Source organism: Pseudomonas sp. NPDC088429 (genome assembly GCF_044753305.1).
Taxonomy (GTDB): Bacteria; Pseudomonadota; Gammaproteobacteria; order Pseudomonadales; family Pseudomonadaceae; genus Aquipseudomonas; species Aquipseudomonas rustica.
Genome location: NZ_JBIVMX010000035.1, coordinates 1 through 52,431, shown reverse-complemented (window position 1 = coordinate 52,431; position 52,431 = coordinate 1). Strand labels below are relative to the sequence as shown.

The window sequence follows — 52,431 nt, the reverse complement described above, 5'->3', positions numbered from 1 at the left end:
TACTCGTCACTTCGACACTACCCACAAGAACAAGCGTACTACCCCGGACAAAATTGAGATCAAGAAATATGATCCGGTTGTTCGCAAGCACGTGATCTACAAGGAAGGCAAAATCAAGTAATTGATTTTTCCCGACTTACAAAAAAGGCCCGTATCTCACGATGCGGGCCTTTTTTGTTGCCTCGAATATTTGCAAGCTGTCTGCGTAGGAGCTGCCGAAGGCTGCGATCTTTTGATCTTTTTTTAAGGATCAAGATCAAAAGATCGCAGCCTTCGCCAGCTCCTACAGGGGAGGGGTATGGATCAAGCCTTCTGTTCGAAAATCACATAAATCTTGCGGCAAGCCTCCAGCACTTCCCAAGTGCCACGAAACCCCGCCGGAATCACAAATCGATCACCAACACGCAACGTCTTGGCATTGCCATCGCTGTCACGCAGCACCGACACACCCTGCAAAATCTCGCAGTATTCGTGCTCGGTGTAATTCACCGTCCACTGGCCAACCGCACCTTCCCACACGCCAACGCCCATCTGCCCACACGGACTGTCGTACTGATGGAACACCGCTTGTTCAGGATCACCCTTGAGCACTTTCGCCGGATCCGGGCGATAGCGTTCGGCTTCGCTGCTGGTCAGGCTGATGTCGACGACGTTCTGGATGTTCATTGTTGTTATCCCCTGTGAATACGGCGCGATTGGCTGGAAAGGGCCAAAGTCTATGTTGATTAAAATCAACACCGCAAGGCCGTATGGCCACCTTATGTCAAATATATTGAAACAACACCGGCCGCTGGTTTAGGGTGGCGGGTGCCTCTGGCCGAAATAACCGGCTGGCCGGGCAGAATTCTTGAGGACGCTGGCGAAGATCGCGCGGCGCTCGTATTCAACAAGCGGAGGACACTCGAAATGACCACCCTGACTCGTGCCGACTGGGAACAACGCGCCCGCGACCTGAAAATCGAAGGCCGCGCCTACCTGAATGGCGAATACACCGACGCCGTCTCCGGCGAGACCTTCGAGTGCATCAGCCCGGTCGATGGCCGTCTGCTCGGCAAGATTGCCAGCTGTGACGCCGCCGACGCGCAGCGCGCTGTGGAAAACGCCCGCGCTACTTTCAATTCCGGCGTGTGGTCGCGTCTGGCACCGACCAAACGCAAAGCCACCATGATCCGTTTCGCCAGCCTGCTCAAGCAGCACGCCGAAGAACTGGCCCTGCTCGAAACCCTCGACATGGGCAAGCCGATCAGCGATTCGCTGTACATCGACGTTCCGGGCGCGGCGCAAGCGCTGAGCTGGAGCGGTGAAGCGATCGACAAGATTTACGACGAAGTGGCAGCGACGCCGCACGATCAGCTCGGTCTGGTAACCCGCGAGCCCGTCGGTGTGGTCGGTGCGATCGTGCCGTGGAACTTCCCGCTGATGATGGCCTGCTGGAAGCTCGGCCCGGCGCTGTCGACCGGTAACTCGGTGATCCTCAAGCCGTCGGAAAAATCCCCGCTGACCGCCATCCGCATCGCCGCGCTGGCCGTTGAAGCCGGCATTCCGAAAGGCGTGCTCAACGTGCTGCCGGGCTACGGTCACACCGTTGGCAAGGCGCTGGCCCTGCACAACGATGTCGACACGCTGGTGTTCACCGGTTCGACCAAGATCGCCAAGCAACTGATGATCTACTCCGGCGAATCGAACATGAAACGCGTCTGGCTCGAAGCCGGCGGCAAGAGCCCGAACATCGTCTTTGCCGATGCGCCGGATCTGCAAGCTGCAGCTGAATCCGCTGCCAGTGCCATCGCCTTCAACCAGGGCGAAGTCTGCACTGCCGGTTCGCGTCTGCTGGTCGAGCGTTCGATCAAGGAAAAATTCCTGCCGATGGTGATCGAGGCACTGAAAACCTGGAAGCCGGGCAACCCGCTGGATCCGGCCACCAACGTTGGTGCGCTGGTCGACACGCAGCAGATGAACACCGTGCTGTCGTACATCGAATCCGGTCATACCGATGGCGCCAAACTGGTCGCCGGCGGCAAGCGCATTCTTCAGGAAACCGGCGGTACTTACGTTGAGCCGACGATTTTCGACGGCGTGAGCAACGCGATGAAGATCGCTCAGGAAGAGATCTTCGGGCCAGTGCTGTCGGTTATCGCTTTCGATACCGCTGAAGAAGCCATCCAGATCGCCAACGACACGCCGTATGGCCTGGCCGCTGCGGTGTGGACGCAAGACATCTCCAAGGCGCACCTGACCGCCAAAGCGCTGCGCGCCGGTAGCGTGTGGGTCAACCAATACGACGGCGGCGACATGACTGCACCGTTTGGTGGCTTCAAGCAGTCGGGCAATGGCCGTGATAAATCGCTGCACGCGTTCGACAAATACACCGAGCTGAAAGCGACGTGGATCAAGCTGTAAGCCGTTAGCGAGGATCTGCTCGCGAGAACAGATCCTCCAGACGAAGCAGATCCCCTGTGGGAGCGAGCCTGCTCGCGAAAGCGGTGTATCAGTCAGCCTATGTGCTGAATGTGAAACCGTTTTCGCGAGCAGGCTCGCTCCCACATTTGTTTGATGTGACCTCAAAAAATAATTATCCACAGGAGCGTGGAACATGCGTTGGGCGACGTATTTCGCCGTGTTGGCGTCTGTCTTGAGTGTCGGCCTGGCCCTGGGGGTCAGCATGCCGTTGGTGTCGTTGCGTCTGGAGGGCTGGGGCTACGGTTCCTTCGCCATCGGTGTGATGGCGGCGATGCCGGCGATTGGCGTGTTGCTCGGCGCGAAGATTTCCAGTCATCTGGCGGCGCGCTTCGGCACGGCGAACCTGATGCGCCTGTGCCTGTGGGCGGGCGCGTTGTCGATCGGCTTGCTGGCGTTATTGCCGAGCTATCCGATCTGGTTGGTGCTGCGCCTGATGATCGGCGTGATCCTGACCATCGTGTTCATCCTCGGCGAAAGCTGGATCAATCAACTGGTGGTCGAGAATTGGCGCGGTCGTCTGGTGGCGCTGTATGGCAGCAGCTATGCGTTGAGCCAGTTGTCTGGCCCGCTGCTGCTGGGTGCGCTCGGCACTGAAGACGATTACGGATTCTGGATGGGCGTCGGCTTGCTGTTGGTTTCGCCGCTGCTGTTGTTGGGTCGCAGCGGTGCGCCAAGCAGTGAAGCGAGCAGCGTGACCTTCCGCGACCTATGGGGATTTGCGCGTGAGCTGCCGGCGATTGCCTGGGCGGTGTCATTGTTTGCCGCGTTCGAAGCGATGATCCTGACGCTGCTGCCGGTGTATTGCCTGCAACAGGGCTTTACCGCCGAGATCGCTTTGGCGATGGTCAGCACCGTGGTGGTCGGTGATGCGCTGCTGCAACTGCCGATTGGCGCATTGGCCGATTACCTGTCGCGGCGCACGCTGTTCGCGGGTTGCGCGGTGGTGTTGATGTTGTCGAGTCTGGCGATTCCGCTGTTACTCGATACGCTGCTGATCTGGCCGTTGTGGGTGTTGTTCGGCGCCAGTGCTGGCGGCCTGTTTACGCTGTCGCTGATCTTGATTGGCGAGCGTTATCGCGACGATGCGCTGGTGCGGGCGAATGCGCACATTGCCCAGCTTTGGGGCGTGGGTTGCCTGATCGGGCCGTTGGCGGCGGGGGCGGGGAGCCAGTGGATCAGCGGGCATGCGTTGCCGCTGTTGATGGCGATCGGGGCGTTTGGGTTGGTGATTTTGCTGTTGCGCCAAGGGGCATTCGGCCCGGTGACCGAACCTGCGTAGATCAAAAGATCGCAGCCTTCGGCAGCTCCTACAGGGGAATGCATTTCAAACTGTAGGAGCTGCCGAAGGCTGCGATCTTTTGCTTTTAAAGCATGCGTTCCAGGCCGACGCTGGTGCTGAACCACGCATTAAACCGTCGCCACCAGCTCCCCGGTTCCTTGGTCAGCGTATGCATCTGGCCATTGTCCTCGGTGACCCAGACGATGTTCCCGTCCTGCAATTTCGCCTGATAACTCAACGCCGGGGCCATACCCTGCAACGCCAATTCGCGCACATGCTCAGCCAGCTCTGGACTGTCCACCAACACCCCGACCTCGGTATTCCACAACACCGAGCGCGGATCAAAGTTGAACGAGCCGATAAACGATTTCTGTCGATCAAAAATCATCGCCTTACTGTGCAAACTCGAATCCGAGCCACGGAACGACTTGCTGTAAAACACATGCGGGCCACTGCCATCGTTATCCCCAGGCTGGCGGCGCAGTTCATACAGTTTCACACCGTGTTCCAGCAGCGCCTTGCGATACGGCGCATAACCGCCATGCACCGCCGGCACGTCGGTGGCTTCCAGTGAGTTGGTCAGCAGGCTCACGGAAACACCCGCATCAGCACGCCCGGTCAGATAGACCAGCCCCGGTTGCCCCGGCACAAAGTACGCCGAAATCATGATCAGCTCTTTGCTGACGTTCTTCAGTTCCGGCGCCAGTTGCGTGGTCAGCAGCAAGTGCGGATCCGGCTCATCCTTGGCCAGTACCTTGCTCGGCGCGTCCCACAGCGCCTGATTCCACGCCCAGATCAGTTCGTTGCGCCAGATGTCCATGCGCGGCTCGGTGGTGAACGTCATTAACTGCTGATACAGCGCGTGATTTTGTTGGCGGGTTTCTTCCAGCGATTCTTCCAGGCGCGTGCGGGTGTTCTGCAAGTCCTTGGCCGACGGTTTGCTGGAGAGAAATTCATCGATCGGTTTGCTCAGCGCACTGTTCCAGTACTGATCGAAACTATGCCCGAGCTGCTCGGCCACCGGCCCCATGCTGAGCATGTCGATGTCGGTGAAATTCAGGTTCGGCTCGGCATCGAAATACTCGTCGCCCAGATTGCGCCCGCCGACGATGGCCGCGCTGTTGTCCGCCAGCCACAATTTGTTATGCATGCGCCGGTGCTGCAGTGACAGGTTGAACAGGCGCCCGGCCGCGCGGGTGACGCCGGTGCTGCGGCCCAGATGCAGCGGGTTGAACAGACGAATCTGGATCTGCGGATGCGCCGCCAGCGTGGCGATGATCTGGTCGAGACCGTCGCTGGTGGTGTCGTCGAGCAGGATGCGTACGCGCACGCCACGGTCGGCAGCCTTGAGCAGTTCCTCGACGAGCATTCGCGTGCTGACGCCGTCGTGGACGATGTAGTACTGCAAATCGAGGCTGACCTGCGCGTGGCGGATCAGCTCGGCGCGGGCGGTGAAGGATTCGGTGCTGTTGGACAGCAGGCGGAAGCCGGAGCGGCCTTCATGCGGTGCGGCCTGAGCCTGAATCGAACGGCCAAACGCCGAGCTGCTGGCCGGCAAGGCCTGGCTGGGCTCGCGTTGCACATCGACACTGGCGCAGCCGGCGAGCGACAACACGAAGATCAGAAGCAGGAGAGGGCTGGATCGCAAGTCGGATCATTCCGCGTGTGAGTAGGGATCGGAGTATGGCACGGGTTATGACCGTCATCGGCGGCGTTTGATTCAGGAAAAATCTGCCGTGGGGAACCGCCCGGTTTGAGCGCTGTGTAGGCAATGGCCGACGGGCAGGAAAAGAGAATTTTTGAAGTAGGGCATTTCGCCTACTCCTGTCAGCTACGGCCTCAGGCGAATTTTCTCTGGGTGCTTTGTAACTTCGTCTTACATCGGAAACGGGGGCAAATCGCAATAATAGCCGGGCGTTGTCAGGCAGGAAATTTCGCTATTTCTCGCCAGACAGAACGCTACTTGCTGTCGTCCTTTTAATTCTTACGGAACGAGAATTTCTCATGAAAAAGCTTTTCATCAGCGCCACGGTGGTGGCTTCGTTGTTGCCTGCTCTTGCCCTCGCAGAAAGTGCCAGCCTCACGGTTAGCGGCACGATTATTCCGACGGCGTGTACGCCAAGTTTTGACAGGGGAAGCGTTGTCGATCTGGGCAAGATTTCGGCGGCGGATCTTAACGCCAATACGCAAACCGAGCTGGAGCTGAAAGACATTACCCTGACGATGAACTGCAACGGTCGGGTACCGGTCGCGGTGAGGGTGCATGACAATCAGGCATCGACCCAACTGGATGGCATCACCATCGATGGTCGTGCAGAGAAGATGTACATCTACGGGATGGGCGCTGCCAGCGGCGTCAAGATTGGTGGTTATGGTTTGCGCCACGGAACGCCGACGGTGGACGCCTTGGCGATGTCGCTCATGTATCAGCAGGGCGGCGGTATCGGAGGTCCGAGCTGGGTGGAGCCGTCTTCAACACTGGTTGCCAAAAATGCCTCTGACGGAGGTTACATTCATTATTCCTGGGGGCGCAGCGTGGCTGAAGGCCCAATCAACGGGATAAAGCACACCCTGCCAATGACACTGGTGCCGGTTGTGCGCGCTGCCAGTGCGCTGCCCACCGGCTCTGACATCACCCTTGACGGCTCCGCGACGTTTGAACTGGTTTACCTCTGAGTTCAAGCGATACGTGAACACCGTCGACTTTTGAACAAACACGCACCGCAGTTCTTGCGGTGCATCGTTATCTGCGCCTCGGGCGCACCTTTCCACGAATACGTTTTCAAGGATGGCCCTCTCGCCAGCAATGCTGCGACGAGGTGTCAGGGAATAGTCATGCCTGCGATTCAACGTTTTTCAACCACCGCCCTGTTGACGGCGCTGCTTCTATCCAGCGCAACATCCGTGGCTGACGCCGCCGGGATGGTGCCGCAAACCCCGATCCTGATTCTCGAAGAGTCCGCCGGCGAGGCCAGTATCAACGTCACCAACACCGAACCCAACCCGGCATTGCTGCACACCCGCATTGAAAATGTCCCGGAAGACACCGAGCTGCTGTTGCTGCTGACCCCGCCAGTAGCTCGGGTGGAAAGCGGTGGTACGCAACTGGTGCGATTCATTCTGCGCAGCGCTGAGCCGCTGCAAACCGAGCGCCTGAAACGGGTGATTTTCGAAGGCATTCAGCCGCTGGAAAAGGGCAGCAATGCGCGGGTCAGTCTGACCGTAAAACAGAACATTCCCGCGATTCTGCGCCCGAAGAATCTGCCCATCGAACGCCAGCCGTGGGCGCTGCTTAAGTGGTCAGTGCAGGACGCTCAACTGCAGGTCAGCAATCCCAGCCCCTACGTGGTTCGGCTGGCCAATACCGTCAATCTGTTGCCCGGCGAAGCCCCGGTGGATCTGGGCCGCAGCTACATTTTGCCCGGCGAAAAACTGCGTCTGACGTCCGCATCGCCGCTGCCCGCGACGGCGACTCAAGTGCGTCTGTACCCGGCGACGATGTACGGTTTCGCTGCCGGCAATTTCGATGCGCCACTGGTGACCGGTGAATGAATTACCGTCACAGCCTTGCGCTGCTCAGCCTGTTGTCGTCGGCGAACAGCTTGGCCGATTCGGTCACCTTCGACCCGAACGTGTTGCGCGCCCGTGGGCTCGATCTGCAACTGGCGGAATACTTTCAGGACGCGCCGCGCTTTCAGCAGGGGACGCATTCGCTGCTGCTCAGCGTCAACGGTGTGCCGAAAGGACGAGTGCTGGCGACGTTCGACGAGCAGGGCGAGTTGTGCACCACCGAGACGTTGCTCGAACAGGCAAATATGCGCGTCGAGGCGTTGCCGAACCTTGATTGCACGCGCTTTGTCGACAGCTTCGACGGCGTGATCGCGCGGCTTGATCCGGGCAAGGAACAGATCGAACTGCTGCTGCCCACCGGGCTCGTGGCGCCGACGGCTGCGGCGCGTCGCAACTACGCGCACGGTGGCAGCGCTGCGCTGTTCAACTACGACGCGCTGGTGCTGGGTAACGAATACGTTGGCCAGACCACACACTACCGCAGCCTCAACACCGAGCTGGGTTTGAACATCAACGACTGGGCGCTGCGCAGCCGTCAGTCTTACGCGGCGTTCGAGGGCAGCAGCCAGACCGAGCATCTGTATGCCTACGCTTCGCGCACCTTCGAGTCGCTGCAAACCAACCTGCAACTCGGTCAGCTCAACATGGCCTCGCCATTGTTTGCCGGCGAGGCTTTCACCGGTGTGCAATTACAGCCTGAAGCCGCATTGGGGGAGCTGGAAGCAGACAGTGAAGGCGCCCACGTCGAAGGCATCGCCTATTCCGCCGCTCGGGTCGAGGTTCGGCAGAACGGCGCGCTGATCTACACCACGCTGGTGCCGCCGGGGCCGTTTTCGCTGGTGGGGTTGCCGCTGCTCAGCCAGAGCCTGGATCTGGAGGTCACCGTGTACGAAGAGGATGGCCAGCAACGCAGTTTTATCGTTCCCGGCGACAGCCTTGGTGGTTTGGCGCCGGGCCGCCAGCCGGGTTTCGCGGTGACGGCGGGACGTGTTCGTCGCTATGCCCGCGATGATCGCGACGCGCCTGATTTCGTCGCGGCGAGCAAGGATTGGCGTTTGGCCGCCGGCAAGCAACTGACGGCGGGCGCGATGCTCGGCAGTGACTATCAATCGGCCGGGATGGCGCTGCAAATTCCGTTGTTGCCGCGCACAGCGCTGGGACTGCGTCAGGTGGTGTCCCGCGCCCGTCGTGAAGATCAGTTGGGCGCGCAGTTCCAGCTCAGCCTGAGCACGGCGCTGACCGAGCACGTTTCGGCGAACCTGTCGGTCACCCAACAGGTGCAGGGTTTTCGCACGTTGTCCGATACCACGTGGAATCGCGACACCGATCAACCGGATCAACGCATTCGCAACCAGATGACGCTCGGGCTCAGCGGTGCGAGCCTGTTGTTGGGCTCGTTTTCCGGTGGATTTTCACGCTTCACCGATTTTGAAGACGATACCAGTTCGCGCCTCAGCGCCTCGTGGTCACGGATGTTTCAGCGCACCAGCGTGTCGTTGAGTCTTGAGCGTGACATGGGCGGTTCGGCGCATGACAGCCGTGGTTTTGCGACCTATCTGACGGTCAGCGTGCCGATGGGTCGCAGCGGCGCGCTGCGCAGTTTTGTCCGCAAGGACGACCTCAGCGGCACCCGCAGCGGCTTGCGTCTGAATCAGCAGATCAACGACGCCGTGGCCTACAGCGCCACGGTCGAGCGCCCGGAAAACGGCGAGGCGGATGTCAGTGGCCGGCTCAACTTGCTGCCGCGTTACACCCAGATTGATCTGGGTTATTCGCAGCGCGGCTCCGGTTCGACCGGTTACGACTTCGGCGCGCGCGGCGGCGTCGCGTTGCACAGCGAAGGCCTGACCTTATCGCCCTACACCGTGCGCGAGACCTTTGCCCTGCTCAAGGCCGGGGATGCCGCCGGGGTCAAGCTGCGCACGCCTTACGGGCCGGTGTGGACGGACGCCGCCGGGCGCGCGGTGGTGGCCAGCGTGCCGGCCTATCGCAACACGCGGGTGGAGATCGACACCGCGAGCCTGGCGCGCAATGTCGACGTGCTCAACGGCTACCGCGAGATCGCAGCGGCGCGCGGTTCGGTGCAGCGGCTGGAGTTTCTCATGGTCACGTCCCGGCGCGTCTTGCTGCACGCACACACGTCCGATGATCAAGTCGTCGGCAAGGGTTTTGGCGTGTTTGATGAGCTAGGCCGCTACGTCACCAGCGTGCTCGATGACGGGCGGATTTTTCTTTCCGACATTCAGGCGGACGCTGCGCTGCATGTGCAAAAGGCCGATGGCTCGCGCTGTCATCTGACCTTCGAACTGGCTGAAGAAGCCGATCCCGGTGAGCTTTACGAATCTGCGTCCGCGCGTTGCAGCGAGGCATGATTGAGGAATTATCCGATGACTGTTTTCAACGTTTCGACCGTGGCAATGCTGTGGCTGTGCTGCACGGCGGCGTGGGCGCAGGACCAAGCGTGCGAGGTGCGAGTCAGTCCGCCTGCGTTTGATTTTGGCCTGACCGACCGGGGCGCGTTGTTGCAGCAAAGTGCCGGTGCCAATGAACTGAGTTTTGGCAGTCGCCGGGTGCAAGTGCAGGTTGTCTGCGATCAGGCGTCACCGCTGACATTGCGCTTCGATGCGCCGGGGGCTGACGCCGAGCGTTATCGCTTCGGCATTGGCACGTTGCGGCTCAAGGTGATGGCGGTGCGAGTCGACGGCGTCGCCACACAGAAAGCGGCGGGGGAGAGCGACGTATTTCGCCCCGGCGAACGCCTTCTGCCACTGTTGGCGAGCGGCAGACGCCTGGAGGTTGAGTTCGAGGTTGAGGGGCAAATCAGTAACGAGGCCAGTCGGGTCGCGGATCTGACCCGACTGGACGGCGAAGGCGTGTTCAGACTGGACTGAGCTCGGACTCGGCAAGCAGTTTGATCGCCGCCGCACCGACCTTACGCACAGCCTCTTCAATCAACGCTGTCGGTTTGGCCGCGTAGTTCATGCGCAGGCAATTGCGGTACTTGCCCGAGGCAGAAAAGATGCTGCCGACGGCAATCTGTACGCCTTGGTTGAGTAGCGCACGATTCAGTTTCAGTGTGTCGAAACCTTCCGGCAATTCGACCCACAACATGAAGCTGCCCTGTGGACGGCTGGCGCGGGTTCCGGCGGGGAAATAGCGCGTCACCCAATCGATCATCACGTCCCGATTGCGTTGGTATTGCGTGCGCATCCGCCGCAAATGCGGTTCGAAATGGCCGGATTTGAGAAATTCGGCGATGGCGATCTGCGGCTGCGGCGCGGTCGATCCGGTGCTGATGTATTTCATGTGCAGCACGCGCTCGAGGTATCGCCCCGGCGCGACCCAACCAATCCGCAGCCCCGGCGCGAGAGTCTTGGAAAACGAACTGCAGAGCAGCACGCGGCCGTCTTCGTCGAAGGATTTGATCGTGCGCGGACGCGGGTAGGTGTAGGCCAGTTCGCCATAGACATCGTCTTCGATGATCGCCACGTCAAAGCGTTGGGCGAGGGTGAGCAGCGCGCGTTTGCGCGACTCCGGCATGATGTAGCCGAGCGGGTTGTTGCAGTTCGGGGTGAGCTGGATGGCTTTGATCGGCCATTGTTCGAGCGCCAGTTCCAGCGCTTCGAGGCTGATGCCGGTGAGTGGGTCGGTGGGGATTTCCAGGGCTTTCATGCCCAGACCTTTGAGGGTCTGCATGGCGCCGTGGAAGCTTGGCGAATCCACCGCGACGATGTCGCCCGGCTCGCAGATCGCGTGGATGCTGGTGGACAAAGCTTCGTGGCAACCGGTGGTCACGACCAGATCGCTGGCGCTCAACTGGCAGCCGGAATCGAGCATCAACCGAGCAATTTGTTCACGCAGTTCGAGGGTGCCGTGGATGTTGTCGTAATACAGACCGGGCATGTCTTGGCGACGGCTGATGCGGGCGAGGCCGCGCAACAACGGTTTCATCGTTGGCGTGCTGATGTCGGGCATGCCGCGACCGAGTTGCACGACGTCCTTGCGCGGTACCGCGCGAATCAATTCCAGCACCTGATCCCACTGCGAAATTTCCACTGGCCGCTGCGCCGGACGGCCGACGGCGGGCAACTCCGGCAACTCGCGACCGACCGGCACAAAGTAGCCGGACTTGGGTTTCGGCGTGGCCAGTCCGCTGTCTTCGAGCATGCGATAAGCCTGCTGCACCGTGCTCAGACTGACCCCGTGTTCAACGCTCAAGGCGCGCACCGACGGCAAGCGGTCGCCGGGGCGATAGAAGCCTTGTTCGATGCGCGTGCCGAGCAATTCGGCGAGATTTACGTAGAGGGTCATGGCGCTGCCTCGGTGCAGATGATTCGGAAGACCAGTACAGATGCGAGAAAAATCGTCAATTCAGTCTGCAAAACGGTAAATCTGTATGGAGTTAATACAGTCGCTTTGAATCTGTAATGGTTTTGCTCGCCCGCGCATCATGGAATCTCTGGCTACCCAAGTAAACAGGAGCGACAAAAATGAACGGCTTGAGCGATGTGCGGCTGACGCTACACAGTCAGGAACTGGAGGCAGGGCAGAAGGATCGTGCGCGCAATGAGATCATGCGTAACGCACCGTCCGGCCTGAGCCGCTGGGGTCTGATGTGGCATCGTCTGCACACGCGCAGGGCGTTGCTGAACCTGACGACGGATCAGCTCAAGGACATCGGGTTGACGCGTGAGCAGGCGCAGGAGGAGGGGTTGAAACCGTTCTGGCAGATCTGAGATCTGTATTGTTCTTGCCGGCCCTTTCGCGAGCAAGCTCGCTCCCACAGGGGATCTATGGTGGATGGGAAACTTGTGTCCACTGAAGATTAATGTGGGAGCGAGCTTGCTCGCGAAGGCGTTCGTAGGGTCGCTGAAAAGTTGTCAGACCAACTCTTTGAGGCGATGCCACAACATCCCCAACGCCAACAACGGCGAGCGCAAATGCTTACCACCCGGGAAGGTGATGTGCGGCACCTTGGCAAACAGATCAAAGCCACCGCCGTGCTGCCCGCTGATCGCCTCAGCCAGCAACTTGCCCGCCAGGTGCGTGGCATTCACCCCGTGCCCGGAATAAGCCTGGGCGTAATACACGTTCGGCTGGTCATTGAGCCGGCCAATCTGCGGCAGACGGTTGGCGCCGATGCCGATCATCCCGCCCCACTGATAATCAATCTTCACGCCCCCCAGTTGCAGGAACACTTCCAGCATCTTCGGCTGCATATACGCCGCGATGTCTTTCGGATCACGCCCCGAATAATGGCAGGCACCGCCGAACAGCAAGCGACGATCCGCCGAGAGTCGGTAGTAATCCAGCGCCACCCGCTGATCACAGACCGCCATGTTTTGCGGCAGCAGGTTGTGTGCCTGCTCTTCGCTCAACGGTTCGGTGGCAATGATGTAGCTGCCGGCGGGCAGAACCTTGCCGCTGAGTTGCGGATTCAGATCATTCAGATAAGCGTTGCAGCCGAGCACCAGCGACTTCGCCCGCACCGAACCTTGGGCGGTGTGGACTTTGACTTCCGGGCCGTAATCGATACGCGTCACAGCCGAGTGTTCAAACAGTTTCACACCCAATTGCTGCGCAGCCGCCGCTTCGCCCAACGCCAGGTTGAGTGGATGCAGATGCCCTGAACCCATGTCGATCAAACCACCGACATAGCGCTTGGAGCCGACCACCGTGTGCATCTCGTTGGCTTGCAGCAAACGGGTTTCGTAGCGATAACCGAGGCCGCGCAACTCTTCGGCGTCTTCGGCAAAGCCTTCGAGGTCGGATGATTTGTTGGCGAGGTCGCAGTAGCCCCAGGTCAGGTCGCAGGCGATCTGAAAACGCTCGACGCGCTGGCGGACGATTTCCACCGCTTCCAGGCCCATCAGTTTCATCTCGCGTACGCCGTCGCTGCCGACGACGTTGGCGAACTGATCGAGACCGTGGCCGACGCCGCGAATCAACTGCCCGCCGTTACGACCGCTGGCGCCCCAGCCGATCTTGTGCGCTTCGAGCAACACCACGCTGAGTCCGCGTTCAGCCAGTTCCAGCGCCGTGTTCAACCCGGAAAAACCGCCGCCGACCACGCACACGTCGGCCACCACGTCGCCTTGCAGCAGCGGATGATCCGGCTGCGGCAAGCTGCTGGCGGCGTAGTAAGAGGCAACGTGAGGTTGGCTCGCGGAGGTGTGGGCGCGGGCAGTCATGGGCGTCATCCAACGGCTAAGGTGTCGAGAAAATTTGACGGAGCATAAGCCGCACGCCCGAACGGGGGCAACACTGGTCGGCCTGCGGTGTCTGGATCACGGCTTTTGCGGCACAATTGCCGCCTATTTCACCTTGGTTACCGTTTCGATGAGCTGCAACAGCCAGACAGTCCGCACCTTGCGCCAGCAGATCCCCTCGTTCGAGTGCGTGCCCGGCTGCCACGATTGCTGTGGGCCGGTGACCACCTCGCCGGAAGAAATGGCCCGTCTGCCGCGCAAGACCCGCGCCGAGCAGGATGCGGCGATGGAAGAGCTGAACTGTGTGCACCTGGGGCCGAATGGCTGCACGGTGTATGAAGAGCGGCCGTTGATTTGCCGGCTGTTTGGCACGACCAAGACTTTGCCTTGCCCGAATGAGCGGCGGCCGGTGGAGCTGATTCATCCGCGGGTGGAGAAGCAGATTTTCGAGTACATGGCGGCGAATCGGCAGGTGCTGGTCTAAAAGATCGCAGCCTTCGGCAGCTCCTACAGAGAAATGCATCATGATCGTTCCCACGCTCTGCGTGGGAATGCAGCCCGGGACGCTCTGCGTCCCAAATGCCGAACGCGGAGCGTCCGAAGAGGCATTCCCACGCAGAGCGTGGAAACGATCGTCGCGGTGCTCAATCTGGAATCGGCAAGCTCAAGCTCTCCTTAACCTCTTCCATCACGATATAACTCTTCGACTCCCGCACATGCGGCAGTTTCAGCAGAATGTCGCCCAGCAGCTTGCGGTACGAGGCCATCTCGGAAATCCGCGCCTTCACCAGGTAGTCGAAATCCCCTGACACCAAATGGCACTCCAGCACGTGCGGCAACTTCAGCACCGCGCGGCGGAACTCCTCGAACGTGTCGCCGGATTTGTAGTCGAGGCTGATCTCGACGAACACCAGCAAGCTACCCTTCAAGTGCTGCGGATTGAGCCGGGCGTTGTAGCCCATGATGATCCCTTCGCGCTCCAGACGCCGCACGCGCTCGGTGCACGGCGTGGTCGAGAGCCCGACCTTTTCGCCCAGTTCGGTAAAGGAAATCCGCCCGTCCGCCTGCAGGATCCGCAAGATGTTGCGGTCGATCTTGTCCAGCTCACGTTTGGTCTGAGTGTTGGTACGCATAGGGGATGCGCCTCCGTGAAAAGGGTTTTTGCCGAGAATTGTCGCCAAATATAGGCGCTTATATAGTGAAAAGCACTGGCATTTCTTTTTTACACTGCGCGCATCATTGCTCTAACAACAGACGTACGCGGCCCCGCCGCGATGAGGGATACAAAAATGCGCGTAATGGTCTTGGGTAGCGGCGTCATCGGTACCGCCAGTGCTTACTATCTGGCCCGTGCCGGGTTCGAAGTAGTGGTGGTCGACCGGCAGCCGGCTGCGGCCATGGAGACCAGTTTCGCCAACGCCGGCCAGGTCTCGCCGGGCTACGCCTCGCCGTGGGCCGCGCCGGGCGTACCGCTCAAAGCGATCAAGTGGCTGTTGCAACGCCACGCCCCTCTCGCGATCAAGGCCACTGCCGACATCGACCAGTACCTGTGGATGGCGCAGATGCTGCGCAACTGCACCGCCAGCCGTTACGCGGTGAACAAGGAGCGCATGGTGCGTCTGTCCGAGTACAGCCGTGACTGCCTCGATGAACTGCGCGCCGAAACCGGCATCGCCTACGAAGGCCGCAGCCTTGGTACGACTCAGTTGTTCCGCACTCAGGCGCAGCTTGATGGCGCCGCCAAAGACATCGCCGTGCTGAAAGAATCCGGCGTGCCGTTTGAAGTCCTCGACCGCGCCGGCATTGCCCGCGTCGAGCCGGCGCTGGCGGGTGTCACTGACATCCTCGCCGGTGCATTGCGCCTGCCGAACGATCAGACTGGCGACTGCCAGATGTTCACCACGCGTCTCGCCGAAATGGCGGTGAAACTCGGTGTGGAATTCCGCTTCGGTCAGGACATCCAGAAACTCGACTACGCCGGTGATCGCATCAACGGTGTGTGGATCGACGGCAAGCTGGAAACCGCCGACCGCTACGTGCTGGCGCTCGGCAGCTACTCGCCGCAACTGCTCAAGCCGCTGGGCATCAAGGCCCCGGTGTATCCGCTCAAGGGTTACTCGCTGACCGTGCCGATCACCAACCCGGCGATGGCGCCGACCTCGACTATTCTCGACGAGACCTACAAGGTCGCGATCACCCGTTTCGACAACCGCATCCGCGTTGGCGGCATGGCCGAGATCGCCGGTTTTGACCTGTCGCTGAACCCGCGTCGCCGCGAAACCCTGGAGATGATCGTCAACGACCTTTATCCTCAGGGCGGTAATCTGGCCGAAGCGAGTTTCTGGACAGGTCTGCGTCCGACCACGCCCGATGGCACGCCGATCGTTGGCGCCACGCCGTTCAAGAATCTGTTCCTCAACACCGGTCACGGCACGCTCGGTTGGACCATGGCATGCGGTTCCGGTCGTCTGCTAGCCGACCTGATGGCGAAGAAAAAGCCCCAGATCAGCGCCGAAGGCCTCGATATTTCCCGTTACGGCAACAAAATTCAGGAGTCCGCAAAACATGTCAATCCAGCGCCAGCTCACCAATGAGCGCATGAGTCAGATCGTCAGCCACAACGGCACCGTGTACTTGGCCGGGCAGGTCGGCGACGACTTTGACGGCGGAATTGAACAGCAGACTCGCGAAGTTCTTGCCAATATCGAGCGTTTGCTCGATCTGGCCGGCACCGACAAGCAACACCTGTTGTCGGCGACGATCTACCTGAACGATATCGAAGCGCACTTCGCCGGGATGAATTCGGTGTGGGATCAGTGGCTGCCAAAAGGCGCTGCTCCGGCCCGCGCCACCGTCGAAGCGAAAATGGCCAAGCCGAGCATTCTGGTGGAAATCTCTATCGTTGCTGCGCTGCCTTAGACCGTTGTAAAGATCCCTCTCCCGGCGCTGTTGGCGGTTCACGTCGTCAGTCGGCGCCGGTTTTTATTCCCATGACCGCCTAGAAGTCTGCCGCCATGCGTCCTGCCCGTGCCCTGATCGACCTTCAAGCCCTGCGCCACAACTACCGAATTGCCCGCGAAGTCACCGGCGCCAAGGCGCTGGCGGTGATCAAGGCCGATGCGTACGGACATGGCGCGGTACGCTGCGCCCAGGCGCTGGAAGCCGAGGCCGACGGTTTTGCCGTGGCTTGCATCGAAGAGGCTTTGGAGCTGCGCGCCGCTGGTATTCGTGCGCCGGTGTTGTTGCTGGAAGGTTTTTTCGAGGCCGATGAGCTGGCGCTGATCGTCGAGCATGATTTCTGGACGGTGGTGCACTCGCTTTGGCAGCTCGAAGCGATCGAGCAGGCAGCGCTGAGCAAACCGATTACCGTGTGGCTGAAGCTCGATTCGGGCATGCACCGCGTCGGTTTGCATCCAAAGGATTATCCGGCGGCTTATCAGCGTCTGCTGGCCAGCGGCAAAGTGGCGAAAATTGTGTTGATGAGCCACTTCGCCCGCGCCGATGAACTGCACGCGCAGAGCAGCACCGAGCAAGTCGCGGTATTTGAAGCGGCGCGTCAGGGGCTGGCGGCTGAAGTCAGTCTGCGCAACTCGCCCGCTGTGCTTGGCTGGCCGCAGATTCATAGTGATTGGGTGCGTCCGGGCATCATGCTCTACGGCGCGACCCCGTTCGAAGAAGCCAATGCTGTTGCCGATCGTTTGCAACCGGTGATGACCCTGGAATCGAAAGTCATCAGCGTGCGCGAATTGCCGGCCGGTGAGCCGGTGGGCTACGGCGCCAAATTCATCACCGACAAACCGATGCGCATCGGCGTGGTCGCCATGGGTTACGCCGACGGCTACCCGCGTCAGGCGCAGACCGGCACCCCGGTTTTGGTGGCCGGTAAACGCAGTCGCATTATCGGTCGCGTGTCGATGGACATGCTTTGCATCGATCTTACCGATGTGCCGGAAGCCGGTCTCGGTTCGACCGTTGAGCTCTGGGGGAAAAATATCCTCGCCAGTGAAGTGGCGAAGTGGGCCGACACCATCCCGTACCAGATCTTCTGCAACCTGCGTCGAGTGCCAAGGCTCTATTCCGAGGGTTGACGCCGCTGCGGGGGCCAAGTGTTGTAAATACTGAACGCTGTCGCCATGATAACGCTCAATATTCTTACAACATCAGGAGGCTCGCGCCTTGGACGTCGGTGAACGACTGCAATCGATCCGCAAGCTCAAAGGGCTTTCCCAGCGTGAACTCGCCAAACGCGCGGGCGTCACCAACAGCACCATTTCGATGATCGAAAAGAACAGCGTCAGCCCTTCGATCAGTTCGCTGAGAAAGGTGCTGGGCGGCATTCCCATGTCCATGGTCGAGTTCTTTTCCGAAGAAATCCTGCAGGAAGTTCCGACCCAGATCGTCTACAAGGCCAACGAGCTGATCGACATTTCCGACGGCGCCGTGACCATGAAGCTGGTCGGCCGCGCGCACCCCAGCCGCGCCATCGCCTTCCTCAACGAAATCTACCCGCCGGGCGCCGATACCGGCGAAGAAATGCTCACCCATGAAGGCGAGGAAACCGGGATTCTGGTGGAAGGTCGTCTGGAATTGGTGGTGGGCCTTGAAACTTTTATTCTCGAAGCCGGCGACAGCTACTACTTTGAAAGTACCAAGCCGCATCGTTTCCGTAATCCGTTCGACTTGCCTGCGCGACTAATCAGCGCAGCCACGCCGGCAAACTTTTAAACAAAGAGGCGCCAGGCCATTACGGCGAAGGCACCCAAGCTGTTTTACCGATGCGCAACAAGACCCCTTTAATCATGGGGTTGTTTCAGTGTGGCGGGCTACCCGCTATACTTGCGCCCGCCTGCGAACCGTGGCCGCAGGCGTGAATAGCCACCATTGAGGGTGAACGCGTGAATCTAATTATGAAAATGCTGGCTGCACCAGCAACCGTACTGGCCCTCTGGGCTGTCAGCGCTCAAGCTGCGACGAATGACGACATTGCCAAGCGCCTCGAGCCTGTCGGCCAGGTGTGTGTTCAAGGTCAGGAATGCAAAGGGATGGAAGTGGCTGCGACTGCCGGCGGCGGTGGCGGTGCGAAGACTCCGGATGAAGTGATTGCCAAACATTGCAACGCTTGCCACGGTACAGGCCTGTTGGGTGCGCCGAAAATTGGTGACACGGCCGCGTGGAAAGAACGTGCTGATCACCAGGGCGGCCTTGATGGCATCCTTGCCAAAGCCATCACCGGTATCAATTCGATGCCGCCAAAAGGCACCTGCGCCGATTGCTCGGATGATGAGTTGAAGGGCGCGATCGAGAAGATGTCCGGCCTGAAATAAGGCGTGCATCTGATGAAGAAAACCGTCTTCGGACGGTTTTTTTGTGCCTGCGATTCAAGAGCCCCTCACCCCAGCCCTCTCCCGGAGGGAGAGGGGGCCGACCGCAGTTTCTGACGCTCTACATCGACCTGAAAAACCTTAGCGACTATGGATTCGGTACATCACGTTCAAGTCGGCGTATCTCCCAAATATCCCCCATTCAGTCCCCTCTCCCTCCGGGAGAGGGGACGACCGCGGTTTCTTGCGTCCGACATCGACCTGAAAAACCTTAGCGACTATGGATTCGGTACATCACGTTCAAGTCGGCGTACCTCCCAAATATCCCCCATTCAGTCCCCTCTCCCTCCGGGAGAGGGCTAGGGTGAGGGCAAGCAAGCTCCAGCCATAAACAACTCCTGTGGCCGACAATCGTCCAGGACTTTAGGGCTGTTCTTTGCAGCAAACTCAAGGCAATCTCGGTCTACCCCTATTCACGGAACGGGCAGGAGGCTTCAGATGGTGCAGTTGTGTTCGATCGAACAAGCAGTGGACGACGTGCTGGCACGCTTGCCGGCGCATATCCACATGGGCATGCCGCTGGGCCTGGGCAAACCCAATCACTTCGTCAACGCGCTGTACCGGCGGATCAAAGGCCTGCCCGAGCGGCAGCTGACGATCTACACCGCGCTGTGCCTCGGTCGCCCGGCGTTGGGCGATGGCTTGCAAAAGCGCTTCATCGAACCCTTCGTCGAGCGCGTCTTCGGTGACTACGCGGAATTCGATTTCCTCGCCGACCTGCACCGCGACAGCCTGCCCGCGAACATCCGCATCGAACAGTTCTTCATGCAGCCCGGCAGCCTGCTCAACAGCGCGCCGGCCCAGCAGGATTACGTCAGCAGCAACTACAGCCATGCCGCCCGCGACATCAACGCCGCCGGGCTGAATCTGGTGGCGCAGTTATTGGCCAGCAGCAGCGAACACCCGGATCGCCTGAGCCTGAGCTGCAACCCCGACATCACCCTAGATTTGTTGCCGATGATCGCCAAGCGCCGCGAAGACGGGGAGACCATTTTGCTGGTCGGCCAAGTGCACACCGATCTGCCGTACATGCCCGGCGACGCCGAAGTCGACATCGACACCTTCGACTTGCTGATCGACGAGAAGGACAGCAGCACGCTGTTTTCCACGCCGAACATGCCGGTGGGGTTTCAGGACCATTTCATTGGTTTGCACGCGAGTACGCTGGTGCGCGACGGCGGTACGCTGCAGATCGGCATCGGTTCGATGGGTGATGCGCTGACTGCCGCGTTGCTCGCACGTCAGGCGGATAACGCCGGTTATCAGGCGTTGCTCGACGACATCAACCTCAGCCAATGGGCGCAGTTGATCAACCGCGAGGGCGGCACCGGGCCGTTCGCCAAAGGCCTGTACGGTTGCAGCGAAATGTTCGTCAACGGCCTGCTGGTGCTGGCGGATGCCGGGATCATCCGGCGCAAGGTTTACCCCGATGTGCCGACGCAGGAGCAGGCCAACGCCGGCACCCTCGACGAAGCGGCGCAAACCGACGGCATTTCCGTGCACGGCGGTTTCTTCCTCGGCCCGCGCAGTTTCTACGAGCGACTGCGCGAGTTGCCGCTGAGCAAACGCCTCGAATTCAACATGACTCGCATCAGCTACATCAACGAGCTCTACGGGCAGGAGGAACTCAAGCGCCTACAACGCCTCGATGCGCGGTTCATCAACACGGTGTTCACCATGACCTTGCTCGGCGCTGGCGTGGCGGATCAACTGGAGGATGGACGAGTACTCAGCGGCGTTGGCGGACAGTACAACTTCGTCGCGCAGGGCCACGCGTTGCACGACGCGCGCTCGATCCTGATCCTGCGCAGCTGGCGCGAATCCGGCGGCGACGTCAGCTCCAACATCGTTTGGGAATACGGCCACTGCACGATCCCACGGCATCTGCGCGACATCGTCGTGACCGAATACGGCATCGCTGATCTGCGCGGTAAAACCGATGCCGTAGTGATCGAATCGCTGCTGAACATCAGCGATTCACGCTTCCAGCCGGGCCTGATCGAACAAGCGCAAAAGGTCGGCAAACTGCCAAAGGATTTCCGCCTCGATCCGCGCTTCACCGAGAACACGCCGCAGCGTTTGCAAGCCATCGCCGCACGGCACAAAAACCTGTTTCCGGAGTACCCGCTGGGCTGTGATTTCACCGCGATCGAACGGGATTTGCTGCGGGCGCTGAACTGGCTAAAAAGCAAATTCAAACTCACCGAAATCCTCGAACTCGGCAAAGCCGCCCTCGACGCCCCCGAGGCATCGCTCTACCCCGAACACCTCGAACGCATGCAACTCACTCACCCGGAAGGCCTGAAAGAAGACCTCTTCCAACGCCTGCTCCTCACCGGCCTAAAAGCCACCACCCAAACCCCGTAGGAGCTGCGGCACGCTGCGATCTTTTGATCCTGATCCTTAAAAGATCAAAAGATCGCAGCCTCGTTTCACTCGACAGCTCCTACACGGCGACTGCGGAGTACCCGAACAACTGTGGGAGCGGGCTTGCTCGCGAAAGCGGTGGATCGGTCAAAAAATGTATCGACTGACACGACGCCTTCGCGAGCAAGCCCGCTCCCACAAGGGTAATGCGGCGTGCCTTTATCCAAGAATGTGTCGACGTCATCCGAGGTCAAGGCCACCACGCAATAACTGTCCACCGCAAAACCAACTGTGGGAGCGGGCTTGCTCGCGAAAGCGGTGGATCAGTCAAAAAATGTATCGACTGATACGACGCTTTCGCGAGCAAGCTCGGCTCCTACAGGTCAGGCGCGGCAAGCGAGTGTATTGGATGGACGTTCACGGATGGGCTAAGAAAGTCTATGTGGTAGCCAGAGGAACCATCACCAATTGCTAAATGAATACCACTGATTCCCTCATTCATTTGGGAGTTGATTTTGTAATCAATTTTGTTCGAGATGGATTCGTTGACGCCGATAGCAAATTCCGTAAGTTTCAGTCCACGTTTGCCAGCAGCGAGATCCAGAAGTTTTATATGTTCTTCGTTATTTATTTTTAATGAGGTTATGTCGTTTTCTTTTACTGTGAGCCAGGCTTCTTCGTTTGAAATTCGATCACTTAGCCATTTTAGAGAGGTTTTCAGACCGGCAGGTAATTCGGGGTTCGGTTTTCTGAGTACAGTCAGTATTCCAGAAATTTTCAATGTGCCTGAAAATATAAAGGGGCAGGGCTCTAATGGGTTCATATGTGCGTAATGAACTTCAAAGAATTCCGCGACGGACTGAACGAAGTTATCGGTCACATCTTCGTCAAGTAATGCATAAGGCTGTGCATGGGTAAGGATGGATACTGTTGCATTGGATTCGTTACCAGACAACGCAAATGTCTGGTAGGAGTTAAGCATATTCAATACAACTCGCTGCGAGAAGAGCGATTGCTGAAAATCACTGTTCATCAGAAGCTCTAGGCTGTAAAGCGCCGCGGCTAAAGATGGCTCAAATACTTGGGTCGCGCAGAAGATGATTTTTTTGCGCTCTGTTCTTCCAGCGATCTCAAATGTCAATTTTGCAGCTTCGTTACTGAAAGAAAAAACGATACTGTTTTTTGGAAACTCCTCTAATTGAGCGATATTTGCCGTCATAAATCCCAAGAGCTCGCATTCTTTGAGGAACTCATTCGAGTCGGCGATAATCGAAAATTCCTCATGATTGAAGAGCGTCGGCGCTATATTTGGCGGTGACATAAAAAACCCTCCTTGTTCTGAAGTGCGCGGCAAGGGCGGTTGCCGCGCGGTGCTTCAATTAATCTTCGGTATGCGCCCAAGCCAACGGTGCCCATCCAAAATTATCCGGGCCAGAAGTGATGCGATTAAGATTTTCTTTTGTGGTTTTTTCAGTTTGCATTTGAGTTTTCCTTTTTTTGGTTTTTGTTGTGTTCCCCCCATGTGGCATGGGGTTGAGCGGATTAATGCATAAGTTAGCGATCCGATTGAATAATTATTTTCACTTTTTAAGAATCAATTTTTATGTCTTCTTTTTAGATATGAGTGGTTTGGTTATTTGCGTGGGTTGCGTCTGTAGGCCTATTCTGAAAGTTGTAAATTTAAGGTTTTTCATTTGTGGTGAGAGGTCTTGTCTGGTTAGGTTTTATTTATGGGCTTTGTTTTCGGGGCTCATGCCAACCACGAACACAGGGGCACACAGTGCACACACCAAAGAAGTACCTGACAGACACATCTGTCCACCAAGCCTTACTCCTCACTGACTTAACCGAAAAGAACCAACCCGACCACGCAATCCGACTACTGCTCAATGAAGTCCTTCAAGGACTCGCAGCGAGAGGCTGGCCCCGAGCGCAGTTGCTGGTTGGGCCAAGGATTGTGTCCGTCGAAGAGAACTACGGTTTGCTGGGTTACGACCCGGCAGAAATTACCCTTGGCAGCGCGCACACACGATGGGTCGATGAGCATTCACTTTTGCGAACGCAGACCACCAGCCAGATTCCTGCGGCGCTTCAGCAGGCCGCCGAGGTTCGTCAGCCGGGACAAACCATTTTGCTGGCAGCGCCAGGCATTACCTTCAGGCGTGATAGCCGAGATCGTTGGCATTGCGCCGAGCCGCACCAAATGGATATCTGGGTATTGGGCGACCCGGAGCTGGCATCCCATGAGCATTTACTGCGTCTTGTCGGCGATATTTTGCAGTCGGCCGTCCCGGAAAAGTCTTGGGTTTATAGCGACAGTCCACATCACTACACCGAGGGCGGGATTGAAGTGAATGTGTTGAATGATGGCGTGCCGGTCGAGGTTCTTGAGTGCGGGCGTATCGCGAAGTCGCTGTTGCAGCGTTTGCAGATTGATCCGCTGCGCCATGGCGGACTCGCTCTTGGGATGGGGCTGGATCGCCTGACGATGTTGCGCAAAGGCATTCCTGATATTCGTTTGTTGCGTGATCAGAATGTGCGCGTGCAGGCGCAGATGCATGATCTGGATCCGTGGACTGCGGTATCTCGTTTGCCGTCGATTGCCCGCGATATCTCGTTGGCAGTAACGCCGGGATTGAGTGAAGAGATATTGACCGAGAGGATGTTGCAGGCGGCAGGGGATTGCTCTGGATGGATCGAGGAGATGCGAATCAAGGGGCGCTGGCCACGTTCGGATTTACCGGCGCAGGCCATTGAGCGACTCGGGATGTTACCGGGTCAGGAGAACGTGCTTTTGCATGTGGTGCTGCGTGATTGTTCGCGCTCGATTACCACCGGTGAAGCGAATGCCTTGTACGCGGATATTCAAGCTGCGATGCACGAAGGGGTACCGGGGGCGGGGTACAGAATGGATTAAGTGAAATCTGTAGGAGCTGCGGCACGCTGCGATCTTTTGATGTTGATCCTGAAAATCAGATCAAAAGATCGCAGCCTCGTTGCACTCGACAGCTCCTACACGGGGATTGCGGAGTACCCGAACAACTGTAGGAGCAAAGCTTGCTCGCGAAAGCGGTGGATCAGTCAAAGAATATTCGACTGACACGACGCCTTCGCGAGCAAGCTCGGCTCCTACAAGGGTATTGCGGTTTGGCTTTATTCGATGAAGGTGACGACGCCACCTGTCAGCGATTTAACGCGGGCCAGCGATTCGACGCGGTAGCCTTGCGAGTCCAGTTCGGCGCGGCCGCCCTGGAACGACTTCTCGATGACGATGCCCAGGCCGGCCACGGTGGCGCCGGCCTGTTTGATGATCGAGATCAGCGCTTGCGAGGCCTTACCGTTGGCCAGGAAGTCGTCGATGATCAGCACTCGGTCGCTGCTGGTCAGGTGGCGCGGCGAGATGGCCACGGTGCTTTCGGTCTTTTTGGTGAATGAGTACACGGTCGCCGACAGCAGGTTTTCCGTCAGGGTCAGGGACTGTTGCTTGCGGGCGAAGATCACCGGCACGCCGAGGTTCAGACCGGTCATGATCGCCGGGGCGATGCCCGAGGCTTCGATGGTGACGATCTTGGTGATGCCCGAATCCGTGAACCGCGCGGCGAATTCGTCGCCGATCAGCTTCATCGAAGCATTGCACCAGAAAATCCGCGAACAAGGCTTTGTGCTTTCCGACCAGGTCCTGAAGGTCGACGCCTTCAGGACCTGGTCGGAAAGCACAATGCCTTGTTCGCGGATTTTCTGGTGCAATGCTTCCATGAAGCTGTCCTCTTTTGGCGCTTGGTGCGCCGAAGGTCTAGTAAAAAAGTGGTCAATTCTAGCGCTTTAACATCGCGCGTATATCAGCCAATGCGCTGTTGCCGCGCACGACTTTGACTTCGGTCGGTGTGTCGTCGTTGCCTTCCCAGGCCAGATCGTCCGGTGGCAGCTCATCGAGGAAGCGGCTCGGCGCGCAGTCGATGATCTCGCCGTACTGCTTGCGCTTGGCGGCGAAGGTGAACGCCAGTGTCTGACGCGCGCGGGTGATGCCCACGTAGGCCAGGCGGCGTTCTTCTTCAATGGTGTCGGCTTCGATGCTGGAGCGGTGCGGGAGGATTTCCTCTTCCATGCCCATGATGAACACGTAAGGGAATTCCAGACCCTTGGACGCATGCAGCGTCATCATCTGCACGCCTTCGGCACCGTCTTCCTCTTCCTGCTGACGTTCGAGCATGTCGCGCAGGACGAGTTTGCCGATCGCATCCTCGACGGTCATTTCGCCTTCTTCGTCCTTCTCAAGAGTGTTTTTCAACGCCTCGATCAGGAACCAGACGTTGCTCATCCGGTAATCGGCGGCTTTGTCGCTGGAGCTGTTGGTGCGCAGCCAGTTCTCGTAGTCGATGTCCATGACCATGCTGCGCAGCGCGGAGATCGGGTCCTCGCCGGCGCACTGCTCGCGCACCTTGTCCATGAAACGCTTGAAGCGCGACAGGCGATCGGTGAAGCGGCTGTCCAGATGTTCGCCCAGACCGATTTCGTCGGTGGCGGCGTACATCGAGATCTTGCGTTCGGTGGCGTAGTTGCCGAGTTTTTCCAGGGTGGTCGAGCCGATTTCGCGGCGCGGCACGTTGATCACGCGCAGGAAGGCGTTGTCGTCATCCGGGTTCACGATCAGGCGGAAGTAGGCCATCAGGTCTTTCACTTCCTGGCGGCCGAAGAAGCTGTTGCCGCCGCTCAGGCGATACGGCACCTGGTGGTGCTGCAGCTTCAGCTCGATCAGCTTGGCCTGATAGTTACCGCGATAGAGGATCGCGAAATCGCTGTACGGGCGGTCGGTGCGCAAGTGCAGGCTGAGGATTTCCATGGCCACGCGCTCGGCTTCGGCGTCTTCGTTGCGGCAGCGGATCACGCGGATCTCGTCACCGTGGCCCATTTCACTCCACAGCTGCTTTTCGAATTCGTGCGGGTTGTTCGAGATCAGCACGTTGGCGCAACGCAGGATGCGACTGGTCGAGCGGTAGTTTTGTTCGAGCATCACCACTTTCAGCGATGGATAGTCGTCCTTGAGCAGCATCAGGTTTTCCGGTCGCGCGCCACGCCAGGCGTAGATCGACTGGTCGTCGTCGCCGACCACGGTGAACTGGTTGCGCTTGCCGATGAGCATTTTTACCAGCAGGTACTGGCTGGCGTTGGTGTCCTGGTATTCATCGACGAGCAGGTAACGCACCTTGTTCTGCCACTTTTCGAGGATGTCGGCGTGTTCTTCGAAAAGTTTTACCGGCAGCAGGATCAGGTCGTCGAAGTCCACCGCGTTGAACGCTTTAAGCGTGCGCTGATAGTGGGTGTAGACGATGGCGGCAGTCTGTTCCTTGGGATTACGCGCGTTCTCCAGCGCCTGAGGCGGCAGGATCAGGTCGTTTTTCCAGGCGCCGATCATGTTCTTGATCTCGTCGACGCCGTCTTCGCCCGCGTATTCCTTCTGCATGATGTCGGTCATCAGGGACTTGACGTCGGTCTCGTCGAAAATCGAGAAACCGGGTTTGTAGCCCAGCCGCACGTGCTCCTTGCGGATGATGTTCAGACCGAGGTTGTGGAAGGTGCAGACCGTCAGGCCGCGACCTTCGCCGAAGCGCAAGAGGGTACCGACCCGCTCTTTCATCTCGCGCGCGGCCTTGTTGGTAAAGGTCATGGCGACGATGTACTGGGCACGGATGCCGCAGTTCTGGATCAGGTGCGCGATTTTGCGCGTGATCACGCTGGTCTTGCCGGAGCCAGCACCGGCGAGCACGAATAGAGGGGCGCCGACGTAGTTCTCGGGTTCTTGCTGCCGGGGATTGAGTCGGGACATACGAAAATACGGGAGTCGTTGACGAAATGGGCCGGCATTTTAACAGGCTCAGAGATTTGTGCTGCTCTGTCCGACTTGTGACGTACCACGCGATTCATATTTGCCGGTTTTGTTACTTTCACGCAGGATGCGCGGTGATTTTGCGGCTAATGTTCTCATTCGTGACACAAAATAACGTTTTGATAACCGTTGTCATTTGGTCATTGGTCAGCGCAACGGCATAATGCCCGCCGCCCACATCATTGCAGAGTCTAGGGAGCTAGCTTGTCTACGCCTGTCGAACCCTTGCGTTTGCTGCTACTGGCCGAAGAGCCAGCGTGGACAGCGTTATTGCGTGAGTGTCTGGCTCCGATGGGGAGCGCGGCGGTGCTGATCAGCGCGCCGAGCTGGGAGTCGGTCAGCAGTTTGTTCGAAGACAACCGCCACGCGGTTTTGTTGACCATTCCCGCGTTGCAACCGGCACCCGGCCGCTGCAGCCTGCCGACGGTATTGTTGCTCGAACACGAACCGGACACCGCGCCGGTTGGCGTCAGTGACTGGCTGGTGTTCGACGCCCTCGACCCCGGCATGCTGCGCCGTTGCCTGCGCCATGTGCGCGAGCGCGGCGTTCTCGAAAACACCCTGCAACGCCTCGCCGAACAGGATCCGTTGACCGGCATCGCCAATCGCCAGGGTTTCCAGACCTTGCTGACAGCGCGTCTCGCTGAAGGCGATGGTCGCGGCCTGGCCCTCGGGCATCTCGATCTCGACAACTTTCGCCACGCCAACGACGCCCTCGGCCATCAGGCTGGCGATCGGCTGATCCTGCAGGTCGTGGCGCGGCTGAAAAGTCAGCTGGAGGCCGGCGATCAACTGGCGCGGCTGGGCAGCGACGAATTCGCCTTGCTGATCGACACCCGCCGCGCGCCGCAACGCGCCGAGTGGATGGCCGAACGCATCACCGAAGCCTTGTCCGAACCGTATTGGGTGGATGGCGAAAGCCTGCTGATCGGCTCCAGCCTCGGCATTGCCCATGCCCGCGCGCAGGCTGGCGCTGACCCGCTGATGTGGCATGCGCACATCGCCATGCAGCAGGCCAAGAGCACGCAGGGCTGCACCTTTCATATCTTCAACGAACGCATCAACCGCAACGCGCGGAGCATGGCTGACCTCGAAAGTGAGCTGCGCCGGGCATTGCGTCGTGATGAGCTGGAATTGCATTACCAGCCACGCCTGAATCTTGAGGATGGGCAGATTGTCGGTCTCGAAGCCTTGGTGCGCTGGCGCCATGGCGAACGTGGTTTGCTGCCGCCGAGTGAGTTCGTGCCGTTGGCCGAGCAGAGCGGCTTGATTGTGCCGCTGGGTTACTGGGTGATTTCCCGGGCGTTGCGCGATATGCAGGCACTGCGCGAACGCGGATTGCCGGCGCTGCACATGGCGATCAACCTGTCGTTCCGCCAGTTTCAGGACAGTCAGTTGTTGCCGACGCTGAGCCGCTTGATCGCTGAGCGCGGTGTGGAGGCGCAGTGGCTGGAGTTCGAGCTGACTGAAACGGCGGTAATGCGTCGCAGCGATCTGGTCAAGCAGACCATGGATGCTTTGGGCCGCCTCGGTGTGCGTTTTTCGCTGGATGACTTTGGCACCGGGTTCTCGTCGTTCGTGCACCTCAACAGCTTGCCGATCACTTTGCTGAAGATCGACAAGAGTTTTGTCGGTGGCATGGAACAGCGTGAAGAGAACCGCAAACTGGTGCACGCGATGATCAACCTTGCGCACAACCTGCATCTGGAAGTGGTGGCGGAAGGGGTTGAGACGCCGGAACAACTGGAATTGCTGCGCGGGTTTGGTTGCGATCAGGTGCAGGGTTATCTGATCAGCCGGCCGTTGCCGTTGGCGGAGTTGGTTGAGTACCTGACGTTTGGCTCAAGCCAACAGGTTTCTGTGGAGGCCGTTTAAAAGATCGCAGCCTGCGGCAGCTCCTACACCGATCCCTGTAGGAGCTGCCGAAGGCTGCGATCTTTCGATCTTAATCTGCGCCAACGACCTCAAAGCGTGATGTAGCAGGCTCCAGCCGAATCATCCGCTTCATCTTCCACTCAAATGCCAACGTCAGACTCACCGCCGCGCACGCCAACCCCAGCGCCAAGCCCCACCAGACGCCCGTCGGCCCCCAGTTCAAGTGGAACGCCATCCACCACGCCGCCGGCGCGCCAATCAGCCAATAACAGCCGAGCCCGACCAGAAACGTGGTCTTCGCATCCTTGAGTCCGCGAATACAGCCCATGGCAATCGTCTGCGTGCCGTCGAACAGCTCGAACCATGCCGCCACGGCCAACAGGCTCACCGCCAGACGAATGACCTCGGCAAACGCCGGATCGTTATGATCGAGGAACAACCCGACCAATTGATTCGGCAAGAACCAGAACACCATCGCAAAGCCGAGCATCACTACCGCACCAAAGACGATCCCGACCCGGCCCGACATCCGTGCATCGAGCAATTGCCCGGCGCCGTAATGCTGGCCGATGCGCATGGTGATCGCATAAGACATCCCCGCCGGCACCATGAACGCCACCGAAACAATCTGCAGAGCAATCTGGTGCGCGCCCAATTGCGTGCTGCCCATGGTGCCCATGCACAGTGCTGCGAAGGCGAACAAACCGACTTCCACGGCGTAGGTGCCGCCAATCGGCAGGCCGAGGCGCCAGAGTTCCTTCAAGTACTGGCGGTTCGGCCGCGACAGACCTGCGCGCAGCGGATAAGCGTCATAGGCCGGATGCCGGCGTATATGCCAGGCCAATGCCAGCGCCATGCAGTTGGCGACAATTGCCGTGACCAGACCGATGCCCATCAAACCCATTTTCGGCAGACCGAACATGCCAGTGATCAGCGCGTAATTGAGCAGGAAGTTGGCCACGGTGCCGGCCAGACTGATAACCATCACCGGTGTCGCCCGACCAATTGCACTGGTGAAACCGCGCAGGGCCATAAAGCTCAGGTAGCCGGGCAGGGCGAACGGCAGGGCGATCAGAAATTGCCCGGCGGCGTTGACGTTGGTTTCGGTCTGGCCGAACAGCAGCAACACCGGTTTCAGGTTCCACAGCAGCAAACCGGCGCCCAGCGCCATCAGCCACGCCAGCCACAATCCGGCCTGGGTCAGACGGGCCGCGCCAATGATGTCGCCCGCACCTTTGCGAATCGCTACCAAGGTGCCGACTGCGGCAATCACACCGATGCAAAAAATCGACACAAACGAATAAGTCGCCGCGCCAAGACCGCCGCCGGCCAGCGCTTCGGGACTGAGGCGCGCCATCATCAAAGTGTCGGTCAGCACCATCAACATGTGCGCCAACTGTGAAGCGATCAACGGCCCTGCCAGCCGCAGAATGGCCCAGAGTTCAGTACGCACAGGATGCTGCATGGGTATCACCACTCAATTTTCAGAGGGAACAAGAGACCGTCGATTCTCCGGCCTTGGCAGGCATTGCACAAAGGGATAAAAAGGATGGGTGGCATGACTAAAACTCATCCTGAACAAATTCCGCTCATTTCGCTGCATCCCGCCACTGGAGCTTTGTGCATGGCCCGTCGACTTCCTCCGTTGTATGCCCTGCGCGCATTTGAAGCGGCGGCGCGACATAGCTCGTTCACCCGCGCGGCGGAAGAACTGTCGATCACCCAGAGCGCGGTGAGTCGGCATATTCGTACGCTCGAGGATCACTTTGCCTGCAAGCTGTTTCACCGCAGCGGTCGCCATTTGCAGCTCACCGAGTCGGCCCGTTTGCTGTTGCCGGGCATCCGTGAAGGCTTCGCAGCCCTGGAGCGCGCCTGCAACACCTTGCGTGCCGAGGACGACATCCTGCGCATGAAAGCCCCGTCGACCCTGACCATGCGTTGGCTGCTGGCGCGCCTGAGTCGCTTCCGCCACTTGCAGCCGGGCAACGAGGTGCAACTGACCAGTGCGTGGATGGACGTCGATTCGGTGGACTTCAATGATGAGCCGTTTGATTGCGCCGTGTTGCTGAGCGACGGCCATTTTCCGCCGGACTGGGAAGCGAGTTTGTTGTTTCCCGAAGAACTGATCCCGGTCGGCGCGCCGAATCTGCTCAACGATCAACCGTGGGATCTTGATCGACTGGCAAACACCGAATTGCTCCACCCGACCCCGGATCGCCGCGACTGGCGCAGTTGGCTGGAGCACATGGGCTTGTCCGATCAGGTCTCGCTCAAGGGTGGGCAAGTGTTCGACACGCTCGAGCTTGGCATGATCGCGGCGGCGCGCGGCTATGGCGTATCGATGGGCGATTTGTTGATGGTCGCCGAAGATGTTGCGCAAGGACGTTTGAGTCTGCCGTGGCCGACCGCCGTTGCCAGTGGCCTGGATTATTACCTGGTGTGGCCAAAAACCCGTCCAGGAGGTGAGCGTTTGCGCCGCCTCAGCGACTTTCTTCAAGGCGAAGTCCGCGCCATGGAACTGCCGGCCGTTGCGCGCTTGAGCTGAAACGTTCGAGCCGCCACAATGCCGGCCCCGTGCCATACCCTCGCACAGCGCTCAAGTATTCGGATTTACCGCCGACTATGAGCAAGTGGAACCGTCGTGCCGGTCTCCATGCTTCACCCCCATTATTAGAATTATTCCGAGCATCAGCTGCGATCAAGGAGGATCCGGTGGCTCGGCCAGGAGCTGTTCATGTCTCAACCTCGCGCTCGGATTGCCTCGCAGCTGGGCCTTGCCCTTGCTGTGATTCTGGCGGTCGTCATCAGTGGCAGTACGCTGTTCGCGTTGCGTTCGCTGGACACCGCCAACCTCGCCACCCGTGAAGAACATCTGGCCAGTGAGGCTCGGCTGCTGGCCGACCAGCTCAGTACATTCCACGGCACATTGCGCGAAAGCACCCAGCGCCTCAGCGGGTTGTTCGAGAAGCGCTTCAGCAGCGGGTTGAGCCTTCATCCGGACGAGCCAGTGAGTGTTGCCGGCACCCAGACTCCGGGTCTGCACCTGGGCAGCGAAGTGCTGAACAACAACTTCAATGAAGTCGACGAGTTCAAGCAGATGACTGCCGGCGTCGCCACGCTGTTCGTACGCAGTGGCGAAGACTTCATCCGCGTCAGCACCTCGCTGACCAAACAGGACGGCAGCCGCGCCATTGGCACCTTGCTTGACCACGCCCATCCGGCCTACGCGAAGTTGATGGCCGGACAGGGTTACGTCGGCCGCGCCTTGCTGTTTGATCGTTCCTACATGACCCAATACACCCCGGTGCGCGATGGCAGCGGCAAAGTGATTGCGGTGCTGTTCGTCGGTTTCGATTACACCGATGCGCAGAACGCTCAGTTCGACAATCTCAAACGCTTCCGCATCGGTCAGACCGGCTCGCTGGCGTTGCTTGATGAGCAAAGCAAATGGCTGGTTCCACCAGCGGGCGTGCAGGCGCTGGATCAAGCAATTCCGCTGATCAAGGATCTGGCGAAATCGCCGGGCAAAGGCCAGTTCTGGGGCGACACGTCCGAAGATTTCTACAGCGTCGCGGTGCCGTTCGACGGCGGCCCGTGGTCGGTGGTGGCAAGCATGCCGAAAGCCGAGATTCGCGCAGTGACCTGGAGCGTCGGCACGCAACTGGCGATTGGCAGCCTGTTGGCGATGTTGTTGGCGGTCGGTTCGGCGATGTGGCTGCTGCGTTCGAAACTGCAACCGCTGGGTGATCTGGTGCGTCAGGCCGAAGCTTTGGGCGCCGGTGATCTGAGCGTGCGTCTGAATGTAGCGAGTAACGACGAAATCGGTCAGTTGTCGCGCGCGTTCAACCAGATGAGCCAGGCGCTGTCGACCATGGTTGAGCACATTCGCCGTTCCTCCGCGGAGGTCAACAGCCGAGCGCAGGCACTGTCCGGTTTGTCTGGCGGTGCTTATGAAGGCATGGAGCAGCAGTCCGGCGAAATCACCAGCATGGCCGGCGCGGTGGAAGAATTCAGCGCGACCTCGTTGAACATCGCCGACAACATGGGCGCGACCCAACGTCTGGCACAGGAAAACGCCCAGCAGACGCAGATTGGCCGCAGCTCGATGGAAGAAGCTTCGTCCTCTCTGGAGCAAATCGCTGGCGCCCTCAACAGCACCGCCACAGTGATCAACACCCTCGGTCAGCGCTCGCAGGAAATTGGCGGCATCGTTGGCGTGATCACTTCGATTGCCGAGCAGACCAATTTGCTCGCGCTCAACGCTGCAATTGAAGCGGCGCGTGCCGGTGAGCAAGGTCGCGGCTTTGCCGTGGTGGCGGATGAAGTGCGCAGCCTTGCCTCGCGTACCCGTCAGGCGACCGATGAAATCTCGGTGATGATCCACAGCATTCAGCAGGAAACCGGCAACGCGATCAGCACCATGGAGCAGGGCAATGTGCTGATGCAGGAAGGCTTGTCGCGTAACGCCAATGTCGCCTCGGCGCTGGCGCGGATTGATGAGCAGAGCCGTTCTGCCGGGCAGCAGTTCGCCGCGATTACCACGGCGACTCAGGAGCAGAGCAGCACCGCGACGTTGCTGAGCAGCAATTTGCAGAGCATTGCGTTGGCCAACAGTGAGCAGCGTGAGGTTGTTTCGAATCTGGCGGTGACGGCGAAGGAACTGGAAGGCTTGGCGGCGGACTTGCGTGCCGAGGTTGATCGGTTTCGTTGATGGGTGGCTGAAATCGCTATCGCGAGCAGGCTCACTCCTACAGGTGTATCGGTTGGTCGCAATGTTTGTGATCACTGAAGATCCCTGTAGGAGTGAGCCTGCTCGCGATCGCCTCACTGCCAATCCTGGATACAACACTCGAGCTCTTGCTTTTTCATACTTGCTGAAACGTTTCCGCAGCGCTATAAAAATGGCACAACTCCAATAAAGGCTGCTGCCATGACCCCGCTCAAACTCGCCGTCGCCCTCGGCGCATTCTCTGCTGCTTCCCACGCCATGGCCTGGGATTACGTCCTCCTCGACACCAACAAGTCCGCGCAAAACTGGAGCATCACCAGTGAGCAGCTCGGCGTGAAAACCGACAAACCCTTCTCCGTAAGCCTGCGTACCTTGCACGGGGGGCGGCAGGAAGGCGTCAGCATCGTCGATATCGATAACGGCACGATGAAACTCTCGGTGGTGCCAACCCGAGGGATGAACGTCTTGCAGGCCTCTGTCGGCAACGTGCGCATGGGTTGGGATTCGCCGGTCAAGGACGTGGTCAACCCGGCCTTCATCGAGCTCAACGGGCGCGGTGGTCTGGGCTGGCTGGAAGGTTTCAACGAGCTGGTCGCCCGCTGTGGTTACGAATGGGTTGGCCATCCCGGCATGGACAACGGTGAACTGCTGACCTTGCATGGCCGCGCCGCCAACATCCCGGCCAGTACCGTCACGCTGCACATCGACGAAAAGCCACCCTACGCCATCAGTCTGCGCGGCGAGCTGAAAGAGCAAGCTTTCAAGAAAGTCGATTTCTCGGTTGTCACTGAACTGGTCACCGAACCTAGCAGTGTGCGCTTTGCACTTAACGATACGCTGACTAACAACGGCGACTATCCAAAGGAATACCAGGCGCTGTATCACAGCAATTTCAGCACGCCGTTCCTCGAGCAGGGCGCCCGTTTTGCTGCACCGGTAAAACAGGTCTCGCCGTTCAACGACAAGGCCAAGGGCGATCTGGCTGACTGGCAGACTTATCGTGCGCCGACCAAGGACTACGACGAAACCGTCTACAACGTCGTGCCCTATGCCGACGCCAAAGGTGAAACCCTGACTGTTCTGCATAACAAGGCTGGCAGCCTCGGCGTCTCCGTCGGCTTCAATACCCAGCAGTTGCCGGTGTTTTCCCTGTGGAAAAACACCGATACCCAAGGGCAGGGTTATGTCACGGGACTGGAGCCGGGCACCAGTTTTTCCTACAACCGTCGCTATCAGCGACCGCTGAATCTGGTGCCGACCATCGCACCGAAGGAACACAAACAGTTCCACATCAGCTACAGCCTGCTCGCAGACAAAGGTGCTGTGGATAACGCCTTGAAGCGTGTGACCGAAATTCAGGCGGGGCGCGACACCGAAGTGCGGCAGACGCCGCTGGTTGATCTGACCGAGCATTAAGGCGTCGCCGGCCGATATTGCAGCGCCTCGGCCAAGTGTTCGCGTTTGATTGCATCGACTTGCTCAAGGTCTGCCAGTGTCCGGGCGACCTTGAGCAGGCGATGTGCCGAACGCAGCGAAAGCGTTAATCGCTCACAGGCCGACTCGAGCCATTTTTCATCGGCTTTGGATAGCGCGCAGTGCCTCTTCAGCCCCGGCAAATCAAGAAATGCATTGGCGCAGCCCTGACGTTTCTGCTGCCGTTCGCGCGCCTCGGCGACCAAAGCAGCGGCGGTGGCACTGTCCTCTCCCGGCTTTACCTGCGGATTCAGAGCCGTCGCCTCCCGCGCGACCGTCAGGTGCAGATCAATTCGATCCAGCAGCGGCCCCGATAGCTTATTGCGATAGCGCTGCACCATGTCCGGTGTGCAGGAACACTTGCCGCTGGGCTCGCCAAGATATCCACAGGGACATGGATTCATTGCCGCCACCAATTGAAAGCGCGCCGGAAAACGCACGCGATCCTTGGCTCGGGAAATCACGATGTGTCCGGACTCCAATGGCTCGCGCAGCACCTCCAGAACCTTGCGATCAAACTCCGGCAATTCATCGAGAAACAGCACGCCGTGGTGGGCGAGGGTGATTTCACCGGGTTGCGGTTTCGAGCTGCCACCGACCAGTGCCGGGCCGGATGCCGAGTGATGCGGCTGGCGAAACGGCCGCTGTGGCCAGTGGGTCAGCGGCACGCAACTGGCGACCGATTGAATGGCCGCCACTTCCAGTGCCTCGCTTTCCGCGAGTGGTGGCAGCAATCCGGGCAGGCGACTGGCCAACAAGGTTTTGCCCGTCCCCGGCGGGCCGCTGAACAACAGGTTATGCGCGCCCGCCGCGGCAATCAGCAGCGCACGTTTGGCAGCTGATTGGCCTTGGACTTCGTTGAGATCGGGATAGGGTTTGCTGGCGTACATCAGGCCGTTCGAGACATACGGTTCAACCGGCGTATGGCCATTGAAATGCGCCACCGCCTCCAGCAGATGATCCACCGCAAACACTTTCAACCCCGATGCCAGACAGGCTTCCTCAGCATTCGCTCGCGGCACCACTAGCGCACGACCCGCCTTGCGCGCCGCCAATGCTGCCGGCAAAACCCCGCGCACCGCCCTTACTGCGCCGGACAATGCCAACTCTCCCAAACATTCCACATCATCCAGCGTCAGACACGGCACCTGCACACTCGCCGACAGAATCCCCAAGGCAATCGCCAGATCAAACCGCCCGCCATCCTTGGGCAGATCCGCCGGCGCCAGATTCAAGGTGATCCGCCGCGCGGGAAACTGCAGCCCGGAATTGATGATCGCGCTGCGCACCCGATCCTTGCTCTCCTTCACCGCCGCCTCGGGCAGGCCGACCATGGTCAGCGACGGCAGACCGTTGGCCAGATGGACTTCGACGGTGACGGCGGGGGCTTCCACGCCAATCTGGGCGCGACTGTGGACGATGGAGAGGGACATGGTCGTTCCTTGAGCTGAATCGAGGGCCGCTTCCTGCGGGTTTTTTAAGGGTAGTTGAGCCGGGTTTCAGTGCTGAAATAGAGGTTTACAAGACGTATCAAGACCCGATGGGCTGTCACTGCTTGCCTGAATTGGAGCGTTGACTCTCGACCGGCATTGACGGATCATCCTGTTCGAGGACTGCAACTGCGCATTCGTCGGGACTGGGCACCAGCAAAAGCTCCCCCGCATTTTTGGCAGCAGAGAAAGCTGGTTTCTCTGAAGTAGTGACGACGGGCTAGCCTGTCGGATTCTGAACCCAAGGCCGTAAAGCCCGGAGCTAAAGAATCGCTGCGACTACTCCTCAAAAAATACTTAAAAGGCGTCCATCGGACGCCTTTTTTATTTCTGATTTGATGGTGCTCGTGGTATCTGCCCTACTAACGTGCCATGTGCGCGTTTTTGCGGGTACCAAGTCACCACGAAGTAACCAAATCCTGTGGCGCGCTCGTGTCGCGGTTCAAGAATCAGTGTTCCCATAGATGTCCTCAGTACCGCGATCCTGTTTCCACATCGCTGTTCTTTGAACTCACAATAGATTTGTGCTCCCGGGACAATCATTTTCGCAACAATCGCTGCTATCCCATCGGCAGTCTGGCAACCATGCTTGAGCAAATCGGCACTATGGGCTTCCCAAATGTGCACTACGCCAAAACCACTATTCGCTCGACGGTGGATACCTACACGCAGATAAATCTTCCCGCCTGGCAAGCCGAATTTTGGCATATCGGGGATCGTGCCAAAGGTGTAACCACCATCTGGATGCTGAACCAGCGTGTTTTCTTTGAGCTTAAGCAGATCAGACAAGAGGGATCCAGAACCAGAGTGTCTGGCGATCAATGTGTATCGCCTGGAACTCGACGAATAGGATCGACCAGCGCAGGCGAAAGCCATCAGCCTAATCACAGCGAAGAACTCACGGAATCAGGCGCAGACGCTGATTCTCGTAGGGTTATGCCCTAATAGTTGTAGGACGCCGGCGAAACGGTTTGCCCGATTCGCTGATCAGCAGGGTGTTTTCGATCTGGTTGTGGATCAGGGTTTTGCGGGTTTGGTATTGGTCGGGGTCGAGTTTTCGCAGCATGCGTTCGTTGAGGTAGATGTGCAGCAGGCGACTCAGGTCTCGTGCGCAGAACCAGGGTTGGTTCTGGATGAGAAGGGCGTGGAGGGGGAGTTTGTGGCGGGTGAAGAGGTGCGGGGTCAGATAAGTCTCTTCTTGATTCATTGTGCAGTTCCTCTTGCTTAAGGGGCTGCCCTCAATCGTCGCCAAACGACTGGGTGGCAGTTGTACGCGGGTTGGCGAACCGGAGCAAAAGGAACCCGGCAGACCCGAAGGTCTCCCACGCACAACCGCCATGAAACGATGTGGCGGTAAATGTAGCCGCCATCATGGTTGTCGTGCGCCTTAAGCTGTTCGGGTCGCCAAACCCGCTGCTGAACATTCAGCATCGGGTGAGCTTAGAAACCTGGGCTTTTCGGCGCAATCGGACGGCGGTGGTGCAGGTTGTAGGACGTTGCCGGGATGGTTGAAGGGCTGGAGATCAAAAGATCGCAGCCTTCGGCAGCTCCTACAGGGGGCGCGGATTATTCAGCGGGCGGTGTCAGCTTGGCTTCCATCTCGGCGACTTTGGCTTCGAGGCTTTCGAGGCGGGCGCGAGTGCGGGCCAGTACGACCATCTGACTATCAAACTCTTCACGGCTGACCAGATCGAGTTTGCTGAACGCACTCTGCAGCAGCATTTTGAACTGGCTTTCGATTTCGGCTTTCGGCAGCGGGGTGTCGCCGTTGAACAGGCGGGAGGCGGTGCCGCTCAGGGCGTCGAGGAAGTCTTTGGGCGCGAGCATGGTGGATGTCCTGGAAACAATGGCCGGCAGTGTATCACGCAGTGTCTATAGTCAATCCCGTGGTCAGGGATGCACGCTTTTCGCGCAGGCGGACGGACGGCGACGCACCGTTGTTGTGCGTATCCGCAGAGCGTTTTGTGCGGGATGGCGTGCGACAGCGGCCAAGGGATTGAAATCAGAGGTTTTTGGCGAGATGGCAAGCTTTCTGCTTAGTCACCTTCGACCCATGCACTGATGCAGTCGCTGTGACGAATGCAGTGCGGCAGACGGAGCGGGGAGTTTCGTCGGCAGCGGTTAGCTGGCGTCAGTCGGGCAGGTACGGCCGACGATGCGTTACAAAGCCAGGCACTGCGCTTAGACTTGAGTCGGGTTTGTTTTCCTGGGGCAAGTCCACCAATTCGGGAGAGAGTTTTCATGAAGCTAGTCACTGCCATCATCAAGCCGTTCAAGTTGGACGACGTGCGCGAGTCGCTGTCCGAAATCGGCGTGCAGGGCATTACCGTTACTGAAGTCAAAGGCTTCGGCCGGCAGAAGGGTCACACCGAGCTGTATCGCGGCGCGGAATATGTGGTCGCTTTTCTGCCCAAGGTGAAAATCGACGTGGCCATCGACGACAAGGATCTGGATCGGGTTATCGAGGCGATAACCAAAGCGGCCAACACCGGCAAGATCGGTGACGGCAAGATCTTCGTGGTCAATCTGGAACAGGCGATTCGCATCCGTACCGGCGAAACCGATACCGACGCGATTTAAACGCCGCCACAAACCCCAACGCCCCAGGAGAAAACAATATGACTCTGCGTAAATTCGCAGGGCTAGGAGCCCTGTTGTCCATCGTAATGCCAAGCCTTGCAATGGCGGCAGACGAAGTGGCGGCCCCAGTCCTCAATTCCGGCGACACTGCCTGGATGCTCACCTCGACGGCACTTGTGCTGTTCATGACCATCCCGGGCCTGGCGCTGTTCTACGGCGGCATGGTTCGCTCGAAAAACATTCTTTCCGTGATGATGCAGTGCTTCGCCATTACCGGTCTGATCAGCATCCTGTGGGTCATTTATGGCTACAGCATTGCGTTCGACACCACCGGCATGGAGCAGGGCGTCGTCAATTTCAACTCGTTCTTCGGCGGCATGGGCAAGGCGTTCCTCGCCGGTGTCACGCCTTCGAGCCTGACCGGTCCTGCGGCGTTGTTCCCTGAAGCGGTGTTCATCACCTTCCAGATGACTTTCGCGATCATCACCCCGGCGCTGATCGTCGGTGCGTTCGCCGAGCGGATGAAGTTCTCCGCGATGCTGATCTTCATGGGCATCTGGTTCACCCTGGTTTACGCGCCGATCGCACACATGGTCTGGTCCGGCAACGGCGGCCTGATGTGGGACTGGGGCGTGCTCGACTTCGCGGGCGGCACCGTGGTGCACATCAACGCTGGTGTGGCCGGTCTGATCTGCTGCCTGGTGTTGGGCAAGCGTAAAGGCTTCCCGACCACCCCGATGGCTCCGCACAACCTCGGTTACACCCTGATGGGCGCGGCGATGCTGTGGGTCGGCTGGTTCGGCTTCAACGCCGGTTCCGCTGCGGCGGCCAACGGCACTGCCGGCATGGCGATGCTGGTCACCCAAATCGCTACCGCTGCGGCGGCGCTGGGCTGGATGTTTGCCGAATGGGTCACCCACGGCAAGCCAAGCGCACTGGGCATTGCTTCGGGTGTGGTTGCCGGTCTGGTCGCGATCACTCCGGCTGCCGGCACCGTGGGCCCGATGGGCGCACTGGTAATCGGTCTGGCCGCAGGCGTGGTGTGCTTCTTCTGCGCCACCACCCTGAAACGCAAACTCGGTTATGACGATTCCCTGGACGCGTTCGGCGTACACGGTATCGGCGGTATTCTCGGCGCGATCCTTACCGGTGTCTTCGCTGCGCCGGCTCTGGGTGGCTTCGGCACCGTCACCGATATCGGCGCGCAAGTCTGGATTCAGGTAAAAGGCGTCGGCTTCACGGTGATCTACACCGCGATCGTCACCTTCATCATCCTCAAGGTGCTGGACGCCGTCATGGGTCTGCGTGTGACCGAGGAAGAAGAATCGGTCGGCCTCGATCTGGCACAACACAACGAACGCGGCTACAACCTGTAAGTACGCGCACTGAAAAAAATTGCCCGGTTCGCCGGGCATTTTTTTGTCCGGGATTTGTCATTAAGCGACAGGCTGAAAGGATTTTTCGTACGCCTTTAGTCGTGTTTACGACGACGGTTTTTCACCGGCCAAACGCTTACGTCATTGCACGCGTATTAGGGCCTTTGTTTTTTCCCAGAGCGCGCTAGAATGCGCCCCGAACGTGCGGAGAACTGTATGTGGCAACAGACTCTGATTACCCTGCGGGCACGGCCCCGGGGCTTTCATCTGGTAACGGACGAGTTACTCGCTGGCCTGCCTGAACTCAGGGAGTGCCGGGTCGGTCTGTTGCATTTGTGGCTGCAGCATACCTCGGCGTCGTTGACCATCAACGAGAACGCCGATCCGGCGGTACGTCGCGACTTCGAACGATTTTTCAATCGTCTGATCCCACAAGGAACAGACGGCTATGAGCATAACGACGAAGGCCTGGACGACCTCCCGGCGCACTTCAAGGCCAGCGTGCTTGGTTGTCAGATCAGTCTGCCGGTGTCGGCAGGGCGACTGGCACTGGGTACCTGGCAAGGTGTTTATCTGGGCGAGCACCGTGATCATGGCGGTGACGATACGCCGGCCCCGGCTGCCAAAGGCAAAGCCAAGGCTGCGGTGTCGGTAGATGAGTTGCCGAGCATTGAAGCCAAGAACAAGGAACGCGACGCCCTGGCCAAGGCCATGGAAGAGTTCCTGTCGCGCGGCGGAAAAGTGCAGGAAGTGGAGGCCAATGTGGTCGCCGATCCTCCGAAGAAGCCGGACAACAAGTACGGTAGCCGCCCTATCTGAGGCGTGCCGCTTGCTTGCTGAAAAAGCCCGCCGTCGCTGCGGGCTTTTTCATGGGTGATGAAAAGATCAAAAGATCGCAGCCTTCGGCAGCTCCTACATTGGAATGCGTTCCCCTGTAGGAGCTGCCGAAGGCTGCGATCTTTTCAGCGGTTCCAGCGTGCAAGCACGGCTGGCAAATCGCTGAGGCTGCGGATTTCGGCGTCCGGCAGACGATCCGCTTCCCAGGCTTTACCCGCCGGGTTAAACCAGATTGCCCGTAACCCCGCCTGTTGTGCGCCGGCAATGTCATCACCCGGATGATCGCCGATGTGCACGGCGGTTTCGGCGGTGGCGCCACCGCGTTGCAGAGCCTCATGAAAAAGCCGCGCGTCCGGTTTGGCGATGCCGATATCTTCCGCACAAAGCGCAAACTTGAAGTAATCCGCCAGGCCCAATCGACGCACATCGGCGTTGCCGTTGGTGACCACGCCAAGGGCGTAATGATTGGCGAGAATCTCCAGCACCGGCTCGACTTCAGGAAACACTTCGATCTGATGCCGCGCATGCAGAAACACTTCAAAACCCTTGTCTGCCAAATCGGTGGCTTCGCCATGGGCGTAGCCGGCATCTTCCATCGCATGAAATAACACGCGCCGACGCAGCGCGCTGATCCGATGTTTCAGCCCCGGCTCTTTGGCCAGCACACGCTCACGAATCGCCCACAAATGTTCGACCGGCACCGCGCCCAGATTCGGCGCATGTTCGCTCAGCCATTCGCGCAATACCGCTTCGGCGCTAACGATCACCGGGGCGGTATCCCACAGGGTGTCGTCGAGGTCGAAGGTGATCAACTGGATGCTCATGAATCGTCGCCTTTCATGCGTTTGGCCCGTGGATGGGCGCTGTCGTAGACCGCCGCCAGGTGCTGGAAGTCCAGGTGGGTGTAGATCTGCGTGGTCTTGATGTCGGAGTGGCCGAGCAATTCCTGCACCGCGCGCAGATCCTGCGAGGATTCGAGCAAATGGCTGGCGAAGGAGTGCCGCAGCATGTGCGGGTGCAAGTTCTGCCCGAGCTCGCGTTCGCCGGCCAATTTGACCCGCACCTGAATCGCTCGCGGGCCAAGGCGTCGACCTTGCTGGCTGACGAACACGGCGTCGTCCGCCGGGTTGGTCATCGCGCGCAATGGCAGCCATTGTTCGATGGCTTCGCGGGCCTTTTTTCCTACCGGCAGCAGACGGGTTTTGCTGCCCTTGCCGAGGACTTGCACCATGCCATCGGCCAGATCAAGTTGATCAAGATTAAGCCCGGTCAGCTCGGAGAGGCGCAGACCGGAGGAGTAGAACAACTCCAGAATCGCCTGATCCCGACGCGCGAGAAAATCATCCTCGACCGCACCTTCCAGCAGTTGCAGAGCACGGTCAGTGTCGAGGGTTTTCGGCAAGCGGCGCTCGCCTTTCGGTGGCGCCAGACCTGTCGCCGGATCATGGTCGCAAAGACCTTCACGATTCAGATAGTGATAAAGCCCACGCACCGCCGAGAGCAACCGGGCGAGGCTGCGCGAGGACTGGCCTTGCGCATGCAAACGGGCGATAAGGCTGCGCAGGCGCTGAATATCCAGCGCGGCCCAACTGCCGATGTTCTGTTTGATGCACCAGCCGAGGACTTTATCGAGGTCGCGGCGGTAGGCCGAGAGCGTGTGCGGCGACACCTGTCGCTCACTGCGCAGGTGTTCGCAGTAAGCGTCCAGTTGTCGTTCCATGCTCAGCGTACCGAGCGCAGGGAGCTGTTGACCCGTGGCAACACGCGGCCCATGACCTCGGCGATGTAGCTGAGGAACAGCGTTCCGACCGAACTCTTGTAGTGCTGCGGATCACGGCTGGCGATCGCCAGAATGCCGTGGATGCCTTGATGGCTGACCGCGACGACGGCGGTGGAGCCGATCTGCTTGCGCTGTTCTTCGCCGAAGAGGAAGTCCAGCTCATGTTCGCGCAGGCTGCCGCTGACGCTTTTGCCTTCGGTGAGCAAGCCGCCGATGGCGACCTGGGCGTCGGCGTGGGTGACCCAGCGGCCAACCGGTGCCGGGTTGTCGCCGAGCAAAATCAGGCTGACAAAAGGCACTTGGAAATCCTGACGCAGACTGTCTTCGACGCTGATCACCACGTCTTCGAGGCTGGCGGCGTCCATCAGAGAAAGAATCAGGCGACGGGTTTTGTCGAACAGGCGATCGTTGTCGCGGGCGACGTCCATCAACTGCGAGAGGCGGTGACGCATCTCGATGTTGCGATCACGGAGGATGGTCATCTGCCGCTCGACCAGCGAAACGGTGTCGCCGCGCTGGTGTGGAATGCGCAGGGCGGGCAGCAGTTCTTCGTGCTCGACGAAGAAGTCCGGATGCGCCTCAAGGTACGCAGCAACCGCTGCCGCCTCCAGGCTTTCGGACGCTGATTCGTCGGACTGTCGGGCGGGTACCTGAGGCTTATCGGTCATGGTTTTTGCTCACTCAAAGACGCACTTGTCCTTCGTATACACGCACTGCCGGACCGGTCATCAGCACCGGTTGGCCAGGGCCTGCCCATTCAATGGACAGACGCCCGCCGGGCAAGTCGATCAACAGCGGCGAATCCATCCACCCCTGACTGATGGCCGCGACCGCCGCCGCACATGCGCCGGTACCGCAGGCCTGGGTTTCCCCGGCGCCACGTTCCCACACACGCAGTTGCGCGCGGTTGCGGTCGATGACCTGGAGAAAACCGACGTTCACGCGCGCGGGGAAGCGCGGGTGATGTTCGATTTTCGGCCCCAGTTCATGCACTGGCGCGTTGTTGATGTCCTGCACGCGCAGTACCGCGTGAGGGTTGCCCATCGACACAGCGGCCAGTTCGACCGTGGTGCCATCGACTTCCAGTTGATAGCTGATGGCTTGCGCCGGTGCGTCGAACGGAATGTCCGCCGGCACCAGACGCGGGGCGCCCATGTTCACGCCGATCTGGCCGTCGTTACGCACGTCCAGTTCGATGATGCCGCCCTTGGTCTCGACGCGAATCTGCCGCTTGGCGGTCAGACGCTTGTCGAGCACGAAGCGCGCAAAGCAGCGCGCACCGTTGCCGCACTGCTCAACTTCCGAGCCGTCGGAGTTGAAGATCCGATAACGGAAATCCACGTCCGGATTGCTCGGCGCCTCGACGATCAGCAATTGGTCGAAACCAATGCCAGTGTGGCGGTCGCCCCATTGCTTGGCGTGCTTTGGCTGAATATGCGCGTGCTGGCTGACCAGGTCGAGAACCATGAAGTCATTGCCCAAGCCGTGCATTTTAGTAAAACGCAGCAGCATGGGTTACTCCGGCAGCAGGCTTTCGCCGGCAAACAGCTCGGCCACGGTCTCGCGGCGACGCACTTCAAAAGCCTGATCACCGTCTACCAACACTTCAGCGGCACGGCCACGGGTGTTGTAGTTGGAGCTCATCACAAAACCGTAGGCGCCGGCCGAATGCACGGCCAGCAGATCGCCTTCGGCCAGAGCCAATTCGCGATCCTTGGCGAGGAAGTCGCCGGTTTCGCAGATCGGGCCGACGATGTCGTATTTGCGCGCAGCAGTATCACGCGGTTTGACCGCGGTAACGTCCATCCACGCCTGATACAGCGCCGGGCGGATCAGGTCGTTCATCGCCGCATCGACGATAGCGAAGTCTTTGTGCTCAGTGTGCTTGAGGTACTCGACCTGGGTCAGCAGCACGCCGGCGTTGGCAACGATGAAACGGCCCGGCTCGAACACCAGCGCCAGATCACGACCGTTGAGACGCTCGCGTACGGCTTTGATGTAGTCGGCAGCCAATGGCGGCTCTTCATCGCGATAACGCACGCCCAAACCACCACCGAGATCGATGTGGCGCAGGTGAATGCCGCAATCGCCGAGACGATCAACCAGATCCAGCAGACGGTCGAGCGCATCGAGGAACGGTGGCAGCGTGGTCAGTTGCGAACCGATGTGGCAGTCGACACCGACCACTTCCAGGTTCGGCAGATGCGCGGCGCGCACGTACACGTCTTCGGCGTCGGCAATGGCGATGCCGAACTTGTTCTCTTTGAGACCGGTGGAAATGTACGGGTGGGTGCCGGCATCGACGTCCGGGTTCACTCGCAGCGAAACCGGCGCACGAACGCCCAGCTCGGCAGCCACGACTTGCAGGCGCTCGAGCTCGTCGGTGGATTCGACGTTGAAGCAGTGCACGCCGACTTCGAGGGCGCGACGCATGTCATCACGGGTCTTGCCGACGCCGGAGAACACGATCTTGTCAGCGCTGCCGCCAGCGGCGAGGACGCGTTCCAGCTCGCCCCGGGAAACGATGTCAAAACCGGCGCCGAGACGGGCCAGGACATTCAGAACGCCGAGGTTGGAGTTGGCTTTGACCGCAAAGCAGACCAGGTGCGGCATGCCGGCCAGCGCATCGGCGTAAGCCAGATACTGCGCTTCGATGTGTGCGCGCGAGTAAACGTAGGTAGGGGTGCCGAAGCGGTCGGCGATGGCGGACAGCGCCACACCTTCCGCAAACAGCTCCCCGCCACGGTAGTTAAAAGCGTCCATGGCGATCCCTTAATAAACGTCGTGCTTGTGTGCTTTGGAAGCCGGTTGTTTTTGCGACGATTTGGCTTGCTCGGCCGGATCCTGAGTGTCATCGGGCAGGTACAGCGGGCCTTTTTGACCGCAGGCCGAAACAAGGCAGGCAACCGCGACGAGCGCAGCAAGGGAAGAGATCAGGCGCTTCATGGCGAAATCCTTGAAAATGCGTTAATTGCGCCGGAGTATACCGGCCACCCGGCAGCTTGCCTATGTGATGGCCTTCCCGTCCGGCGGGGCTTGCTGGATACCGGTTGGATACATGTAATACCTGTGGGAGCGAGCTTGCTCGCGAAGAGGCCGGCACATTCGATATGTTTGCTGCCTGACACACCGCTTTCGCGAGCAAGCTCGCTCCCACAGGGTTCGGTGTTGATGGGCCGGCAGGTGCTTGGTCGTTAATCTTTGCAATCGGCCGGAAGCGTCCGTATCTTTCGGCGCTTGAGCCTGATCAGAACATTTTTTGAGGTTGCCGCAATGAGTTTGTCCGAAGCCCGTTTCCACGATCTGGTCGATGAAACCCAGGAAAAACTGGAAGACATCTTTGATGAAAGTGACCTGGATATCGACCTGGAGAGCTCGGCTGGTGTCTTGACCGTCAAGTTCGAAAACGGCTCGCAGCTGATCTTCAGCCGTCAGGAGCCGCTGCGTCAGCTATGGCTGGCGGCCGTGTCCGGTGGTTTCCACTTCGACTACGACGAAGAAAGCGAGCGCTGGATGTGCGACAAGAGCGAAGAGCAACTGGGCGAAATGCTCGAGCGCATCGTCAAGCAGCAGGCCGGCGCCGATTTCGATTTCGAAGGTCTGTGATTCCGTGACTGATACCGCTCCTGTTCGTCCGCCGAAGCCGCTTTACAGCAATGTCAGCGCGGCCGTGCCTTCGCCGTGCAGCGGGGTTTGCCGGCTGGATGAGCAGAAGGTTTGCCTGGGCTGCTTTCGGCATGTTGAAGACATTCGCGAATGGCGCTCGGCAGACGATCAGCGCCGGCGGGTCATCTGCGCCCAAGCCACCGAGCGCCGCAATTCCTCAATGGAGGAGCTGCCGAAGGCTGCGATCTTTTGATCTTGAACCTTTAAAAGCAAAAGATCGCAGCCTGCGGCAGCTCCTACAATGGGGTGTCGGGTGGGTGGCTTGTATATTTTTTGAGCTGTGATAGTGTCCGCAGACGCCTCAAACCACCGAGGCACGGTGAAAACCCCGTCTTTTTTGGCGGGGTTTTGCTTTTTATGTGCAGAAGAAAGGAGACTGCCCGGATCATGACCGCACCTTCCATCACCCTTACCCGTCTGGACGTGCAACGTCTGGAGCGCTTGATCGACAACCTGAACGAGAAAGACCAGGCTGCGCCGGGCGTGATTGCGCTGCAAACCGAACTGGATCGCGCCGACACCGTGGTCGGCCACGATGAAGTGCCCGCCGATGTCGTGACCATGAATTCGCGCGTGCATTGCCGCGAAGAAGGCAGTGGCAAGGATTACCACCTGACGCTGGTCTATCCCAAGGATGCCAACGCCGATGAAGGCAAGATCTCCATTCTGGCGCCGGTCGGCAGTGCGCTGTTGGGCCTGAAAGTCGGTCAGCACATCGACTGGCCGGCACCGGGTGGCAAGACTCTCAAACTGACCTTGCTCGAAGTCGAATCGCAACCGGCCAACGGTGGCGCGTTCCCCGAGTAACCCTGCCTCAGACCTGTTCGAGCGCCTCGTTCAGTGCGCGCTCCAGGTCAGCCTTGTAGCGCAGATACAAATTGCTTGAACTCTGCCCGTCACCGAGCAGGCCCGAAAGGTCGAGGTCGGTGATGTAGCAGCGGTAGCGCTCGGTCTCGCGACGCTGCTCGACGATCTCCCGGGCGACCACGCTGAACAGCTGGTCGCCATGTTCCAGCTCGCTGAATTCCCGTTGATTGCAATACAAAGTGACCTGCACTTCACCCGGTGCGGCTTTGCCGACGATCGCCTGCACGTCGTAGAACGGTTTGTTGACTGGCGTCTGCGGCGCGGGCCGTGCTTCGACCCGTCGCGCGCGCCCGGGGCCCGAAGGCAATAACTGGTAATACAAAGTTTCGAGGGCAGCGTCTGGGCCTGCGTCCATCGGCAGCACGGCTTCGCGGCGGAACAGGATCGATTGCAGAAAGCGCTGCAACGGCACCAGCAGACTTTGCTCATCGTGATACGGCAAACGCTGCAGCCACAGCGCATTGAATTCATCCAGCACGTACAACTCGGCCTGTTGCTCAGTGATCCGGTAGAACACCTGAATGCATTCCGGCTGGCCCATCGGCAGGATCAAGGCGAGGTCGTGCTCTTCCAGCGCCATCGGATCCAGATGCAGCGGGCTATAACGCGGTTGTTCTTCGCCGAGGTAATCGAGCAGCGCCGGCAGCGTGGCGAGGGCGACGTGGTTGACCTGGCCCGCCACCAATTCCAAAACGTGATAGTGCTGCTGCACCTGAATCAGGTAGCGATGATTCAGGCCACTGAGCAGCAGGTTCTGCGCGGTGTCGACGATCTCTTCGACGCGGCGGGCAATGAACTGTGCGCGGTTATGACAAAAGCAGCGCACCTTTAATTTCGGCTGCTGCGGCCCGCGCGGCAGGTTGTTGAGGTAGTCGCGCAGGCAGTCGAGCAAGGCGTGTGGGCCGTCGAAACGGTTGACCAGCACTTCGTTCCAGCTGTTGAGCGTGACCTTATCCAGGGTCAGCACCAGATTCTCGCGCACGCCGGCGTAGCTCAGCGAGTCGGTGCGTTCGGTGGTCATGAGGATGTTGAGGTCGCGGTGATGCTTGAGCGGGTCGATGCCGACGTTGACCAGCATCAGCACTTCGCTGGGCACTGCGGCGCGCAGCAACGGGATTTCGTCGACCGTGGGCAAGGGCAGGGCGATGCACTGTTGCAGGCTGCCGAGCAGGTTGAACAGTTCGAACTCGCTCATGTCACTGGTGCCGGGGTGCAGCGCCAGGCGCGTGCTGCTGTCGATCACGCCGTTGCGATGACTCCAGGTCAGCAGTTCAAGCAGCTCGCGGCTGCGTTTGATCGGCGCGAAATGCTCCCATTCCTGCGCGGTGAGGCTGCCGTTGTACAGGCCCCACTGGGTTTGCCCGGGTTCCTTTTTGTTGCGCGATTGCACCAGCGTCAAGGTGTCTTCGGCCAGGTCCGGGGCGATGCCGGGGTTGATGAACTCGACCTTGTCGGCCTTGCGTTCAAACGCCGCGTACAACCGTCGGCCGAGCACATTGAGGTCACGCTTGTTGATCAGGCTGACGGTTTGCTCGGTGCGGGCGAATTGGGTCAGGAAGCGATAGCTGTAATTCAGCTCGCTGACCAGCGCACGGCGTTCGGCGCTGACCTGACGAACTTTCCACTGGCTGCGGCTATCGAGCAGCGCCAGCTGCCGCTGATCCCAATGCCATTCGCTGGCCAGACGTTCGAGCAGCGAGCGCTGCCAGCTCTGCGTGCGGCTGTTGCCGGTGAGCTTGCGATTGACCTTCAAGTACAGCGCGCGCCGCACCAGTTCCAGACGCTCCGGCTCATTGCGCGCCTTGAGGTATTCCTCGATGCGCCGGTACACGACCATGTACGGATCCAGCTCATCGAGATCCAGTTGATTGGCGAACACGGCTTTTTTGAAGCGCAGGCTCAGGCACTGCACTTTCGGATGCTCGCTGGCGTAGACCTCGGTCAGCAGCAGTTTGAGCACCGATTTGTACGGCGACTCGATGCCTTTGAACAATTGCCACAAACCGGCGCCGATGAACTCTCCCGGCGGAATCGTCGCCAGATGGCCGAGGTCGAGGGTTTCGTCGGCGCGAATAAAACGTTTCGACAGCAGGGTGTGGGTGTAAACGTCGTAGGCAGTTTCTTCGTAAACCGGCACCAGCCACCAGATCGGCGTGCGCCCGGCCAGCCAGATCGCCGTGCGATAAAACTCATCCAGCAGCAGATAGTGCTGGGTAGTGCCACAGTTTTCCGAGCTGAGCTGGTTGTCGCGTTCACCTTTGACGAAGCGCACCGGGTCGATCAGGAAAAAATGCGCCTCGGCGCCCTGGCTCGCGGCCCAGGCTTCGAGCAACTGGCATTTCTTGCTCAGCTCACTGAGTTCGCTTTCGCTCAGATCCGGCGCGTGGCAGACCCACACGTCCATGTCGCTTTGATCGGCCTGCGCCAGCGTGCCGAGGCTGCCCATCAGGAACAGGCCGTGAATCGGACGCGGCGGGTTGCTGCCGTGGCGCGGCTTATAAGAAAACGAGCGAGTCAGGCGTTGGGCTTCAGCGAGCACATTGGCGTCCGGCTCGTAATTCGACAGGCCGGCCGGCGCACTGCCCGAGACGTAACCCGGCAGCAGCGGATGATTGACGTGGAAGAACAGCGGCAACAGCGTCAGCACGCTCTGTTGGCGTGGCGACAACCCTTCGAGGGCACGGCCGAGGCGGCCTTCATTGAGTTTGAGAAACCGCGCGCGCAGCTGGCTGAGAACCTTGCGGTCAATTCCCTCGTCCAGGTCGGGGCGGATTTCGTGGGTGCGCGTCATGTCAGCTCAAACCGGCTCGCAGGCTCGGACGTAGAGGGTCTCGGAATGTCGGGCAGTTTAGCCTTAGGGCAGCGGGACTTTTAAGCTGAATTTGTTTTTGACGTCAGATTTCTATCGTTTCGCCCGCACAGGCCCGCGGAAATCCCGTGGCAGGAGTTTCCGTGGGCGAAGTCGGGGGGAATCAGGCGGTTTCTTGCTCTCTCAGAATGGTCAGCACGGTTTGCACATTTTGCGCAGCATCGCGACCGAGGCTGGTCAGATAACCGCCATCGGGCTGATCCGTCAGGTCTTTTTCAAAGAGGCGTTTAGCGGCAGAGATATGTTTCGGGGCAGCGGTCTGATGAATTTTCAAACCTTCCTGGGAACTGTCCAGGGGAAAGAGTGCGAGGACTTCCAGTTCGGCAACCAACTCAGGGGTAAGCGACATAAGGACTCCAGACTTTCTAGGAATTAGACGACAGCGCCCCTAAGGTGAACCCGCTTTTGCGGCATGTCCAGTGCTCAGATCAGGGATTTTGTCGTGAGGCGGATTCCAGTGTAGTCCCCATAAAAAAGATCGCAGCCTTCGGCAGCTCCTACAGGGGGTTTGTGTAGGAGCTGCCGAAGGCTGCGATCTTTTGATCTCAGGCTTTTTCTGGTGGCAACTCAGGGAGTGCACGCAGGGCCGCTTCGTACCATTCAGTATCAAATGCGCGGTCTTCATCGAGCATCGCGTCAATCTCGTAGGCCAGCACGTGGGCCATCAGATTGAGGATTTCTTCGCGCTCAACGCCGACCAGGGTCAGTTTGTTGAACGTCGCTTTGGCGGCCGGCGGGTTGTCGCTTTCGATCTGGTTTTCGATGGCTTCGATCAACGTCGCTTCGGTGAACTCTTCTTCGTCGTTGTCATTGTCGATGTCTGTCGGCTCGCTCATGGCAGGCTCCTCAAGGAAAGGCGCCAGTTTACCCGCATTCAGCGGCGTGATGCTGCTGGCGGGATTGGCCTGAGCGATCTATAAACAGGCACTGCCCACCCCGCACGGCCTGGAGGCTATGTGATGCTCAAGCTCTACGGATTCTCAGTCAGCAACTACTACAACATGGTCAAACTGGCGCTGCTGGAAAAAGGCCTGCCGTTCGAAGAGGTCACCTTCTACCCGACGCCAACCCCGGAATCACTGGCCATCAGCCCGCGCGGCAAAGTCCCGGTGCTGGGCGTGGACGCCGGTTTCATCAACGAAACGGCGATCATCCTCGAATACCTCGAACAGACCCAAAAAGGCACACCGCTGCTGCCGAGCGATCCGTTCGAACGTGCGCAAGTGCTGGCGATTGCCAAGGAAATCGAGCTGTACATCGAATTGCCGGGCCGCGCCTGCTACGGCGAAGCGTTCTTCGGCATGACCATGCCGGACGCGATCAAGGAAAAGACCAAGTCTGAATTGCTATTGGGTTTTGCCGCACTGGGTCGTCATGGCAAATTCGCCCCGTACGTGGCGGGCGACAGTCTGAGCATTGCCGATTTGTACTTCCTCTACAGCGTGCCGCTGGCCTGTGCGGTCGGGCATAAACTGTTCGGGATCGATTTGCTGGCGGAGATGCCGCAGGCGAAGGCGCTGCTGGAGCGGCTTGAGCAGAATCCGCATGTGCAGAAGATTGCGGCGGACAAAGAAGTGGCGATGCCAGCGTTTTTGGCGATGATCGCTGCCAAGAAGTGAGATTTGTAGTGTTGTGAAGGACGCCTTCGCGAGCAAGCCCGCTTGTATGGTAGGACTCGAAGGGGTGGGTGGGACCAAAAGCCAGCTTCTGACTGTTAGCCCAGTACAGACTGTGGGAGA

At 59.3% G+C, this 52,431-nt stretch carries 47 protein-coding genes and 3 pseudogenes; 28 read left to right on the top strand and 22 right to left on the bottom strand.

Annotation, left to right across the window (positions count from 1 at the left end; all coding sequences use genetic code 11):
- The coding region (rpmG, locus tag ACIP66_RS17980; protein WP_400649622.1) for a 50S ribosomal protein L33 at positions 1–121 on the top strand (121 nt) is incomplete at its 5' end.
- Between the two features lie 182 nt (positions 122–303).
- Here the strand turns inward: rpmG and ACIP66_RS17975 are convergent.
- Positions 304–666, bottom strand: a complete 363-nt coding sequence (locus ACIP66_RS17975; protein ID WP_150649022.1) for a cupin domain-containing protein — start codon at positions 664–666, stop codon at positions 304–306.
- 240 nt (positions 667–906) lie between these two features.
- On the opposite strand from ACIP66_RS17975, the gene ACIP66_RS17970 reads away from it, so the two are divergent.
- Together ACIP66_RS17970 and ACIP66_RS17965 are read left to right on the top strand one after the other, a co-directional pair.
- Entirely contained in the window at positions 907–2,400 is a 1,494-nt protein-coding gene (locus tag ACIP66_RS17970; protein ID WP_400649619.1) for an aldehyde dehydrogenase, read from the top strand.
- Between the two features lie 193 nt (positions 2,401–2,593).
- On the top strand, positions 2,594–3,739 hold the full coding sequence (locus ACIP66_RS17965) for an MFS transporter (RefSeq protein WP_400649616.1): 1,146 nt from the start codon (positions 2,594–2,596) through the stop codon (positions 3,737–3,739).
- A gap of 85 nt (positions 3,740–3,824) precedes the next feature.
- Here the strand turns inward: ACIP66_RS17965 and ACIP66_RS17960 are convergent, their stop codons facing one another.
- Positions 3,825–5,387 (bottom strand): phospholipase D family protein, encoded by a 1,563-nt coding sequence (locus tag ACIP66_RS17960; protein ID WP_400649614.1) that lies wholly within the window; start codon positions 5,385–5,387, stop codon positions 3,825–3,827.
- Between the two features lie 356 nt (positions 5,388–5,743).
- Between ACIP66_RS17960 and ACIP66_RS17955 the strand changes: the two genes are divergently transcribed.
- The 4 genes from ACIP66_RS17955 to ACIP66_RS17940 all read left to right on the top strand — a co-directional run bounded on the left by ACIP66_RS17955 (position 5,744) and on the right by ACIP66_RS17940 (position 10,200).
- Positions 5,744–6,415, top strand: a complete 672-nt coding sequence (locus ACIP66_RS17955; RefSeq protein ID WP_400649611.1) for a DUF1120 domain-containing protein — start codon at positions 5,744–5,746, stop codon at positions 6,413–6,415.
- A 159-nt stretch (positions 6,416–6,574) separates the two neighbouring features.
- Positions 6,575–7,291, top strand: coding sequence for a fimbria/pilus chaperone family protein (locus ACIP66_RS17950; RefSeq protein ID WP_400649609.1), 717 nt, complete (start codon positions 6,575–6,577; stop codon positions 7,289–7,291).
- The gene (locus ACIP66_RS17945) at positions 7,288–9,681 is read left to right on the top strand and encodes a fimbria/pilus outer membrane usher protein (protein WP_400649606.1); all 2,394 of its coding nucleotides are present in this window, start codon (positions 7,288–7,290) and stop codon (positions 9,679–9,681) included. Before ACIP66_RS17950 ends, ACIP66_RS17945 begins: the two co-directional genes overlap by 4 nt.
- Before the next feature lie 15 nt (positions 9,682–9,696).
- Positions 9,697–10,200, top strand: coding sequence for a hypothetical protein (locus ACIP66_RS17940; RefSeq protein ID WP_400649603.1), 504 nt, complete (start codon positions 9,697–9,699; stop codon positions 10,198–10,200).
- Here ACIP66_RS17940 and ACIP66_RS17935 read toward each other — a convergent pair.
- A complete protein-coding gene (locus ACIP66_RS17935) occupies positions 10,187–11,620 on the bottom strand; it encodes a PLP-dependent aminotransferase family protein (RefSeq protein ID WP_400649601.1) in 1,434 nt (477 codons plus the stop codon). The two genes, ACIP66_RS17940 and ACIP66_RS17935, sit on opposite strands and share 14 nt — an antisense overlap.
- Positions 11,621–11,799: 179 nt before the next feature.
- On the opposite strand from ACIP66_RS17935, the gene ACIP66_RS17930 reads away from it, so the two are divergent.
- On the top strand, positions 11,800–12,045 hold the full coding sequence (locus ACIP66_RS17930; protein WP_400649599.1) for a DUF1127 domain-containing protein: 246 nt from the start codon (positions 11,800–11,802) through the stop codon (positions 12,043–12,045).
- Between the two features lie 144 nt (positions 12,046–12,189).
- Here ACIP66_RS17930 and ACIP66_RS17925 read toward each other — a convergent pair whose 3' ends face one another.
- Positions 12,190–13,500, bottom strand: a complete 1,311-nt coding sequence (locus ACIP66_RS17925; RefSeq protein ID WP_400649596.1) for an NAD(P)/FAD-dependent oxidoreductase — start codon at positions 13,498–13,500, stop codon at positions 12,190–12,192.
- Positions 13,501–13,648: 148 nt separating this feature from the next.
- Between ACIP66_RS17925 and ACIP66_RS17920 the strand changes: the two genes are divergently transcribed.
- Entirely contained in the window at positions 13,649–14,002 is a 354-nt protein-coding gene (locus tag ACIP66_RS17920) for a YkgJ family cysteine cluster protein (protein ID WP_038359217.1), read from the top strand.
- 160 nt (positions 14,003–14,162) lie between these two features.
- On the opposite strand, the gene ACIP66_RS17915 is transcribed toward ACIP66_RS17920, so the two are convergent.
- On the bottom strand, positions 14,163–14,651 hold the full coding sequence (locus tag ACIP66_RS17915; RefSeq protein ID WP_003177284.1) for an Lrp/AsnC ligand binding domain-containing protein: 489 nt from the start codon (positions 14,649–14,651) through the stop codon (positions 14,163–14,165).
- A gap of 156 nt (positions 14,652–14,807) precedes the next feature.
- Here ACIP66_RS17915 and dadA point away from each other — a divergent pair, with 156 nt between their 5' ends.
- The 6 genes from dadA (at position 14,808) to ACIP66_RS17885 (ending at position 21,266) form a co-directional block, all read left to right on the top strand.
- Complete coding sequence (dadA, locus tag ACIP66_RS17910) at positions 14,808–16,112, top strand: D-amino acid dehydrogenase (RefSeq protein ID WP_093429674.1); 1,305 nt, start codon at positions 14,808–14,810, stop codon at positions 16,110–16,112.
- A complete protein-coding gene (locus tag ACIP66_RS17905) occupies positions 16,084–16,437 on the top strand; it encodes a RidA family protein (RefSeq protein ID WP_400649593.1) in 354 nt (117 codons plus the stop codon). The genes dadA and ACIP66_RS17905 overlap by 29 nt, the downstream gene beginning before the upstream one ends.
- A gap of 95 nt (positions 16,438–16,532) precedes the next feature.
- Positions 16,533–17,606: an alanine racemase gene (gene alr, locus ACIP66_RS17900; protein ID WP_400649590.1), complete on the top strand. Its 1,074-nt coding sequence runs from the start codon at positions 16,533–16,535 to the stop codon at positions 17,604–17,606.
- A gap of 88 nt (positions 17,607–17,694) precedes the next feature.
- Positions 17,695–18,243 (top strand): cupin domain-containing protein, encoded by a 549-nt coding sequence (locus ACIP66_RS17895; RefSeq protein ID WP_008086779.1) that lies wholly within the window; start codon positions 17,695–17,697, stop codon positions 18,241–18,243.
- 182 nt (positions 18,244–18,425) lie between these two features.
- The gene (locus ACIP66_RS17890) at positions 18,426–18,842 is read left to right on the top strand and encodes a cytochrome c5 family protein (protein ID WP_158955570.1); all 417 of its coding nucleotides are present in this window, start codon (positions 18,426–18,428) and stop codon (positions 18,840–18,842) included.
- Between the two features lie 495 nt (positions 18,843–19,337).
- A complete protein-coding gene (locus ACIP66_RS17885) occupies positions 19,338–21,266 on the top strand; it encodes an acetyl-CoA hydrolase/transferase C-terminal domain-containing protein (protein ID WP_400649588.1) in 1,929 nt (642 codons plus the stop codon).
- 376 nt (positions 21,267–21,642) lie between these two features.
- Here the strand turns inward: ACIP66_RS17885 and ACIP66_RS17880 are convergent, their stop codons facing one another.
- Positions 21,643–22,587, bottom strand: a complete 945-nt coding sequence (locus tag ACIP66_RS17880; protein WP_400649585.1) for a hypothetical protein — start codon at positions 22,585–22,587, stop codon at positions 21,643–21,645.
- Between the two features lie 459 nt (positions 22,588–23,046).
- On the opposite strand from ACIP66_RS17880, the gene ACIP66_RS17875 reads away from it, so the two are divergent.
- Positions 23,047–24,183: a hypothetical protein gene (locus ACIP66_RS17875; protein ID WP_400649582.1), complete on the top strand. Its 1,137-nt coding sequence runs from the start codon at positions 23,047–23,049 to the stop codon at positions 24,181–24,183.
- 236 nt (positions 24,184–24,419) lie between these two features.
- Here ACIP66_RS17875 and ACIP66_RS17870 read toward each other — a convergent pair whose 3' ends face one another.
- Positions 24,420–25,022, bottom strand: coding sequence for a xanthine phosphoribosyltransferase (locus ACIP66_RS17870; RefSeq protein WP_400649581.1), 603 nt, complete (start codon positions 25,020–25,022; stop codon positions 24,420–24,422).
- 58 nt (positions 25,023–25,080) lie between these two features.
- Positions 25,081–27,090 (bottom strand): DNA helicase Rep, encoded by a 2,010-nt coding sequence (gene rep, locus ACIP66_RS17865; protein ID WP_400649578.1) that lies wholly within the window; start codon positions 27,088–27,090, stop codon positions 25,081–25,083.
- Between the two features lie 264 nt (positions 27,091–27,354).
- On the opposite strand from rep, the gene ACIP66_RS17860 reads away from it, so the two are divergent.
- Positions 27,355–29,025: a putative bifunctional diguanylate cyclase/phosphodiesterase gene (locus ACIP66_RS17860; RefSeq protein WP_400649575.1), complete on the top strand. Its 1,671-nt coding sequence runs from the start codon at positions 27,355–27,357 to the stop codon at positions 29,023–29,025.
- Between the two features lie 70 nt (positions 29,026–29,095).
- On the opposite strand, the gene ACIP66_RS17855 is transcribed toward ACIP66_RS17860, so the two are convergent.
- Positions 29,096–30,490, bottom strand: a complete 1,395-nt coding sequence (locus ACIP66_RS17855) for a NorM family multidrug efflux MATE transporter (RefSeq protein ID WP_400649572.1) — start codon at positions 30,488–30,490, stop codon at positions 29,096–29,098.
- Positions 30,491–30,649: 159 nt separating this feature from the next.
- Here ACIP66_RS17855 and ACIP66_RS17850 point away from each other — a divergent pair, with 159 nt between their 5' ends.
- The 3 genes from ACIP66_RS17850 (at position 30,650) to ACIP66_RS17840 (ending at position 35,170) form a co-directional block, all read left to right on the top strand.
- Entirely contained in the window at positions 30,650–31,570 is a 921-nt protein-coding gene (locus tag ACIP66_RS17850; RefSeq protein ID WP_400649570.1) for a LysR substrate-binding domain-containing protein, read from the top strand.
- A gap of 189 nt (positions 31,571–31,759) precedes the next feature.
- On the top strand, positions 31,760–33,736 hold the full coding sequence (locus ACIP66_RS17845) for a methyl-accepting chemotaxis protein (protein ID WP_400649568.1): 1,977 nt from the start codon (positions 31,760–31,762) through the stop codon (positions 33,734–33,736).
- Between the two features lie 219 nt (positions 33,737–33,955).
- A complete protein-coding gene (locus ACIP66_RS17840; protein WP_400649566.1) occupies positions 33,956–35,170 on the top strand; it encodes an aldose 1-epimerase family protein in 1,215 nt (404 codons plus the stop codon).
- Here the strand turns inward: ACIP66_RS17840 and ACIP66_RS17835 are convergent.
- The 4 genes and pseudogenes from ACIP66_RS17835 to ACIP66_RS17820 form a co-directional block, all read right to left on the bottom strand.
- Complete coding sequence (locus ACIP66_RS17835; RefSeq protein ID WP_400649564.1) at positions 35,167–36,660, bottom strand: YifB family Mg chelatase-like AAA ATPase; 1,494 nt, start codon at positions 36,658–36,660, stop codon at positions 35,167–35,169. The two genes, ACIP66_RS17840 and ACIP66_RS17835, sit on opposite strands and share 4 nt — an antisense overlap.
- 381 nt (positions 36,661–37,041) lie before the next feature.
- Positions 37,042–37,506: a hypothetical protein gene (locus ACIP66_RS17830; RefSeq protein WP_082341502.1), complete on the bottom strand. Its 465-nt coding sequence runs from the start codon at positions 37,504–37,506 to the stop codon at positions 37,042–37,044.
- Between the two features lie 184 nt (positions 37,507–37,690).
- Positions 37,691–37,924, bottom strand: a pseudogene (locus ACIP66_RS17825) (phage antirepressor protein); the annotation flags it as partial.
- 359 nt (positions 37,925–38,283) lie between these two features.
- Positions 38,284–38,544, bottom strand: coding sequence for an accessory factor UbiK family protein (locus tag ACIP66_RS17820; protein ID WP_008086041.1), 261 nt, complete (start codon positions 38,542–38,544; stop codon positions 38,284–38,286).
- A 414-nt stretch (positions 38,545–38,958) separates the two neighbouring features.
- Here ACIP66_RS17820 and glnK point away from each other — a divergent pair, with 414 nt between their 5' ends.
- The 4 genes and pseudogenes from glnK to ACIP66_RS17800 all read left to right on the top strand — a co-directional run.
- Positions 38,959–39,297, top strand: a complete 339-nt coding sequence (gene glnK, locus ACIP66_RS17815; RefSeq protein ID WP_400649559.1) for a P-II family nitrogen regulator — start codon at positions 38,959–38,961, stop codon at positions 39,295–39,297.
- 38 nt (positions 39,298–39,335) lie between these two features.
- Positions 39,336–40,673, top strand: a complete 1,338-nt coding sequence (locus tag ACIP66_RS17810) for an ammonium transporter (protein ID WP_016985874.1) — start codon at positions 39,336–39,338, stop codon at positions 40,671–40,673.
- A gap of 216 nt (positions 40,674–40,889) precedes the next feature.
- Positions 40,890–41,273: pseudogene (locus tag ACIP66_RS17805) on the top strand (secondary thiamine-phosphate synthase enzyme YjbQ); the annotation flags it as partial.
- Positions 41,271–41,492: pseudogene (locus ACIP66_RS17800) on the top strand (hypothetical protein); the annotation flags it as partial. The pseudogenes ACIP66_RS17805 and ACIP66_RS17800, both read left to right, overlap by 3 nt.
- A 143-nt stretch (positions 41,493–41,635) precedes the next feature.
- Here the strand turns inward: ACIP66_RS17800 and ACIP66_RS17795 are convergent.
- The 6 genes from ACIP66_RS17795 to ACIP66_RS17770 are packed head-to-tail and all read right to left on the bottom strand — an operon-like array spanning position 41,636 to position 46,236.
- A complete protein-coding gene (locus ACIP66_RS17795) occupies positions 41,636–42,334 on the bottom strand; it encodes an HAD family hydrolase (protein ID WP_400649555.1) in 699 nt (232 codons plus the stop codon).
- Complete coding sequence (xerC, locus tag ACIP66_RS17790) at positions 42,331–43,230, bottom strand: tyrosine recombinase XerC (protein ID WP_053124977.1); 900 nt, start codon at positions 43,228–43,230, stop codon at positions 42,331–42,333. The genes ACIP66_RS17795 and xerC overlap by 4 nt, the downstream gene beginning before the upstream one ends.
- A gap of 2 nt (positions 43,231–43,232) precedes the next feature.
- Complete coding sequence (locus ACIP66_RS17785; RefSeq protein WP_064116398.1) at positions 43,233–43,958, bottom strand: DUF484 family protein; 726 nt, start codon at positions 43,956–43,958, stop codon at positions 43,233–43,235.
- 13 nt (positions 43,959–43,971) lie between these two features.
- A complete protein-coding gene (dapF, locus tag ACIP66_RS17780) occupies positions 43,972–44,802 on the bottom strand; it encodes a diaminopimelate epimerase (RefSeq protein WP_053124973.1) in 831 nt (276 codons plus the stop codon).
- Positions 44,803–44,805: 3 nt separating this feature from the next.
- Positions 44,806–46,053 (bottom strand): diaminopimelate decarboxylase, encoded by a 1,248-nt coding sequence (gene lysA, locus ACIP66_RS17775; RefSeq protein WP_159814397.1) that lies wholly within the window; start codon positions 46,051–46,053, stop codon positions 44,806–44,808.
- A gap of 9 nt (positions 46,054–46,062) precedes the next feature.
- Complete coding sequence (locus ACIP66_RS17770) at positions 46,063–46,236, bottom strand: lipoprotein (RefSeq protein WP_082341500.1); 174 nt, start codon at positions 46,234–46,236, stop codon at positions 46,063–46,065.
- Between the two features lie 327 nt (positions 46,237–46,563).
- Between ACIP66_RS17770 and cyaY the strand changes: the two genes are divergently transcribed.
- The 3 genes from cyaY (at position 46,564) to rnk (ending at position 47,763) form a co-directional block, all read left to right on the top strand.
- Entirely contained in the window at positions 46,564–46,896 is a 333-nt protein-coding gene (gene cyaY / locus ACIP66_RS17765; protein WP_400649551.1) for an iron donor protein CyaY, read from the top strand.
- A gap of 4 nt (positions 46,897–46,900) precedes the next feature.
- Positions 46,901–47,149, top strand: a complete 249-nt coding sequence (locus ACIP66_RS17760; protein WP_400649548.1) for a DUF1289 domain-containing protein — start codon at positions 46,901–46,903, stop codon at positions 47,147–47,149.
- A 194-nt stretch (positions 47,150–47,343) separates the two neighbouring features.
- Positions 47,344–47,763 carry a nucleoside diphosphate kinase regulator gene (gene rnk, locus ACIP66_RS17755; protein WP_053124969.1) on the top strand — a complete coding sequence of 140 codons (420 nt, stop codon included), beginning with the start codon at positions 47,344–47,346 and terminating at the stop codon, positions 47,761–47,763.
- A gap of 7 nt (positions 47,764–47,770) precedes the next feature.
- Here rnk and ACIP66_RS17750 read toward each other — a convergent pair whose 3' ends face one another.
- The 3 genes from ACIP66_RS17750 to ACIP66_RS17740 all read right to left on the bottom strand — a co-directional run bounded on the left by ACIP66_RS17750 (position 47,771) and on the right by ACIP66_RS17740 (position 51,528).
- On the bottom strand, positions 47,771–50,614 hold the full coding sequence (locus tag ACIP66_RS17750; RefSeq protein WP_400649545.1) for a class I adenylate cyclase: 2,844 nt from the start codon (positions 50,612–50,614) through the stop codon (positions 47,771–47,773).
- A gap of 181 nt (positions 50,615–50,795) precedes the next feature.
- Positions 50,796–51,041 carry a TIGR02647 family protein gene (locus tag ACIP66_RS17745; RefSeq protein WP_008084565.1) on the bottom strand — a complete coding sequence of 82 codons (246 nt, stop codon included), beginning with the start codon at positions 51,039–51,041 and terminating at the stop codon, positions 50,796–50,798.
- Between the two features lie 196 nt (positions 51,042–51,237).
- On the bottom strand, positions 51,238–51,528 hold the full coding sequence (locus tag ACIP66_RS17740; protein ID WP_053124965.1) for a hypothetical protein: 291 nt from the start codon (positions 51,526–51,528) through the stop codon (positions 51,238–51,240).
- A gap of 123 nt (positions 51,529–51,651) precedes the next feature.
- On the opposite strand from ACIP66_RS17740, the gene ACIP66_RS17735 reads away from it, so the two are divergent.
- Complete coding sequence (locus tag ACIP66_RS17735) at positions 51,652–52,311, top strand: glutathione S-transferase family protein (RefSeq protein ID WP_400649542.1); 660 nt, start codon at positions 51,652–51,654, stop codon at positions 52,309–52,311.
- Positions 52,312–52,431 lie beyond the last annotated feature (120 nt).

What these genes read in the sequence shown, in the direction of transcription:
- ACIP66_RS17975 (WP_150649022.1), bottom strand. Translation starts at nt 666, where the DNA reads ATGAACATCCAGAACGTCGTCGACATCAGCCTGACCAGCAGCGAAGCC.
- ACIP66_RS17970 (WP_400649619.1), top strand. Translation starts at nt 907, where the DNA reads ATGACCACCCTGACTCGTGCCGACTGGGAACAACGCGCCCGCGACCTG.
- ACIP66_RS17965 (WP_400649616.1), top strand. Translation starts at nt 2,594, where the DNA reads ATGCGTTGGGCGACGTATTTCGCCGTGTTGGCGTCTGTCTTGAGTGTC.
- ACIP66_RS17955 (WP_400649611.1), top strand. Translation starts at nt 5,744, where the DNA reads ATGAAAAAGCTTTTCATCAGCGCCACGGTGGTGGCTTCGTTGTTGCCT.
- ACIP66_RS17950 (WP_400649609.1), top strand. Translation starts at nt 6,575, where the DNA reads ATGCCTGCGATTCAACGTTTTTCAACCACCGCCCTGTTGACGGCGCTG.
- ACIP66_RS17945 (WP_400649606.1), top strand. Translation starts at nt 7,288, where the DNA reads ATGAATTACCGTCACAGCCTTGCGCTGCTCAGCCTGTTGTCGTCGGCG.
- ACIP66_RS17940 (WP_400649603.1), top strand. Translation starts at nt 9,697, where the DNA reads ATGACTGTTTTCAACGTTTCGACCGTGGCAATGCTGTGGCTGTGCTGC.
- ACIP66_RS17935 (WP_400649601.1), bottom strand. Translation starts at nt 11,620, where the DNA reads ATGACCCTCTACGTAAATCTCGCCGAATTGCTCGGCACGCGCATCGAA.
- ACIP66_RS17930 (WP_400649599.1), top strand. Translation starts at nt 11,800, where the DNA reads ATGAACGGCTTGAGCGATGTGCGGCTGACGCTACACAGTCAGGAACTG.
- ACIP66_RS17925 (WP_400649596.1), bottom strand. Translation starts at nt 13,500, where the DNA reads ATGACTGCCCGCGCCCACACCTCCGCGAGCCAACCTCACGTTGCCTCT.
- ACIP66_RS17920 (WP_038359217.1), top strand. Translation starts at nt 13,649, where the DNA reads ATGAGCTGCAACAGCCAGACAGTCCGCACCTTGCGCCAGCAGATCCCC.
- ACIP66_RS17915 (WP_003177284.1), bottom strand. Translation starts at nt 14,651, where the DNA reads ATGCGTACCAACACTCAGACCAAACGTGAGCTGGACAAGATCGACCGC.
- dadA (WP_093429674.1), top strand. Translation starts at nt 14,808, where the DNA reads ATGCGCGTAATGGTCTTGGGTAGCGGCGTCATCGGTACCGCCAGTGCT.
- ACIP66_RS17905 (WP_400649593.1), top strand. Translation starts at nt 16,084, where the DNA reads ATGTCAATCCAGCGCCAGCTCACCAATGAGCGCATGAGTCAGATCGTC.
- alr (WP_400649590.1), top strand. Translation starts at nt 16,533, where the DNA reads ATGCGTCCTGCCCGTGCCCTGATCGACCTTCAAGCCCTGCGCCACAAC.
- ACIP66_RS17890 (WP_158955570.1), top strand. Translation starts at nt 18,426, where the DNA reads ATGAAAATGCTGGCTGCACCAGCAACCGTACTGGCCCTCTGGGCTGTC.
- ACIP66_RS17885 (WP_400649588.1), top strand. Translation starts at nt 19,338, where the DNA reads ATGGTGCAGTTGTGTTCGATCGAACAAGCAGTGGACGACGTGCTGGCA.
- ACIP66_RS17880 (WP_400649585.1), bottom strand. Translation starts at nt 22,587, where the DNA reads ATGTCACCGCCAAATATAGCGCCGACGCTCTTCAATCATGAGGAATTT.
- ACIP66_RS17870 (WP_400649581.1), bottom strand. Translation starts at nt 25,022, where the DNA reads ATGGAAGCATTGCACCAGAAAATCCGCGAACAAGGCATTGTGCTTTCC.
- rep (WP_400649578.1), bottom strand. Translation starts at nt 27,090, where the DNA reads ATGTCCCGACTCAATCCCCGGCAGCAAGAACCCGAGAACTACGTCGGC.
- ACIP66_RS17855 (WP_400649572.1), bottom strand. Translation starts at nt 30,490, where the DNA reads ATGCAGCATCCTGTGCGTACTGAACTCTGGGCCATTCTGCGGCTGGCA.
- ACIP66_RS17850 (WP_400649570.1), top strand. Translation starts at nt 30,650, where the DNA reads ATGGCCCGTCGACTTCCTCCGTTGTATGCCCTGCGCGCATTTGAAGCG.
- ACIP66_RS17845 (WP_400649568.1), top strand. Translation starts at nt 31,760, where the DNA reads ATGTCTCAACCTCGCGCTCGGATTGCCTCGCAGCTGGGCCTTGCCCTT.
- ACIP66_RS17840 (WP_400649566.1), top strand. Translation starts at nt 33,956, where the DNA reads ATGACCCCGCTCAAACTCGCCGTCGCCCTCGGCGCATTCTCTGCTGCT.
- ACIP66_RS17835 (WP_400649564.1), bottom strand. Translation starts at nt 36,660, where the DNA reads ATGTCCCTCTCCATCGTCCACAGTCGCGCCCAGATTGGCGTGGAAGCC.
- ACIP66_RS17820 (WP_008086041.1), bottom strand. Translation starts at nt 38,544, where the DNA reads ATGCTCGCGCCCAAAGACTTCCTCGACGCCCTGAGCGGCACCGCCTCC.
- glnK (WP_400649559.1), top strand. Translation starts at nt 38,959, where the DNA reads ATGAAGCTAGTCACTGCCATCATCAAGCCGTTCAAGTTGGACGACGTG.
- ACIP66_RS17810 (WP_016985874.1), top strand. Translation starts at nt 39,336, where the DNA reads ATGACTCTGCGTAAATTCGCAGGGCTAGGAGCCCTGTTGTCCATCGTA.
- ACIP66_RS17795 (WP_400649555.1), bottom strand. Translation starts at nt 42,334, where the DNA reads ATGAGCATCCAGTTGATCACCTTCGACCTCGACGACACCCTGTGGGAT.
- xerC (WP_053124977.1), bottom strand. Translation starts at nt 43,230, where the DNA reads ATGGAACGACAACTGGACGCTTACTGCGAACACCTGCGCAGTGAGCGA.
- ACIP66_RS17785 (WP_064116398.1), bottom strand. Translation starts at nt 43,958, where the DNA reads ATGACCGATAAGCCTCAGGTACCCGCCCGACAGTCCGACGAATCAGCG.
- dapF (WP_053124973.1), bottom strand. Translation starts at nt 44,802, where the DNA reads ATGCTGCTGCGTTTTACTAAAATGCACGGCTTGGGCAATGACTTCATG.
- lysA (WP_159814397.1), bottom strand. Translation starts at nt 46,053, where the DNA reads ATGGACGCTTTTAACTACCGTGGCGGGGAGCTGTTTGCGGAAGGTGTG.
- ACIP66_RS17770 (WP_082341500.1), bottom strand. Translation starts at nt 46,236, where the DNA reads ATGAAGCGCCTGATCTCTTCCCTTGCTGCGCTCGTCGCGGTTGCCTGC.
- cyaY (WP_400649551.1), top strand. Translation starts at nt 46,564, where the DNA reads ATGAGTTTGTCCGAAGCCCGTTTCCACGATCTGGTCGATGAAACCCAG.
- rnk (WP_053124969.1), top strand. Translation starts at nt 47,344, where the DNA reads ATGACCGCACCTTCCATCACCCTTACCCGTCTGGACGTGCAACGTCTG.
- ACIP66_RS17750 (WP_400649545.1), bottom strand. Translation starts at nt 50,614, where the DNA reads ATGACGCGCACCCACGAAATCCGCCCCGACCTGGACGAGGGAATTGAC.
- ACIP66_RS17745 (WP_008084565.1), bottom strand. Translation starts at nt 51,041, where the DNA reads ATGTCGCTTACCCCTGAGTTGGTTGCCGAACTGGAAGTCCTCGCACTC.
- ACIP66_RS17740 (WP_053124965.1), bottom strand. Translation starts at nt 51,528, where the DNA reads ATGAGCGAGCCGACAGACATCGACAATGACAACGACGAAGAAGAGTTC.
- ACIP66_RS17735 (WP_400649542.1), top strand. Translation starts at nt 51,652, where the DNA reads ATGCTCAAGCTCTACGGATTCTCAGTCAGCAACTACTACAACATGGTC.